The following is a 57,671-nucleotide window of genomic DNA, read 5'->3' as shown; positions in this document are numbered from 1 at the left end:
AGTACACTCCCAAAAGATCACCCCGCCTGGGAACTTGAAGCCGATTACATTGCACAGGCATTGGCAAGTTATTCATACACCCTCTCGCCCCAGCGGATCATTATCGGCGGAGGAGTAGGCTCATTGACGCATCTCCTGCCAAGGGTCCAGCAAAGAACGAAAGAACTTATTAATGGATACATCCAATCGCCGGTCATCCTTGAAAATATCGAATCGTATATCGTTTCTCCAGGCCTTGGAAATCGTTCGGGTATGTTGGGGGCCATCGCGCTGGCAGAGCAAGCGTTACAGAATTAGCACAAGTATTAGGGCAGGTATGTAACCTGCCAAAACTCACATTTCAAAAGAATGTCAGGCTGCAAGCCTGACCTACTTGCGTTAACATAAAAAGAGGAAAGGCTGATTTTTTGCCTTTCCTCTTTTTACTCATCACTTATTACTTATCACTGCTCACTATCTTCCTCAACGCCTCCCCAAACCTCGCGATCTCATCCAATGTATTGTAATGAGCCGCGCCCACACGCACCATGCCGCCTTTATCCAACAAGCCCAATCTTTCAACGACCGCCAGCGCGTAGTAGTGCCCATCCCAAACATAGAAGTCCGCATCGCCCAATTGTTTGGCAACATCATTTGGATGTTTTCCTTCCAATGTGAATGAAACAGTTGAAACGCGTTCATCCAATCGCTTCAAATCGGTGAGACCATAAATATGCGTCCCTTTCACAGATTGAATGGTTTCGATCAATGCGCGCGATAACTCAAACTCATACGCCTTCAAAGCGGACATGGCTTGCTTGAAAACCAGCCTGCGCCCGGAAAAGCCCGCCGCTTTCCATGCCTCGGCCTGCTCCTGCCCGAACTGGTTTCCGATCCACTCGAAATATTCCAACGCACCCAACACGCCCGCAATTCCCTCGTGATTCTGTGTGCCCGTTTCAAATTTATAAGGCAACTCATTTGAAGCGGGACGCACTTTATAAGGCTTCAACTCGTTCAATAAGTTAGATCTTCCATATAATGCACCCGCATGGGGGCCAAAGAATTTATAAGATGAACACACCAAAAAGTCACAACCCAGATCCTGCACATCAATGGGGCCATGCGGCGCGTATTGCACGGCATCAATGTAAACCAATGCACCTGCTTCCTTAGCCATTTTGGTCAACTTACGCACAGGGTTAACCGTTCCCAGCGCATTCGATGCATAACCAAAAGCTGCGATCTTCGGCTTACGTTCCATGGCTTTGGCAAACTCGTCTACTTTAAGTGTTCCATCCTCTACGTCAAAATCGACCCAGGTGATCTTGCAGCCTTTATCCTCCGCCACCAAAAGCCAGGGGGAGATATTCGCGTCATGATCGAGGCGGGTCACCACGATCTCATCTCCCGCATTCAAGTTACGCGCCAACGTCCGCGAAAAATGCAGTGAAAGTGTAGTCATGTTATTGCCAAAAATAATTTCTTCAGGCCTGGCCGCGTTGAGGAAATCTGCCATGGCGGCATGAGCTTCATGCAAAACTTCATCCGATTTGCGGCTGGTCTCGAACATGCCTTCATGATTAGCATTATTCTCCATTAAATATTGATTAATACGATCCAAGGATTGTTTTGCAATTTGAGTCCCGCCTGGGTTATCAAAGAAGACGGCAGGGCGATTTAATGAAGGAAATTGCCGACGAATCAGTTCGAGGTTTAGCGACATGTAAGGCTCCTTTAATGAAACTCAGACACTGGGGTTGTATACTGAAATTGTACCCCACAGAAAAGGAGATTTTATGTTTGACAAAATTCTGTTGGCAGTAGATGGTTCCGAACACGCTTCACATGCAGCAAAAGTAGCCGGGGATTTAGCACGATTCGTAAAAGCAAAGGAACTCCGAATCGTAATCGCCTATGAACCTGTCCCTGCTTATTTGGGAGAACCCAATTTACAGCGCGCCATCGATTCGCGCATGAACGAATCACAAGACGTTTTACATGAAGCAGAGAATATGGTTGGTCAGGTTCCGGCTGAAATTCAAAGCGAGTTGATCGAAGGCAACATCTCTGATGCGATCATCGATGTTGCAAAGACGCGCAATTGCGATTTGATCGTTATGGGTTCGCGCGGTCTGGGAAGATTGGCAGGCGCAGTGCTTGGCAGTAACAGCCAAAAGGTTGTCAGCGAGGCTCCGTGCCCGGTGCTTCTTGTGAGGTAGCAATTTCCTCCGCCTGGGCAAATTCTTCCGGCGTGTTCACGTTCCAAAAAGCCAAACCAGTTGGGTCGTAACGCCTCACATCTTCAAGTGTGAGTGTGTGTACTTTAACTTGCGGAAACCAGGCGATAACTTTCCACAGGTCTGAATCGATTGCAGATTCAATCGCAGGCAGGCAAACCTCGCGGCGATATAAGGCATGGAAAGGTTCATAGCCTTCCTCTGACTTTGCGATGACAACATCCGCTTCTTTTTCGACCATGAGTCTGCTTGCGGCTTCGAAAAAACTTTTACTAGCGAAAGGCATATCGCAGGCCGCCACAGCCACCAGCGGAGAAGTAGCAGATGCGATTGCAGTGTAGAGTCCGCCCAGGGCGCCGCGCCCAGGCTTGAGGTCGGGTATGAGGCGCAGACTTAGAAAGTCATAATCAGCGGGATGATTTGTCGTAACAATGATTTCATCTGCAATGGGAGCAAGCCGCTCGATCACACGTTGAATGAGCGGCTTTCCCAAAAAAATTTTCAAGGCTTTATCTTCGCCCATGCGGGAAGACTGCCCGCCCGCTTGAATGGCAACAGTTAACATAAATATATTATGGCACAGTTTTAACAACGATGAGAGGAGAAGCTTATGTCGCCTAGAAGAAGATCGAGAAGAGGCCAATCATCTGGTTTCCTTATCATACTGATCTTAATAGCAATCGTGGTTTGGTATATGGGGTTGATCCCGGGTCTGCCTCGCCCGGAAACCGTAATGCCAACGCTCAAAAGTCTATCCACCTTCGTTCCAGATGTAGACGAAGTTAAGACTTTGATGCCAGACCTTCCGGTGGCTGCTGGCACTTCATCACCTGCCGCGCAAACGCCTTCTTCTAGTCCGGCGGGAGGGCTGCCGGATATGCTGGATAAACCTGTGCCGGTGGTTAGTACTTTCCAGGGCTGTCCACCTGAAGGTGATGGCGGTGATCCGGACAATAATTTCCTCAAAAATCGCGTGGATGAGGGTGACTATGTTCCAGTCACTTTCGATACCATCGCTGCGCTGACCTGGCCGGAGAATACCGAGAGAAGGGATCGGGCCAACTGGTCAGATGAAGAGACGGCCATCATCAAAAAGTACGAGGGCATCCCGGTAGTAGCCGAAGGTTATATATCCGCCGCTACAGAATCCGGGCCAGAATCGACGAACTGCCACGGCACCAGCAATGAATTGGTGGATTGGCACGTTTCACTGGTAGAGAACCCGGGCGAGGATCGTTCGGTGGCCATAGTGACAGAGACGACCCCGCGGGTGCGCATCGATCACAAATGGAGCCTCGACCTGTTGCAGCCGATCATTGAAAACCAGGATCGAGTGCGTATCAGCGGCTGGTTGTTCTTCGACCCTGAACACCCGGAGCACATCGGAAAATATCGCATTACCTTATGGGAAATCCATCCTATAATGGAGATCGAAGTATTGCGAGATGGCCAATGGGTTCCATTGGATAATCTGGCAAATTAGTATCTTATCAGTGAGATTCTTGTTTTTCCCTGGCACCGTGCGGCTTAAGCCATGCCAGGGCAGGTGTGTGTGCAAGGATTTTTAAACACAAGGGACACGAAGTACACAGAGGTTTTAAGGTCTTCCTTCGTGACCTTTGTGCCCTTTGTGGTCACCTGCACTGGCGTGCAGCGCAAGTGTAAATCTTTTTCGGCTTGTCCGAGTTAGGAGATTAACATGCAAAAAGGAATCCGACTCAATGTAAAGTTATGGATCGAGGGTGAGGATGAAGCTGCCCACCATTTCGCCGATTCCACCATTCAGGCAGTAAAAAAACTCCTGTCTGATCCTCAATCCAAGTTCCCCGGCTTGAAAATTGTAGTACGCAAGATCGAAGAAGATACAAGCTGGGTAGAGGACGAATTAAAAGATAATGCATAAACTTTCTTTCCTGTGTAGTGTAGGTCGAAATGAGTGACTTGGGATCTTTCCTTGACAGCCTGACTGTTGAAGGTGAGTTATACGAAAAGCTCGAAGACAACGCCGTGCGCTGTTTCGCGTGCGGGCATCGCTGCCTGATTCGCGAGGGGAAACGCGGGATCTGCCAGGTGCGATTCAACGAAGCAGGAAAACTGCGAGTGCCGTGGGGCTATGTAGGCGCATTGCAAAGCGACCCAATCGAGAAGAAGCCTTTTTCTCACGTGATGCCAGGCACCAATGCGTTGACCTTTGGAATGTTGGGTTGCGACTACCATTGTGGTTATTGCCAAAATTGGATGACATCGCAAGCCATGCGTGACCCCGCTTCGGAGGGGGCTGGTCAATTGGTGAGAAAGATGACTCCCGCACAAATGGTGGAGCTTGCACAACGCACAAATGCTTCGGCAGTTGTCTCATCCTATAATGAGCCATTGATTACGAGCGAGTGGGCGATTGAGATATTCAAGGAAGCAAAAGCAAATGGCTTGATGTGTGCCTATGTTTCAAACGGGAATAACACACCTGAAGTCATGGAATATATCGCGCCGTATCTGGATGCTTATAAAGTCGACTTGAAATGTATGAACGATAAGAACTACCGCAAGCTGGGCGGTACATTGCAGCATACTTTGGATGGCATCAAACGTGCACGTGAAGCAGGCTTATGGGTGGAAGTGGTTACCCTGGTGATTCCTGGCTTCAATAATTCAAATGAAGAGCTATGGGATGCGGCACGTTTCCTTTCAGGATTATCGCTTGATATTCCCTGGCATGTGACGGCTTTCCATAAAGATTACAAAATGACCGAACCTGATAATACGGATGCGAAGACTTTGATCCGTGCAGCGGAGATCGGGCGTGAGGCCGGGTTGAGATTTGTGTACGCAGGGAATTTGCCGGGAAATGTTGGGGAGTATGAGGATACACTTTGCCCAGCGTGCAGTTATCGGCTTGTGAAAAGAAGCGGGTACGTCATCCACGAATATAAAATTACGGGGGAGGGAACGTGTCCAAATTGCGGGGAAAAGATCGCCGGCCTATGGCCTAAAAACCCCTCCACAGTAGGGTTAAATGGGATTGGATATCCAATCCCTATATGGTAGATTTGGTTATTGTTGTATAATTTATGATGTCAGGAGGCGTGAGGAAAGAAAATCTGATTTCCTCTATACTCCATTAAACTATTTTCTCTTTAAGGAGGAGAAACGTGAAACGAAACCTTTCTGTCCTACTTTCGTTGATGGTGCTTGCGAGCGTTTTGCTTGCGGCTTGTGGCGCTCCTGCCACAGCGGCACCGACGGAAGCCCCCGCAGCTACGGATGCCCCCGCGGCAACCGAAGAAGCTCCAGCGGCTTGTGCACCGGCAGTTACAGGCTGGGACCCGACCACTGCAGATACCGGCGCCAAGGGCATCACTATTGCCTTTGAGCAGGAACCTGACCAAGCTGTCGGCACTTTCAGCAACATGAGCTTTGCCGCCTGGATTTGGCAGATGTACGGTATTGGTCCTGGCAAGTGGGACAACAACAACGAGCTGGTTGCCTATGCCGCGGAAGAAGTCCCCACTGCCGAAAATGGTGGCGTATCTGCTGATGGCCTTACACTGACCTGGAAACTCAAGGATTGTGTCTTCTGGTCCGATGGTGAGCAAGTCACCTCCGCCGACTATGTCTTCACCTGGCAGGCTATCATGGACGAGGGCAATGCCCCGATCAGCCGCGCTGGCTATGACAAAATCGCCAGCATCGATACGCCCGATGATCTGACTGTGGTGATTCACTTCAGTGAGCTCTACCCGGCCTGGCCACTGCTCTTCGATTTGGGCCCCAACAACATCGGTGGCGGCTTGCTGCCTGCTCATATCTTCGAGGGCAAGACTGCGCTCGAGACCGACCCGGTCATGCACCAACCCAATTGGGCCGCCGGACCTTTCGCCATCAAGGAATGGATACCAGGCGATCATATGACGCTGGTACGCAATCCCAACTACTTTGGTGATGCGGCGCTTCTCGACTACATCAACATCAAGTTCGTTCCAGATCCTGAAGCCGGTCTGGCTGCTTTGCAGGCTGGCGATGTAGACCTGATGGTCAACCTCGCTGAATCTGACATTGAGACGGTCAAAGGCCTTGAGGCACAAGGCATCAAACTGCGCGTTGATCCCACCCCTGAATTTGAGCATCTGTTCTTCAACCTAGGCACCGTTGCTGGCGTCACCCTGCCTGACGGTACTGTGACCGGCCAGAGCGATGTAGATGGCTTCTGCCCGTTCAAGGATGTCAACGTTCGCAAGGCGATCATGCTTGGTATCGACCGCCTCACCTTCATCGAGGAGTACTTGAAAGAGGATGAGGCCGCGTTCATCGCCTCGTTGTGGCCGAACTCCTACTGGTACAACACAGAGTTGACCCCGTATCCATATGATCCGGCTCAGGCCAACGAGTTGTTGGATGCAGCAGGTTACGCTGTCGGTGCCGATGGAATCCGTGAAGGCACCTGTGATGGCCAACCGGTCAAGTTCTCACTCGGCATCGAGACCACCACCGCCCAACGACGCGTAGATAACGTCCTGGCGATCCAGGCGAGCCTCAGGGAAATCGGGATCGATATAAAGCCGAACCATCTGCCCGCTGGTACCTACTTCGGCTCGTATGGCGAGGGTGCAGACCTGCAAACCGGTAATTTCGATATGGGCATCTATACCACCGGCTTCTACCCCGATCCTGACACCGGCGACACCTTCCTTTGCTCAGGTGTGCCCTTCGCGGATAAGCCGACTGGGCAGAACAATTACCACTTCTGCGATCCCGCGCTGGATGAATTGTTCGCGCAGGGCCTGGCCTCTTCTGACGCGGCCACCCGCAAGGAAGCCTATGACGCGATTCAGAAGTACCAATACGACAACGTGCTCTTCGTCCCATTGTATGCGCGTGCCAATGTTTACGCATTTGCGGACACTTTGGTCTACCCGGAAACCTCAGGCTACACAGGTGGAGGTTTTGGTTCTTGGGCCGCTGAGTACTACGACACCACCAAGTAAACTTCCCGTCTAGAAACACAAGAATAGACCTGTGGCGCCAATGGTGCCACAGGTCTACCACCAAGCCATCATTTGTGCGAATCCTAGGGCGTTGGGATTACTAATTGACTACCGTTCTGGCGTTGAGATCATTTACAGGATAGTAGAAAGGAAAGAGGCATGTGGTCTTATATAGTTCGCCGTATTGTGCAAGCAATATTCATATTATTCATCATTACCTTGCTGTGTTTCCTTCTCACACATTATTCTTCTGACCCGATGGCGCAATATGCCAATCGACCAGGCCTGACTGCTGCCGATAGGGAAAGGATTGCCCACAATCTTGGCCTGGATCAGCCGGTCTTCCCGAACCAATACGTCAAGTGGCTTGGCCTTGCGATGCAAGGGGATCTGGGCGATTCTTTTTTCTCGAAGCAGCCTGTTCTCCTGATGATCAAACAACGCCTGCCCATGACCTTGATTCTGATGGGCACCGCTGAATTCTTCATCATCCTTGTTTCTCTTGGTCTCGGATTGGTGGCGGCAATCAAGCAGTATTCCTTTACTGATAACGTGATCACCTCCTTATCCTTCATCGGATACTCGATGCCGATTTTCTTCATTGCTCTCGGTAGCATTATGCTCTTCGCGGTGTATTTCAAACGCTGGGGTCTGCCTTATCTGCCAACCGGCGCGGATATCTGGGATCCCAAAAACCCGGTCGAGATGATCCGTCATCTCATCCTGCCAGTTTTCTGTCTCGTGGCAATCCAGACCGCAGCTTATGCTCGTTTCCTGCGGTCGAGTATATTGGAAGTGTTGGGCCTGGACTACATTCGTACCGCTCACGCGAAGGGCTTAACCCGACGCGTCGTGTTGTACAAGCATGCTTTGCGCAATGCGATCCTGCCCTTTGTCACCATCATTGGTCTCGATATTCCTTTCCTAATGGGCGGCGCGCTGGTCACCGAATCCGTCTTTTCGTGGCCTGGCATGGGGCGGCTATTCTGGGAATACGCCCAGCGCGGTGATTACCCGGTTGTTTTAGGAGTGCTCCTGCTGACATCCACCGGGGTAGTTTTCTTCACAATTATTGTTGACGTGTTGTATACAGTCGTCGACCCCCGTATCCGCTTGAGCTAGGAGAAATTACATGGCTATCAATCCTGATATCGTTGAGTCGCCCGTTATCGCCACTGAGTTCCTTAAGGCGGAAGGCAAGGTGCCGCTCACCCCTGGTCAGTTGGTATGGCGCCGCTTCCGCAAGCACCGCATGGCCCTGCTGGGCGGAATCGGGGCCGTTCTTCTGCTGATCTTTATCATTGGTGGGTCAATTATTGTCCCCGAAAGCAGTGCCAATGAAACCGATCTGAAGGCTCGCTTGACTGGTCCGACGAGCGAGCACTGGTTTGGCACTGATAGCGTGGGCCGCGATGTCTTCAATCGTATCATTTACGGCGGACAGATATCGCTTTTCATCGGAATTCTTTCCGTATTTATTGCGGTTACCCTAGGTACAATCATCGGTGGGACCGCTGCCTATTATGGCGGCTGGGTTGACGCCGTCCTGATGCGTTTCACCGAGGCAATGCTTGCCATTCCATCCCTGTTCCTGCTGATTGTGCTGGCAAAGTTCATTGGCCGCGAGGTCGGCCAGGTTGTCATATTTGGGCGCACTTTCAGCGGCAGCATCGGCATCGTGATCCTCGTGATCGGACTCACCTCCTGGATGTACCTCGCCCGTATCGTGCGTGCCAATGTGCTTTCGCTGAAGGAGCTGGATTATGTTTCGGCATCCAGGGCTCTTGGTGCAAGCGACAGTCGGATTTTCTTCAGCCACCTGGTACCAAACACGCTGGGGCCCATTATTGTTTCGACCACGCTGGGTCTGGCGAGCGCAATCCTCACAGAAGCATACGTTTCCTTCCTCGGCCTTGGCGTTCAGCAGCCGACTTCCACCTGGGGCAACATGATGCAACAGGCGCAGTCCTTCCTGATCCGCGGCGCGTGGTGGATGTGGGTATTCCCCAGTGCGTTTATCATTGCCATCATTCTATGCATCAACCTCGTCGGTGATGGTTTGCGCGATGCTTATGACCCGCGCAGCAACCGCCACGTGTAATCCATAGATCACCATCTCCCTTGTAACACTTCCCTCAGTTACAATTGGTTACAGCAGGATGAATTCGATTCCATCATCCTGCTGTATTTTTTTGCCCATCATGTTAAAAAAGACAATAAGGTTTCTCTACAGCACTGCGCTTCTGTTGACCATCGGCTTGCTCCTGCCCAGGTTTGTGGTTGTGATCTTTGCTGCTCCGCGCACATTCAGCATAGAAAATGTTCCGTCAGCACGAGTGGCAATTGTCTTTGGGGCAGGTTTGCTGCGTGATGGTTCCGCAGGGCCCGTTCTACGTGACCGCGTGGAAACGGCTGTGAAGTTATATCAACAGGGCAAAGTGGACAAGTTGCTGATGAGCGGCGATAATCGCATCACCGCATACAACGAGCCTGAAGCCATGCGTCAATATGCGCTCGACCTCGGCGTGCCAAATGAGGATATCGTGCTTGATTACGCAGGCCGCCGTACTTACGATACTTGTTATCGTGCAAAAGCCATCTTCCAGGTTGATTCTGCAATCCTTGTCACACAGGCGTTTCATTTGCCGCGCGCCTTGTTTTTATGCAATTGGTTTGGTGTGGAATCCACCGGTGTGGAGGCGAACAACCATTACTTCCTCAAGCGTTTTCGCGCCTACTGGAACTTCCGTGAATTGTTTGCCAACTTTCACTTTCAGGCGGTATGGGATGTAATGATCGCAAAGCCTTTGCCTGTGCTTGGAGAGTCTGAACCGATTGAATGACTTTATCCACAGATTGCACAGATGAGCGCAGATTTCTTATTAAAATTTCCAATCTGCAAAATCTGCGCAATCTGTGGATTGCACTCGAACGCTCTTAAAATCTAAAATGGAGAACACAATGAACCGTGATGAAGCCCTTGCCCTTGTGCGTGAATTCGTCAAAAGTGAAAGCCTTGTACGCCACATGCTTTCTGTAGAAACTGCCATGCGGTTTTATGCAGATAAGTATGGTGAAGATGTCGAACTATGGGGATTGATCGGCTTGCTGCATGATTTTGATTGGGAGGTCCACCCAACTTTGGAGGGGCATCCGCAAAAGGGTTCAGCGACCCTGCGTGAGCGCGGTGTGAGCGAGGAAGTTATCCAGGATATCCTAAGCCATGCGGATCATACCGGTATCCCGCGTGATACGATCCGAAGAAAAGCTCTTGCTGCTTGTGACGAGGTAACGGGTCTCATCACTGCCGTGGCACTGGTGCGTCCGTCCCGTTCCTTATATGACCTTGAAGCAAGTTCGGTCAAAAAGAAATGGAAGGATAAGGCTTTCGCCGCTGGCACGGATCGTGGTGAAATGGAACATGCCGCGCAGGAACTCGGCGTGGAACTTTGGGAGCATGTGGGCAATGTGATCCAGGCCATGCGAAAGATCGCGCCAGAATTGGATCTTGTAGGAAACATGACTCCATAATATCTAAAGTTATGACTGAGTTTTTATATCTATCTTTCCATTAGCCATGCGAATGCAGCCTCGATGTCTTTGAATACTTTATAAGGCAGGCCGCGGTTACGCACCGTAGTTTCAAAGAACAACATATCTTCTTCAAGTTTTGGGTCGGCCGCGGAATACACTACTGCTACCTTCGTACTGACCTTCCTGAATTTCTGCCGCTTCTCGCGAATTTCCCTTGCATGATCGAAGATATCAATCACGGACATGTTTAGATGAAGCTCTCGGATATCCAATAAGGCCTTTTGAGCGTCTGTGGTATCCACCATTTCCATGATCTGATGGATCATGGTATTGTCGGTCTCAGGCTCCCATTCCCCTCTTGGAACCGCAATGACGATCTTATGTTCTTCGTCCAGGTGAATGGAGTATTCCATGGAGCGGCCTCCATCAAACGAAATAGGGAAAGTTGTGGGATGGATTATATCTCTGAAAATAGTGGGACACTCAAAATATTTTATAATCAACCCATGCTGATCAAACGCCTCGAACTCCTGACCGATGACCTGATTGTCCAAAGGGAATATTATGCCAACGTTTTGGAATTGCCCGCCCACCTCGAGGATGATTTCCTGCTCGTAAAAGCGAGCAGGACGGACCTGGTCTTCAAACAAGCGCCTTCCAATTGGAACGGTGCATACCATTTTTGTTTCAATATTCCTGAGAATCAATTTCCACAGGCCAAGGCATGGCTTTCGAAGAGAATCCCGCTTTTGAAGGATGACAAGGGAAACGATGAATTCCAAAGCCAGACCTGGAACGCCACCTCTTTATATTTCAAAGACGCGGCTGGAAACATCCTTGAATTCATCGCCAGGCATGACCAGAAAAACGCGGTTGAAACCCCATTCAACAGCGAACAGATATTACAGGTCAGTGAGATCGGCCTGCCTTCAAAAGATGTGATCGCATTCGTCAAAGACTTGTGTGAAAAACTGGGAGTCTCGGTTTACAAGCAGGAACCCAATGAAACCTTCACCCCCATTGGTGATGAAGACGGGTTGCTCATCCTGCCAATTGAGAACCGCATCTGGTATCCCAACACAGGCGTGCCTGCGCGGATGCTCCCCATAAAGGTGGATATTGCATCATCTCCGAAAGGGCAAGCCAACGAAAGAGAGTTCACGCTGAGTGGCGTGCCGTATAAATTCGTTTGATAAATTTCCCGTTAGACCGGACAAACCACTCACTGAAAGATCCAAAACGCAATAGCAAAAAGTATGAAAATGCCTCCGAGCAGAAAGAGGCTGGAGTCGCCGCCTTTTTCGAGTATAGCTCTCTGTGGATCCTCGGGGTCGTAATAAACTGTGACTGAACTATCAATGGGGAACTTCTTAACTTTTTCCTGCGCGGCAGAGATGCCTGTATCTTCAATTCCCATCAACTCAGCCACAGTGACCTTGTTTGAACGATGGATGATGCCAAGCACAGAGTATTCATATTCGATGTGCGCGTAATACTTGATATCGTTCCCTCCTGTGCGCGTTACTTTGGAGGTCTTGATCTGTCCTATAGTAGAAACCCAATTGGAGGTTTGATTCGATCTTCGGTAGGTCATCCAGCCTGAAAAGATAATTGCCAGGCCGATCAGGAAAAACACTCCTGAACAAATTGTTGGTGACATAGACATGCCAGCCTCCTTTGAGATGTGTCATTATATGGCAAAACCTGCATCATCCAGACAGGCAAGATTCCATTGACCATCGGCGTGTTTGGCACGTTGAAAATCAACTGCAAGCTCCTGAATTAAGCCTGGTCAGAATCGATAAATAAGCGCGGCGACGAGCAGACAGCAACCGATACTGAAAACAGCCACAGAGCCCACTGCGAGCAGGATGATCGTAGTCTTTGACAAGCCCGCACCGGAGCTCGAAGGTACCCTCGTGGCATACTCCATCTCAGGCGCGTTGACCCTTGCCTTTTCGATCTCTGCCAGCAATTCATCCGCAGTGGGAATGGAGAATTCTTCCGTATATCCATTATCGAATTTCACGATAAGGAAATTCCCCGATTTCGAAATGGACTTGATATGCGAGAGCGGAAACCATTCCTCGATGAATAAATTCTTGAAGATCAGGCGCCTGTCTGTGAGCGTGACAGCCAAACCCCTGCTGTATCCGTAACGCATGACGATACCCTGCTTGAGGATGGTCTCGTTTTGCAAAAGGGTGGGGTTTGAGGGGAGCATGGGGCGAGTATACAGCATGTTTTGGGGATACAATAAGGGCACAGGAATATTCCGAAAGTCAACTGCCCTTTATCCTCAATGTCCGTAGGGATGCCGTGGCAATATGACCTCTTGAGATTCACCAGTAAAAGAGTATTTTGACGCATAATTCTGACCACGGCTCTCAATAAGGGAATAGGAAATCCATGCCCGTATCCAAATCCTGTATGGTCAATAATTAGCTGACAAAAAAGATTCTCGATTTTAATGTTAGGTAATTCGATGCGTAGTACAATCCGATTACATAGCATATATTTTGTTTGGGTTGGATAATTGTGCAAAATCTATAACGAGATAAAATGGTCTACACTGCGATTTCCTAGGCTCGCCTAATGAGAGAGGAGTTAGGATGAAAAATCTAAGAAAATCCCGCGTGTATAACACCATCCAAAGCCTGTTTTATCTGGCCCTTTTGGTGGCTTTGGCCTTGTTCATAATCAAAGACCAGGGGGCAAGAAACACCATTGGTGCGTTTGGGCTCGCTCTTCTGTGGATCATTATCACCTTTGGATCTTTACTAATTGTAGCGCGATGGTGGCGACACCAGCAAGCTCCTACCATCCACCCTTTTCTCAATGCTACTGGCGATAGGGAAAACAAGGAGAAGTATGATGCTCTGGCGTTGAACTTCTCTGAGTTGCTTCAGCTTGAGATGCAACGTATTAGAGAGGTGCTCACTATACCGGAATCGATCTCGGCGTATAAATTGGCGTTGAAGCAAGGCGTGGTTCCCGGCCCAATCAGTATTTCCCCTCGTGGCGCTGGACCCGGTAGCACACGAGTAGAAGATGAACTGGTTGAAACATTAAAGGGGATAGGGGCTTTTTCCATTGGATCAGTAAGCCTGCCACTGGGTGGCCTGCTATATCTGATTGTGCAGGCTTTTCAGGGTGGCGGAATTAGTGGGAGGCTTCAAAAGTTTGGGAGCATATGGATGATTGTAGCCTCATTCGAGGACCGTACCTATGAATTGCGCAGCGATGAACTGCCTGAGAAGGAGCAGAATGAGGACTCAATTGCGAGAGCATTGGCGCGCCAGCTTGCGTATATGATGAGTTCCGATCTCGCTGACTTTTCACCTTCTCGGTGGCAGAGTTTTCGAGAAGTGGTTGACGGACTCGGGGACTATAAACGCTACTGGCAAAGTGGGGCACAAAATTTCATCGCCCTGGATGCTGCACGACAGCACTTTGAAAAAGCTATTGTTGAAGATAGTGAGTATGCCTGGGCTTACTATAACTTAGGTCAACTTTACGAGGACACAGGGAACTCGAACTCGGCATTCGAAATGTACAAGTTGGCAACCCAAAAAGAACCAAATATGCGCGAAGCCCATTTTAAATTGGGACAAGCCTATTTTGCCTTTGGGCAAAACTATCTTGAATTAAAACAAATCTCTATTGCAAAGGACTATATTCTAAATGCTATTAGAGCTGGAGAGCGTGTAGTAGCAAAGAGCACTAAGCACCCCTTTCCGCTCGCTCGTGCTGAACTTGGGCATTGGCTGGGGCGTTATAGCGATTCTTTGATCTCTGAAAATTTGGAAAATTTCGGTATAGCGCGGGACTATTGCAATCAGGCGCTTAAGCAATTGAAGGCTGCAAATAAAGAATACGCCTACTTGATTAGGCAGGAACGCCACCGAATGAATTATTCGGAAAAGCGATTGGCTAGCTTGAGGAAATACGCCATTATTTCACTCAAGGAACTTAGTCGGACCTATCAGATATTAATGAACATCCTCGAGCTCGAAGCAACTTCTCAGGGAAAGGGGAATCAGCAGAAAATTGAAATAATACGCAGAAAATGGGAGAGTGCCCTGCTAGAACGCCTGAAGTTGGACAAGGAAGATAGCGCCGCGCTCGGTGAACTCGGTAGATTTCATCTTGAACGAAAGATTTATCCAAAGGCCCGAGAATACCTGGAGAAGGCTCATGCGATTAACCCTGAAGATAACACGATCATCTTAATATTGGCGGCAACCTATCTAAATCCTGCCTACGATGATCTTACGAACATGATTAATGAATATCGGAAAGACATGGCAGGGTGGCAAAAAAATTGGCCGGAACAACGTATTAACACTACTCAAACTCAGCTTGCTAAAGCAGAAATTTGCTATCGATCTGTATTTCGAATCATCAGGGACCTCGGGGAGAATGACCAAAGCATTTTAACCGAGAGCCTGAAAGGGCTGGCAGATACTTATCGTGCCCAAGCTTGGATTCAGTATGTACAAAGTAAACCAATTCAAGACTGGATCTTTTGGCTTGAATTGGCCAAACGTTTCCTGGGTAAAGCAATAGTGCTTAACCCATTTGACGCTGAAAACTATGACAATTTGGCTGCCATCTACCAGCTCGAATCAGAATACTATAGTGAGGAGCAAAAAAACTCATTGCCAGACAAAGGGGAAGTGATTAACCAAGAAATTGACGTATCCATAGCCCCCGAAAATATTAAGACATCTATTGAGACAATTAATATGATGGAGGAAGTTTATGCGACTCTTAGAGATTGTATACTTCAGTTCCAGGAATCAAAAGACACCGCACAGATTGTAATGAGACTGGCAATCAGCTCACCAGAAGAAAGAGCCGGTATAACTCTGGCAATCAAATCCTTTGAAGACCCTGTGAGTCAGGAAATTGTAAGACAACTGCTGACCGATGGTGACTTAAACTGGCCCTTAGTAGCCAAGGCGAAGGTTACACCTATAACACGGTCCTACCTCTGGGCCGCTGCCTGGATGTTCCTTAGATTCGATAAGGAAAATTCCAAAAATGTTATTCGGTATTTAGAAAAAGCTCTGGAAATAGCGGGGTTCTTCGAGGCAGATCTTGTTAATTATGATTTGGCAAATATTTATAGGAGTTTGAAGAAGTGGAACAAAGCAAGGGAGCATATCAATAAAATCGAAGAGGCCGACCCCTATTATTGGCAAAGTTGGATTGGCCTGGCAGATGCTCTTTTTAGTGAAAACAAACTGGATGAAGCAGAAAGCGCTTATCTTCAAGCTATCTACGCAGCCGGCACTAACATATACCATCTTGCCCAATCGTGGGCATCGTACGCTGATGTACTCAGGAGCAAGAAAAGATATGATGACGCCATAAAGTTCTGCCAGAATGCAATCAACCTGGTACCAGCGTATCCCTACCCATACAGAGTATTGGCTCTAATCTACTATAACCTGTATGATTATGATCGCTCCATGGAATATTGGAAGCGTGCTGCAGAGTTGGCCGGGGATTTAGATCAGCCCCTCCCTCACCAGGGGCTGGGTGATGCTTATAATGCCAAGGCTGCCAGTTCAACCAACTCGGACGTAGCAAATGCCTGGCGCAAACAAGCCGTGCACGAATATCGACGAGCCATCCAGTTGCTCGGTCCGGAAGAGATAGATGATAAAGTAAACACGCAAACTATATTGGGAGACGTCCTGGCAGATTTGAAGCAGTACAGCGAGGCGGAAATCGCATATTTGGGTGCACTAGAGTTATCCAAGAGGACACCAGAAGATTATAGTCTTCATATGAAACTTGCCAATGTGTATGTTAAACGTGGCATCTACGCCGACGCACGATCAGAATACCAAAAAGGCATCCAACTACTTGATAAGCAAATCAAGGAAGCTAATGAAAAAGGTGATAAGGAAGAAGTTCTGCAACTAACTGGCAGACTGGCTGAGGCTTGTAACCAGTTGGCATATGACTTACATGCTGAGAGGGGAATTAATCTGGAGGAAGGTCTGGAACTGGTCAATCGTGCCTTGACAGAACTCGAGCAAAGTGGGTTGGATGAAAGAGCTAAAAGGAATCAGCGTGGTAACTACCTGGATACACGAGGCTGGCTTTATTATCGTCAGGGAAATTACGACACGGCAAAAGGCGATTTGGAAGAAGCCCTTTCACTGACCATGGGTACTGTTTATGAGCATGGACATCTGGCACTACTATACGAGTATCTAGCCGAGTCCAAACAAGACGAAGCGGAACGCAAGCGTTTACAAATGATGTCTAAGGAACAATGGAGCTTTGCTTTTGCGCTGGATCATGAAGGAATATGGGATAAGTACAAGCCACCTTCATCAATAGAGGTTGGTGGCCGTCCTGGCCTTTGATTTCTTCGCAGACTTTACCACAGCCTTCATCCCTTTCTATGGCCTTTCCTGGTCTTCTCTTCTAAACCTCCGAATTCTTAACTTATCCTAATGGGGAAAGAGCTCGGATGTCTCAGGGTATAAAGCTATCTCTTTTTCCCCTTTGCGGGCGATTTCTTTTTCGCCTTTGAAGAAGCTTTTGTTGGCTTCGCTTTGGTCTTCTTTGCAGGCTTTGAAACCTTCTTTGTTTTCGCCGCTGTCTTTTTAGGCGCAGCTTTCTTCACCACAGCCTTCTTACTTTTTACTTCTTTCTTCCCCTTTGCCTTTTCCTCTTTCTTCTCCACCGCAACAAACCTCTCCACCGTCCACCCCACGGCGAGGCCTGTGATCGTCTCTCCAGGTTTCACTTCGACAACCAGGTCACCTTTACTCGCGGCACGCTTCCTCACACCAGCCAAATCTAATCTCGCAGATTTTGCCGCGCCTTTGCTCATGTGGATGGTAGCGACGTGATTCGGTTTTCCGCTGGCAACTGCTAGAAGCGTTTCTTTGGCAGGCAGGTCCCATGCAACCACGCCCTTGCCATAACGTCCCTGCCTGGGGAATTCTTTTTCGTCCACGCGCTTGGCTTTACCATCATTTGCTAGCAGGAATATCTCACCTTCGGCGGGCAGAACTTCCATGCCAACCACTTCATCCTTATCTTCCAATTTGATGCCATTCACACCTGCGGCAACAAGCCCCATCGGGCGCACGTCATCTTCCTTGAAGCGGATCGCCATGCCGCTGGACGTAAATAGCATGATGTCCTTCTTCTTTCCATCTGTGAGCCCAACCCAGCCGAGTCTGTCACCTTCGTTTACACGCACCAGGGTAAAGGTCTGTGAGGAGGGGCCCGGCAATTCTGTGATCAGTGTCTTCTTGACCATGCCAAAGCGCGTGGCTGTCAGCACGCAAGTCTCTACTCCCAATGTCGATTTACTGGAGGGTAGTGCGAACACCGCCGCGAGTGGGTCAGTTTCGGTAAGCGGCGATACCTTGTAATACATCGAGCCCTGACTCATCTTGTCCGCTTCGGGGATCAAATGCGCGGCAACTGCAGCAGTTTTTCCCAATTTGCTGACGAAATAAACAGTGTCGGTTGTGCTGGCTTTTATCAAGTAACGCGGCGCATCGTTGCCTGAATGCTTCGGTTGTTTATCGTCGTGCGTGCGCGAAACGAGGCCATCGTCGGTTACGCCGATCCATACTGCCTGATGGGGCAGCTCACGCGCGGTCAATGTCCTGCCAGCTTTTCCGCCCTCTTTCAGGTTCACAATTTGCGTACGGCGTCGGTCACCATAAGCGGCTTTTACCTTCAACAATTCATCCGCAACCACGCCGCGCATCAACTTCGGTGACTTCAATAAAGTCGTCAACTCCTTGATGATCCCAGTCACTTCCTTGTATTCGGTTTCGATCTTCTTGCGTTCCAACGCGGCCAGCCTGCGCAACTGCATATCGAGGATCGCGTTGGCCTGCAACTCTGTCAGCTTGTAACGCTTCATCAGTTTACCCCGAGCAGCATCCACGTCTGATGCGGAGCGAATAAGCTCGATCAATTCATCCAGATTCTTTAATGCGATTAAATATCCCTCGAGGATATGCGCGCGCGCTTTGGCTTTATCCAGATCAAATTCAGCGCGTCTCTTGACTACCGTCAGCCTGTGTTCCACATAGACGCGCAATGCCTGCTTGAGGGTGAGTGTGCGCGGCTCGCCATCCACCAACGCCAGCAAATTGATGCCAAAGGTGGTCTGCATGGGCGTGCGTTTATAAAGATTGCGCAAAACGATTTCGGGATCGGCATTCTTCGTCATCTCGAGCACAATGCGCATTCCCTGACGATCGGATTCATCGCGCAGGTCGGACAGGCCTTCGAGGTGACCATCGCGCGCCAACTCTGCAATGCGCTCGATCAAACTGGACTTGTTGACCTGATACGGCAATTCTGACACAATGATTCGGCTCTTGCCTCTTTCCATCTCCTCCACATGAGCCTTGGCCTGCACGGTAACTCTTCCGCGCCCCGAACCATACGCTGATTCAATTCCATCTTCGCCCTGCTCTTGAATGATGAGGCCGCCCGTTGGAAAGTCCGGGCCTTGCACGAACTTCATTAATTGTTCAACATCGATATCGTCGAGTTTTTCCCACCGCTGGATCATGTAAATTAGCGCATCCACGATCTCGCTCAGGTTGTGCGGCGGAATTGAAGTTGCCATACCTACCGCGATACCAGTCGCGCCGTTCACCAAAAGATTCGGAATCGCAGAAGGCAAAACATTCGGCTCTTCGAGCGTGTCGTCAAAGTTGGGAGTGAAGTTAACTGTATTTTTATTAAGATCAAAAAGAATATCGAGCGCAGCAGAGGTAAGACGCGCTTCTGTATAACGCATGGCCGCAGGCGGGTCGCCATCCACAGAACCAAAGTTACCCTGACCATCCACCAGCATAGTGCGCATGGAAAAATCCTGCGCCATGCGTGCCATGGCTTCGTACACCGCCGAGTCACCATGCGGATGATATTTACCGAGCACCTCACCCACGATACGCGCAGACTTCTTGTAGGCCGTATCCGCGCGAATGCCCATATCATACATTGCATATAGAATACGCCGCTGGACAGGCTTGAGTCCGTCACGCGCATCAGGCAACGCACGCGCCACAATTACACTCATCGCATAATCAAGATACGACTGCTGCATTTCACTATCGATGTCTATTTTTCTAACGATACCTAGTTCCATATGAAGTCCTTTTTGAACCGCGAAGTACGCTAAGCGCGCTAAGTAAAAAAACCTTTTGGGTTTCTTCGCGTTCTTTGCGGTCTTAGCGGTTAATGATCTCTTCGTAGTGAATGTATGTTCTATTGCGGGGCTTATCTTACGGGGAAAGAGAAAAGGCGTCAAGTGTGCAGGATCATCACACTTTTAGGTGATTGTTCGGCGTTATATAAACCGTAAAATTTAATTCATTAGAGGTGTCTTATGAAACTTAACACATCAAAAGAAGTATGGATCGCGCGCGTGGTTGCCTGGGTGATTCTGGCTGCGGTTTCACTTGGCATAATCTTCGTCACCACCTTCATGCTGGGACCAAGCCTATTCGCTGTGCCGAAATTGGATGAAAAGATCGCGGTGGCGATCTACTGCCCCGGTGCGGAAAGTACATCGCTCGAAGAAGGTACATCCACACAAACTACCACAAGCCCATCAGGGACTTATGGGCACACAGTGGAAGTCACTTGTTTCTTTACAGATGGAAGCACGAAGATCATCAGCAATGAGCAGTTTGCTCTGGCCTCCATCGGTGGCATGTTCGGCCTCGGCGGGTTATGTGGCGTGGGAATATCCATTCTGCTGATGCTATTGCCATTGTTCGTGATACGGAAGAAAAAAGCAGGTTGATTTACATCGTTTACCCTTTGTACACGGATCGGACGGATAATACGGATAACTACTGCAAAAACATAAAGCCTTAACGCAAAGACGCCAGGACGCAAAGAAAATTAAAGTTTTGGAGCAAAAGTTTCAACTATTGCTCAAGGAACGCACAGGAGTGAAGTTATCTTTTTAAAAGCTTTGGCGACTTTGCGCCTTCGCGTTAAAACATTAACTTTTCACAGTGGACTCACGGATTCTTAAAGGTTTTTCCGTGCAGCTCCGTGTACAAAAAATCGGTTGGCTTCACAGTTCCCAGATCAGATATCCCCTTGAAAGAATTTTCTTCTGCAAATTGATCTTATATCCCCTCTGAGCCAGCGCCTCTGCAGAGGAAATGAACCACTGCTTGAATCCATAGACTTTCGTCGAGGAGGTCTCTGCCGCACACCTCTTCCATGCTTCAAAAAAATCGTAAATGGGCCCACCTTTTACAACATGGTGAATTAAATTCTTGGGCAGGATGGTTTGAAATTCCTCCACGTCAAACCCTAAACGAAAATTCGTACTAAAAACCAAAGCCTCAAATCTCCAGTCGCTTCCAGACAGCGAGCTGTCGGACTCCAGAGTTTTTCTTACAACATTCGCGCACCAAATACTCCCAAACGGATTCGACGTTCCTTCGATCATCAATCCGCCAGGCAAAACATATTTAGCAAGGCGTTCATAGGCAGGCTTGAATTCCGCCTCGTCGTATTGACGCAGGACATTAAATGCGCGGATCAAACGCACAGATTCACCTGACTGCAAAGGCAGGTTGAATCCGCCCAGCCGAAAGTGTGTGATGTCATCTGCATAAGGTAACGCAGCTTCCACCCGCTCCTTGTCAATTTCAACGCCGAGGATGCGGAGATTTGGATTCAACCTTCTGAAACGCGCGGCGCTTTCGAGGGTGGTGCGAGGGTCAAAGCCGTAGCCAAGGTCAACAAAAAATGAATCGGCGAACAGGCCGTCGGTCCGCGTGGGAAGCGATGGCTCAAAAAGCAGGATGAAGTTATCCACACGGCGGAGTCTGTTTGAGGCAGTCTTTCCACGGGTGAGTTGTCCAACTGGTTTTTTGCTTATTGTCTTTTTCATTTAGGCTGATTATACTGATTCAAATTTTTCGTGAGAACATTTTCAAAGCCATCAAGGAGTATGTATGCAACTTAATCAGGAATTATTGCGTTCCCTGCTGATCATGGGAGATGTGATCGAAGCGCGTGATACGTACACGGGCGGGCACGTCTGGCGTGTTTCTCAACTTGCAAAACTACTTGCGATCAAACATGGTCTTTCAAATGATGAAGCCGTTCATGTTGGCATTGGCGGATTCTTGCATGACATCGGCAAGGTTGGCATTCCAGATTCGATCCTGCGCAAACCAGGCAAGCTGGACGACGCGGAATTTGCAACGATCAAGACCCACCCGCGTATTGGCGCAAACTTATTGAATGAACATCCGTTGGGGGAACTGGTGTTGGATGTTGTACTTCATCATCATGAACGGCTGGATGGCAAAGGCTATCCCGATTCACTGGATGGTGACAGCCTTTCGTTCGACGCACAGATCATCGGCCTGGCGGATGCTTTCGATGCGCTGACAAGTTCAAGGCCATACCGCAAAGGGACGAAGGTCGAGCAGGCGCTCGCCATTTTGATGAAGGACAGCGGTTCGCAATTTAACCCGCAACTGCTGGCCGATTTAGACGCATTGAGCCTCGGCTCGGGCCTTGCGCACATCGTCGGGCACAGTGACGAAGGCATTCCACTTATCGATTGCCCCGCCTGCGGCGCAGTCTTCACCATTACGCGCCATACGCATGACGGGGATATTGCATTCTGCCGCACCTGCACTGGAAAACACATTATGCACAAAAAAGCGGATATATTCGAAGCGGAATTCACCGGCACAACCGGCGCTCCAAACGATCTATTGCCCCTGCCAAACATGGATGTGATCACAGATTTCGTCAAGAAGATTCCAACCACACTGGATGTGAAATAGGAAAGAAGCTGTTACAAAAAATCCCCGCGTTGAAACATGCGGGGATTTTTAGAAATATTTACATAAGTATTTGTAGGGCGGGTTTGTAACCCGCCAAAACCTATATTTCAAAGGATTGTCAGGCTAAAAGCCTGACCTACAAGTGACTTTCGCAAGATGTATAAATAAAATTACTCGCCTATTTTCGTCATTTCAAAGTCATCAAAGATCACTGTTGCGCCATTGTTCTGGTCATCGGTGGCCGCAAACAAGCCAACCACACCGCTTGTGTAGGTCGTATCGGAAACGCTGTCGATCATCTGTCCATTCACATAAAGTGTCATGGAGCCATTGCCACAATCCAAGCCCAGGCGCATGGAGCTGGCGCTGGATGAGATCACATCCGATGTGCCTTCCTTGAGGTACTGATCATCCAGAGCAACGAAGGATGTGATGAAGGCGTAATAACCATCCGGGGATACGCCCACATAATAGAAGGCATTCGTAGTACCCTGTTCATTGCATATGATTCCAAATAGTGCTTCCGGGTCTGTGCTTTCATTCTTCACACTAACTTCAATATGAACATTTTCATAGGTTTCAAGGCCGGGCGTAGACCATGAAACATAGAACGGCTCAAACACAACCATTTTCAAACCGCCATTGTCATACTCTGCGGAACTGAAACTATCCGTGCCAGTACCCCAGCCGCTGTCGCTGTTTGAAAAATCATCACTGGGCAATGGGTTGAGCAGCGAGCCAAGGTCAGGGGTGGCGCAGGCTAAAGAAGCCAGCACAATCACAATAACTGCAATAAATACTTTCAAAATATTTTTATTCATTTTCTTCTCCTTTTATGTGGGCGGTATTTTAGCATCCCTCAACCTCACGCACAGGGTACTTAACTCCCACCTACTCGCCACGTTCCACAACCACGCGCATCTCATTCCCATCTGTCGTTACGTCGATCCAGCCGTTGCGGTCTGTGCGTAACAACGAATACTCAACCAAAGCATCCAGTACATCTTGAGATGGCAAACCGTCCGGGTCACCTGCGGCAACGCTCAACACCACCAGTTGCGGATTCAAATTTTCAAAAATATCAATTGGGTTGGAGGGTGCATACCCAGAATCCGAAAGCAAAAGCACATCCACTGTGCCAATCACATTTCCATACTCCATGGACTCATACATGCCATCACTTATACCAATTGGAAGCAACGCGCGGAAATTTCCATTTTGGATGAGAAGCACGCTTCCTCTCGGACCTGCGGCCTGCACCTCGATAAATGCGCCATCGCCCAGCTCTAGCCTTTGTCCCGCTTCCGCACGGCTGACAGGGGTTTGCTCCGCTGCGAAATATTTATCCAGCAATTGCGCAGAGAATGAAGCCTGCACATTTCCGCTCCACAAAACATTATCAGGCGGATATCTTTCGATGACACGCGGAAGAGCGGAGAGTTGATCCTCTTGGGTGGAGGCAATGATGAGCCAGTCTAGCTTGCGCGAGAAAAATGGAAGCCTTCTGCCAAGTTCATCTGACAGTTCAGAAGTACTCGCGCCGCCGTTGATCAGAATATTCCTGCCCTCCGATGTTTGAATGAGGACTGCGTCTGCGGAACCAACTTCAAGAAACGTAATGTGAAATTGTCCATCGCCAGCGGTGGAGGCAGATCGCCATAGTACCATCATGCAAACGAATAGGAATGCAAGAGTCGCCGTCAAGGCAACGGCTCGAAGCGAAACTGCAGCAGATTGGAACCAGTCTTTAATGCGCGACCAGTTGAAGGTCACAGTAAGAAGCGCGATGTAAAAGAAGAGCACGATCCAGATGGATGAATCGCCAAGAAAGATCGTCCCATGCGGCACACGGTCAAAGAATTCCACCATGCGAATGGTGTATGCCGCAAAAGGCCAGGCGATCCACGCAATGAGTTGACCGAGAGGTTGAATGACGAGGCTGGTGAAAACAGCCAACCCGCCAACGATCATCACTGCGGGCTGGACAGGCAGAATGAAGGGATTGGCGATAAATGAAATCAGGGAGATGCGTTTGAAATGATAGGCCATGATCGGAATGGTTGTGAGTTGAGCTGCGAGGGTAAGGATGACATTTTCGTTGATGATGCGCGCGAAGGTACTTGTATCATAATTTGAAACTTTGGCGATCAGGTTGTCGGTGAAATTCGAGAACGGTTCGGCATAAAGGATGAGACCGAGTGTGGCGAAGAATGAAAGTTGAAAGCCCACATCCCAAAGCACCAGCGGGTTGATGAGCGCCATGATGAGTGCTACTGCCATGAGCGCATTTAAACCCATATTGCGCCTGCCAACCTGGCGTGCGAATAATGAAATGCTCCCCATGAATGCGGCGCGCATCACTGCTGCATCCCCACCGACCAGAAAGGCATACATGAAAATTCCGATGATCGCGATTAATGCGCCAGCGCGTTCGTTTGTAAGGTTTTTGAAAATGGAAAAGAAGATACCTGCAATGATGGCAATGTTAAAGCCTGAGATGGCAATGATATGTGCCGTGCCTGTATTCTTGAACGCGTCCTGCAACTTGCGCGGCAGGCCGGTATCCACGCCGAATAGAATGCCCGCCAACAATGAAGCTTCAGGGTCTTGATAAAGACGATATGTATTTTCCAGCAGTTTCGATTTTAGTTTGTAGATCTGCCTGGTGATTATATTACCGCCATTCCCCGGCAGTTCCGTCACCTCGGCAGTGGACATATAAGAATGAATGCCATCGCGGGCGAGATAATCACGATAGGAAAACTCTTCATCTTCAGGCGGAGTTTTTAATTGTCCGCGGACACGCACGCGTTGACCGTATTCATAAACCTGATTTTTTTCAACGCGCACGAGGAGATAACCAGAAACAAGCAGGTCACCACTGCCAGTGTCTACAGCTTCCGTCATCAGTTTGAGGTTGGTGTAATTATCGCGGTAATCGGGCGGCTCTGTGAGGTGACCCGTAATCAACAGGTCGTAGGTGCGGTCATTGTAAAAAGCAATATGGAAGGCATCGATATTCGGCTGGCGGATTTGATAATAGGTAGAACCGAGGAAGAGGAAGATAGGAAGTGCGAAGTAGAAGGGAGGGATGCGTGATATTTGATGCGTGATGCGTGATGCGTAATCCGTAATATATGTCTGCTGGTCGAGTAGGCGGTGCTCTCCCGCCGTATCGAGACCAGTGTTACGTGATGAGAGATGACGAAGAAAGAGGAAGAGAAGAAAGAAGGCAACAGAGATCAATAACCATGCCCAGGTGGGAAGGAAGACGAGACTGGCAAGGATGATCCCCCCGAGGAAGGATAAAGAAATCCATAACAATGTCATGTTATGGATTTTACATTAGATTTTGTGTTATGAAATAAAAGAGAGTGTCACGCTGAGCGGTAGCGAAGGGTCTCTATCCCGGAGTCAGAGATTCTTCGCTTCGCTCAGAATGACACTTCATTACTCACTTTACTGATATGGCCCGTCACCGGGGGAGCCCCCATATACACTGATCCAATTGGTTTCTGTGTCTGGCAAGCGTGGGTCTACACGTTCGGCGGACGTGCAATCGCTCAGGTGCAGCGGTATATGATCCAGATTGTCATCGCCGATATTGACAGGGTAGGGACCCTCGATGCGAGGTGTGCCGTAAGTATCCACAACATCATCTATGATCGCCTTGCCGCCAACGTAAAGCGTGAGTGTATCGTAGCCGTTCGCGTCGCTGATGATCCCAAAGAAATCATCTCCCAGGGTATCGCTGGATTCCGCGGTTAATATGATTGTACCGGCGGGAAAATTATAGGGCATGCGCTGCCCAATAATATCGCTCTCAGTGTAAATAGGCGAAAGGACAACTGCATAACCGTGTGCGGGGATCACGGTTGCATTTGTGATTGAGGAATTGTCAAAAAGAGCATTGGAACGAGTACCCCAGGCAACAAGATGATCTGGGGTTCCTTTTTCACCCTCATCGAAGAGCCACCAGCCACCCACGTCCACGGGTTGATCGCCATAATTATAAAGTTCAACATATTGATTGAATTTTCTTGAATCAAGATTGCCGCAAGGGTTCCCCATAATTTCACTGATCGCGATGGTATGTCCGCCCAAAGCCGGCTGATCTGGGATAGTGGCAGATACTGGGGATTCAACATAAAGTACCCGGCATATGCGCTCAGTTGTATAAGGGACTGGTGTACCTGAAATAAATGAGACGGCGATTACCGCGTCACCGGGGATGCTGGGTGCCAAAAAAACAGCGGTAAGCCCCTGGCCCGTCCAAACCACTTCCCCTATGGTGGCGCTCCACTGAATGGTTGTATTGGCTGGGATCTGTCCATCCAACGTAAGCGCGATCTGCTGGCCAACCGCCACCTGACAAACATCAGGCAGAATTGCCGCCTTATTCGTTGCGGTGCTGCCTGATGATCCGCAAGCATTTAACCAAAAAAGTGAGATGAGGGATAGATAATGAATGGGTCTTGTGTTCATAATGTTCTTCGGTATATCTCATGGCGCAGTCACAACTGTCTGAAGGGAAAAAATGGAACTTTGCGAACAAAAATTTTCGGATACGCTTACCGTCATAAATCCGTTACCAGGCTGGTCACTAAAGCGGGCGCTGACCTGACATCCGCGCTGCGCCCCAAGCGTCTTGAAGATGGCACCGGCATATTCCCACGAACAGGATAAAGTGACATCTTTGTTGACCGAATTGGCCGTCACCGTGATCGCTTCGCCCGGCTGCACTTCGATCATGCTGGATGGCTGGAAGAAGCCGTCCCTGCCAGACACCTGAAAATTAATGGTCACCGGAGGCTGGCAGGATGGAAATACACTCCAAAAACCGATCAGGGAGCCAGCCCACAATAAACCTAAAGCCCATAATGGCAAACCGGAAAGATAAGGTTGAAGCTTTTCGGAAGAGGTGAACATTTTTACTTTTGGGATCTCTATTCCTAACCGTAAAAACATCAAAAGCGTGGCACCCAATGTCAGGCTGAAATACGCCAGGGCACTCTGTGGGTTATGGCTTTGCCCCAGCCAGGTGATGAATTGAACTGGCACAATCGAGAGGCGTAAAATGATCGCCCATGCGATCAACAAAGTCACTACAAAATAAACGGCCAGCCCGGATATGAATTCAAGAGGTTTCCTGTTCATCATGCCCTTCCAATTAGATTATGCCAGAGGACAGAACAATCGCTCTTTACGTCTTCTTTACAGTTACAAAATGTGCGTGGCTTATAATACAGACCAATGACCAGCAAAAAAACCATCCTCGTCACCGGTGCCACAGGTTATGTTGGTGGGCGTCTCGTACCAAAACTTCTTGAATCGGGCTATCGCGTGCGCTGCCTCGTGCGTGACCCGTCCCGTTTACAAGGGCGCATCTGGCTCAACAAAGTGGAAGTAGTACAAGGCGACGCGCTGATGGCAGATCAAATTGCAAAAGCCATGCAGGATGTTTCTGTTGCTTATTATCTAATGCACGGGATGCAGGGTGGAAACGTCAATGCCGAACGCGATTTGCAAGTGGCGCGGATTTTTACTCACGCAGCCGAAGAAGCGGGGATCGAACGAATCATCTACCTCGGCGAATTGGTGGACCCCACTGCAAATCTTTCTCCCTATTTGCGGTCGAGGCATGAAACGGGATATTTGTTGCGCTACAGCAGAATCCCGGTCACTGAATTTCGGGCAGGCATGATCGTCGGTTCAGGCTCCGCCCTTTTTGAAATGATCCGCTATCTGACAGAGCGTGAGCCGCTGTTGATCTGTCCCGCCTGGTACTTTTCACAAGCGCAGCCAATCGCGATCCGTGATGTGCTTTCCTATCTGGTTGAGGCGCTGAAAACACCCGATACCATCGGCAGGGTGATCGAAGTTGGCGGCCCCACCCGCCTGACCTATGCGGATATGTTGTTGGGCTATGCAAAGGAACGGGATTTAAAACGCTGGCTGATCCCAACTCCGTTTTATGCACCTCGTCTTTCTGCATATTGGGTGCACATGGTCACACCGATCCATTGGCGGGTAGTCGCGCCATTGATCGAAGGTCTGCGCGACGACCTCATTGTGCGGGATGACGCGGCGAAGAAATTGTTTCCACAAATCCAACCGATTGATTTTCAAACCGCCGTACATCTTGCACTGGGGCGCATCCAACGGGACCGTGTGGAGACGAGCTGGTCTGACGCATTGGTCACAGCTGTTGGTGATTTAAAACCCTATAAATTCACAATCGACGATGGGCTATTCATTGAACGCAGGCAGGCAATGCTAGACCTTCCTCCTGAAACGGTCTTTCGTTCTTATACTGGCATCGGCGGGAAACGCGGCTGGCTTTACATGGATTGGGCCTGGGCCATGCGCGGTTGGATGGACAAAGCTATCGGCGGTGTCGGCTTGCGGCGCGGGCGCAGACACCCTGATGAAATTCATACCGGCGAGGCACTCGATTTTTGGCGGGTTGAAACTGTGGAAAAAGATCACCTGATGCGATTGCGTGCCGAGATGAAATTACCGGGCAAGGCTTGGCTGCAATTTGAGTCCATCGCCGCGCCCGATGAAAAAAATAAAACCCTGTTTACCGTTACAGCATATTTTGAGCCGCATGGCCTCTTTGGGTTTCTCTATTGGTACGCCATGTGGCCCTTCCATAAATTCATCTTTGACGGCCTCACGCGCAGGCTGGCCTCGCGGGCAAAGGTGCTGGGACGTTCGTATCAGGAATTGCTAATCCCGAAGGGGTGAAACGATTGTAGAAAAAATGCAAATAAAGAACCGAACCCCGAAGGGGTGATATGGTTTTTCAACTCTATACCACCCCTTCGGGGTTTTGGTAAATCACCACATAAATCTATAGTCATTTCACTTGTTTCGACAGGCTCAAGACACCGCCTTCGGAGTTTTGTACGCGGATAACACAGAAGAGACTGATTACTAGTCACTAATCACTGAATACTTTTCCACTTAACGGGGTTACATAATGTATGACCAATATTCTCTTCCCTATTCTCGGCTATTTATTCGGCTCGCTTCCATTTTCGATCTGGGTCACACGCTTTGTCAAAGGCGTAGATGTGCGTAATGCGGGATCGGGTCACGCGACAACGACCAATACGATTCGTCAGGCTGGCTTTGGCTGGGGTGCGCTGGTTCTGATATTGGATATTACCAAGGGATATATTCCCACCTGGCTTGCGATAAATTATTCAGCTGAAACATGGGTAGTCGCGCTTACTGCGACCTGCGCAGTGATCGGTCATTGCTGGCCCCTATTTGCAAAGTTCCGTGGCGGGATGGGACTGGCAACTACCGGCGGCGCATTTTTGGCTGTAGATTTATTGGCTTTTCTGATCTGTGCTGCGATACTTATTCTGCTTGTGCTGGTTATCCGTCACGGGGCGCGGGCGAGTGTGTTTGCAGGTATATTCATCGCGCCCATATTATGGATATTCAATATTCGCGATGACGCTTTTTGGGTTGCACTAGGCGCGGGACTTGTGATCGCAGTCCGCTTTTTGATAGATTGGAATCGCAAGTATCGGGAATTATGGTTGGACAGGGAGAAAGCAGAAAAAAGCTCGGAATGAGATTCGGCTAATTGGTGACTGAGCAGGTTCGGGCGGAGGATGAGGCGATAAAGTCAATCCGCAGATTAGATGGATTGGGCAGATTTTCTTAAAAAACAAATCTACCTAATCTGCGAAATCTGCGGATCGTTCATTCCCCCAACAACCATTCCAATAAACCGCTTTTCTTTTTGGCGGCTTCCTCCAGCCGAGGCATGGACATGAGCACGACGGTGATGTTATCGTGGCCGCCGCGTTCATTAGCCATGGTGACCAGCGCTTCCGCCGCAGACTTCAAGTCTTTCTTCGAGCGGATGGTTTTTTGAATTTCATCGTCCCAGACCAGGTCGGTTAGACCATCACTGCACAGCAGGATGGTATCGCCGGGTTCAAGATGAAAGCCCTGGTTGTTCAATGATTCTTCATCGGTTTCTTCATTGTCGATGCGCATCCGAAAATCAACTTCGGGCAATTTCAATCCGCCCAGATGCCTGCGAATGACATGCACATTCGGATGGTCATGCATCTGTTCAGAAGTGATAATGCCTTTTTCGTAGGCTTCCTGAACCCAGGTGTGGTCGATGCTGAGGCGTTGAATATATTTGCCGCGTAAAAGATAAATGCGTGAATCACCCACATACGCAGTATAAAGTTTATTTTCGATCACCCATGCGCAGGCACAGGTTGCGCCCATGCCTTCTTCATCCGCCTTGCCGGCAGAGTGGGCCGAGATGGCCTGGCTGGCATCGTGGATGGCGGTCTCCAGAATTTTTAGCGGCTTCTTGGCACTGCTCTCAGCCACTTCCATGCTGATGTAATTGACCGCAAGCTCGGCAGCGATCTCGCCGGCACGATGGCCGCCGATCCCATCTGCCACCACTGCAAAAACGGATGGGCGCGAATCATCCTTGCTCAGCAGGAACGATGCAACCGAATAACGGTCTTCATTGTTCTTGCCGGATGCTCCGGCGTGGCTGAGTGCGGCAACATGCAGGTGGGCAAGTGTGGATCGGATCATTCTTCAATGGGTTGAACGGTAATTCTGGGGGTTGAAGAGGGAGGCGGCACTTTTAGCATAAACCGAAAAGTTAATTGACCGAAGTTTACCATATCCCCATGCCTCAGCCGATAGCCCTCTCGTAATACCGGCTCGTAATTTACCCAGGTGCCGGCGATGGAATTGTTATCCGTCAGCAGGTAACCGCCGTCATCCGTCTGCCTGAGCCGCGCGTGGATCGACGAAATAGATGGGTTATCCAGGATCTGGTTGCATTGTACCGGGTCAGTGCCAAAGACGATCTCTTTTTCGATCAGTTGGATGGGGGCGACTGCGGCCACCTGCCCATCCGGGTTGAGGCGGATGAGGGATGCATCCGCTTCCACGCTGGGCTTTGGGCCTGCTCCTGTTTTCCTGGAGGGGGTGCGCCGCGTTTTGCCATTGCCATTTCCCGCAGAGGCAGGGACGGCTGGCACGGCCTCCTCCGTTACTGCCTTGATCGGCTGTGTGAGAGGGTCAACGCTGGCGCGGTGTGCTTCCTGTGCGGCACGCAGGGAGGGAATGCGGAAGCGTCCACTGAGCAGGATGAAGAAGAGCACCAAGCCAGCCAGGATGATCGAGCCAAAGGTAAGCGGCGTGCGATTTTTTGCCAGGAAGGCAGCAGGGCCGCTGGGCGGCTTGATTACAGTGACTGTCACCGGGAGAGACATACTTGTCTTGCTCAAGCCGAGCACATCCACAGCCTCCACCATGATCTGATGTTCTCCGCTGGTGGTATAGGCGTTCAAATCCCATGTGAAGAGGTTGAATGGTTCTGTGGTGTTCTCATCCACGATCATGCCATCTACATACAGGGTTGTGCGTATCAGCGGACGCACGTGCCCGTCAGGAAACTCGACGATGATCTCGATCTCCTGTTTTACGGGCAATAGTATTTCATCATTGAAGGGGTCATCTTCCGGTGCCTGCCGTGTGATCTGTAATGGCGGCGCGATGGGGAAGGGATTCGGCGGCTGAATATTCACACTAAATTTCTGATCAACAGAAGCCAAAGACCCTGATGGCAGGTTCACCTGCACACTGAGAGAATATTCACCCGAACTACTTAATCGAGATGTATACGAGAGCATATAGGTTCTGCGCAAAGCGGAAAAATACGCTTCGGGGTCCGGGAATCTTTCCTCGCCCGAATACTGGAACATGGCTCCGCCCGTTTGAATGGCGAGGTTATTAAATACCGCCGCACTGGTAGTGGTAAACGTTGTGTTGGCATCCACATACCAGATGAAGATGCGAATATCACTTTCAATCGCACGCTGCATATATGGCTCAAGCAGTGAGGCAAGGTCCGCCTCCAGCATTTGCGGCGTGATGAAGAGGATGGCACGTTTCATTCCAATGCGCGGCGTCTGCGCGCTGACGATGTCAATAGCTGTGGCAAGAGATTGCAGGTTGGGTGTGGCAACGCGCATGTCAGGCTGGAAGCCATTTAGCCCCACAATGAAATCCGCTGCGCTGGCATGGTTGATGACCGGCCCGGCCTGGCTGACGAGGCTGAGGTCATCCGGCAGATCTGCCGGGCGGACTTGCGCCCATTGCGCGATCACTTGCGCTACGCGTTGAAAGCGGGAGAATCCGTTGGCATTGCGCGCATCCAATGCTGTGCCTTGATTAACGGCAACGACAATTTGCATTGGGATGGCGATCTCGGATAGTGAGTCGGTTGGGAGTGGCTGCCCGTTTTCGATAACAGTAACAGCCTCGGGCTTAAGTCCCGAGGCAAATATTCTTTGGGCGTCGAAGACATCCAAATAGGCAGATATGGTTGGGAAAGCAGAGGCGTCCGCAGTGTAGAGGGTCGCAGTGGCAAGGCTTTGCTGCGCACGAACAGAAGGCGCAGTACCAAGCAAAAGGCCCAGGCTGAGGAACAGAACGAAAAGCTTACGCATTTCCCTCAATAAAAACAGGGGTTTCTTCCTTGGGTTTGGTGAGGCGCATGTATGTCAGAGTCCATGCAGATTGAATATAGGCGGTAAGGACACCGTTCAAGACAATAATCACAGGCACGTACAGGGCACAACAAGCCAGCGCGATATATACAGGTGTAAGAGATTCTCGCAATGCATTTGCCCCTATCACGAGCGGAACAACTGCCAAGATGATGGGGAGAGAGATGACAACGCCCACAATGGCACCGCCAATGAATAGGATCAGGGACATCACGAAGATGGGCATGGCATTGGATTTGACAACTTCCCATCCGCGTTTAATGCCATCCATGATGCTGAGGTTGTCAAGCACGATTGCAGCCTGGGCCTGTTCGGTAATCACCGCCACCACCCAACTGATTGGGATCAAGAGACATATGAGGGGAAGAAGGCACAGAAAGCCAACGCCGGCTGTCAATACCCCAAACAAAACAAATGGAATGAGAATCAGGAAAAAGGCAAGGCCGATGAAAAAGTTTAGCCCAAAGATGCGCCAGAAGTAAGGCAGACTCTCACCCCAAATTTCTCCGAAGGCTAATTTTTCGGCTCCAGCCTCCACCATGGATGTTCCTTTGATCAAGCCAACTCTGCCGATCATTCCCAGGGCAAAAAATAGAAAAGACAGTAACAGGATGGCAATAACAGCCACAAGAATGACCCACCAATTCTCTGAAATGAACTGGGCAAATCGATCCATGGCCTGCTCGAGTTGATCGGTCGGAAAAGGAGTATCACCACTGGGACCGGTTTGATAGCCAGAGTTTCCGCCGCCACCACCTCCCCCGCGATTGCCGCGCGCACAACTGGCAAGAATGCCAAAGATCCAAAGAATCTTATGCTTCCATATGATCTGCCACGCGCGGGTGAGCACTTCACCAAAGTTGAAGTTATTCATGATTCTCCTGATCTGCCAAACGGATAAGGGAACTATCCGCTTTCATATAGGCGTTTCTGTTCAAATCATACACCACTCAATTTATTCCGTCTACTTGGGGTTCTCGGCAAGATGAATGACCTGGGCATCAGAATCAGGATTTTGTGTGAGCCGCAGATACATAATGTTAAGCGATGATTTTATGAAGGTTTGGAGAATGCCTGAGAATAAAGCCATGATGGGGAAGAAAAAGAACATAAAAGCGATGGGCACGAGTGTTATTAGCACCTGGGTGCTTATATCCGAGCCAGACTCGATCAGGAATGGAATGAAAAACATGGGGAGCATCATTGGGAAAATAATGAAGCTCATCAGGATCATTCCGCCAAAATAAATGATCAGGGTAATAACGATGTACTTCCAAACATGCTCACGCACAACCTGGATAGCACGTTTGACCGCATCCACTGCGCCAAGGTCTTCGGCAATGATCGCCGTTTGCGCGCCTTCCATCACTGCAATGACCAGATACATGAGCGGGGTCAGCAGGAGCATAATGGGCTGCAAACAGATGGATGCCATTCCAATGGTAACGATGGTCAGGATGAACACCAACATGAAAAAGACTGTGAATATTAACCCCATGCTCAATTGGATGATCAGCAAGGCCCCAAGGCTGCGCCAGAAATAGGGAAAGCAGTCTCTTATTAAATTTATAAAAGCCAACGGGCCCTGGCCGCGTTCCACTCGGAGGATGCCCAGCGTGGCGGAGGATGTGGCGATCACCTGAATCAACATGGCCGCAATGAAGAAGATGATGAATACCAAAATTGCTAAAACGCCCAAGATAACAATTCTTGATTCAGGCACATTCCCATCCAAGAAGAACAGGGGAAATATGAAAAATGGAAAGAATGCCAAGAATGAAAGCAATATAGGCAGGGTCAATATCAGCCAGAGCACTTTATTCTTCCAGGTAATTTGCCAGGCGCGCGTGAGTGTATTTCCAAAGTCGAAGTTCATGCGTTCTCCCAATCGTCAATCTCAAATCGTCAATTGTAAATTGAAATCACTCCCACTCAATCGTAGCAGGTGGTTTGCTTGTAATATCATACACTACCCGATTGATTCCTTCCACCTCATTCACAATGCGGTTTGAGATCTTCGCCAACAGATCATGCGGAAGGCGCGCCCAATCCGCGGTCATAAAATCCTCGGTGGTTACGGCACGGATCGCTGCCGCCTCCTGATAGGTGCGCATGTCACCCATTACACCCACCGATTTCACAGGCAGCAAAACCATAAAGGCTTGCGAGGTCTGCGCGCCCTTTCCCAAAAAGCCTGCTTTGGATAATTCCTCCAAAAGGATATTATCCGCCGCCCGCAGACGGGACACACGCTCCGGCGTACACTCCCCGAGACAGCGCACGGTCAGGCCGGGACCCGGGAAAGGCTGCCGCCAAACGAGGCTTTCGCTCAGCCCAAGCGCTTCACCTACCAAACGAACTTCATCCTTGAATAAATATCTCAATGGTTCAACAAGCTCGAATTCCATATCTTCAGGAAGCCCACCCACGTTATGGTGTGTTTTGATCTTCTCGGCTTTGTTCCTATCAGGCGCAGAGGATTCAACCACATCGGGATAGATCGTCCCTTGCACCAAAAATTTCGGCTGACCGATTTGTTTTGCCTGCTGTTCAAAAATGCGAATAAACTTCTCGCCAACGATCTTCCTCTTTTGCTCAGGCTCGGTGACTCCCTTCAGCGCACCAAGGAAATCTGCGCTGGCTTCCACTGTAATTAATTCAGCACCCAGCCCGCCGCGAAAAGCGGATGCAACTTGTTCACCCTCATTCGCGCGCAATAGGCCTGTATCCACAAAAACACACACGAGTTGATCACCGATGGCTTTATGTACCAGGGCCGCCGCCACGGATGAGTCCACGCCGCCGCTGACCGCCGCAAGCACGCGGTTATCGCCAACCTGCTCACGGATTCTTTTTACACTTTCATCGATAATGGATAAGGGAGTCCATTCTGGTTTTGCGCCGCAAATATCGATAGCAAAGTGATTAAGCAGTTCAACTCCATTTGGTGTGTGATGCACTTCAGGGTGAAACTGCACACCGAAATATTTTCTCTGCATATCGCCAATGGCCGCATAGGGACTATTCTCCGACCTGGCCAATGCGACAAATCCATCTGGCATACGAGTGATCTTATCGCCATGCGACATCCAAACTTTGGAAATATTATCCAGCGCAGTCCCATACACCAGGTGGGTAATTTCAGCAGGGCCATACTCGCGCTGCGCAGATGCATCCACCTGGCCGCCAAGGGCGTGGGTGAGAGCCTGCATCCCGTAGCAGATTCCAAGAATGGGCAATCCTGACTCAATAATAAATTTTTGAATGTATGGGGCATTCTCTTCATAAACGGATTTTGGTCCACCGGAGAGGATGAAGCCCTTGGGATGGATGGAGAGAATTTTTTCCTGAGGCGTGTCCCACGGAAATAACTCGCAATAGACTTGTGCCTCGCGCACGCGGCGCGCAATGATCTGGGCATATTGGGAACCGAAATCCAAAATAGCGATTGAATTCATATGTTAATCCCGTAGGGGCACAGCGGAGCGATTGATCGTTAGAATCTTTTCAGGACTCGCTGTGCCCTTACATGTCTGATATGAGGTGAAAATGCAAATGAGGGAAATCCTGATATTCGCCGCCATTCACAATAAGACGATAAGCCTTGAGATGGAATTCAGCCACCAGGCTTTGGACAGTTGTATATAAGTCTGTCAGGAAGGCGGTATCTTGCGGATCAAGGCTGGCAAGTGAATCCACTTGTCTCTTCGGGAGGATGAGCACGTGAAACTTATAGCCTGGAGAAGGATGATGAAACGCAAGCAGGCTGGAGGTCTCACGGAGGCGTGTGACTGGGATGAGGAAACTCATGTGGGCAATGATCCAGCCAATAAACGGGGAAAGAATCCAGAGTAGTTTTCGCATTACGAATTACGGATCACGCATTACGGAATACGTAATTCGTACTGCGTAAAGATCAATCCACAAACTCGATTTTCCCGTTGTCCAAAGATTTGATGCAAGCAATCGACTCGATCGGCACATTCAGGGATTTCAATGCGTCGCGCCCGCCTTCGAAGATCTTTTCGATGAGTGCGCCGATGCCAACAATTTTTGAGCCAGAGGCTTCGGCCAGACGGGCGAGGCCGAGAATGGTTTGACCGCTGGCAAGGAAGTCGTCGATGATCAGAACTTTTTCTCCATTGGCAAGATATTCAGGAGAGACGATCAACTCAACCATGCGGCCCTTGGTATGCGAGGGCGCGAGGGTGAGATACACTTGGTCTGGCATGGTGATGGGTTTTGTTTTGCGGGCATACACCACCGGCAGCCCCATGTGAATACCGGTAGTGAGTGCCGGTGCAATGCCTGAAATTTCGGCGGTAAGGATTTTTGTTGCGCCAACATTTGCAAAGAGTTCTGCAAAGATACGCCCACAGGCATCCATGAGGTTTGGGGCCACTTGATGATTAACAAAGCTGTCTACTTTTAGAATTCCACCGCCGAGCACTTGCCCATCCTTCAAAATACGTTCCTGCAACTCGTTCATAAGCCTCCACATTGTCCAGACAGATTTTGGGTGGATTTTACGACTGAATGGGGAAAGATGCAAAGATGAAAGAAGGGATTTGGGCTGGCAATAAATCTCTTTAGCCCCGATAGGTCCACATATAAAATCCAGTAGAGTCCGCCCCAGTGTAGTAGCCATGCAGCATCTCTCTGGGCCCTCTATTGGTAAAGTCTTCGTAGCTATACTGCTTATCGGGAGTATCTTGCGAAAGATAATTTTTGTACACCAAAAACAAGCTTTTCCACCCGTAAACCGAAAACCCATCAAAGTCCCTCCTACAAGTAAGAGTAAAACTACCATGCTCACAAATACCTTTGTATGGACACTCACACTACTACAATATCACAAATATATTTATCTCGTAACAAATGGCAAGGTCAGATTAAAATTATTCACATACATAACAACGGCCCTACCATCAAGACCCCTGACAAATACAAATCCCGTATTCGGATCATCACCACGAACTAAAAAATCCACCAATACTGCTTGCTTACCATCATTAGAATAAACAATACGGCGCGTAAAGTCAAAACTATTTTTATCACCAGGCAAATCATTCACAACCGTATTAACCATACTAGTTTGAGCAGAAATAGAAGATATAATATCTTTCTTTTCCAACACTACAGCTCCTCGGAAAAGGATGCTCTCCCCATTGCTATCTACTAGTTGATTCCAATCCCACGCCACCGTACCACTCGGCTTCAATTCAGCAATTTGCGTATTATCACTTACTCTTTGCAACACTACGCGGGTATTTCTATCCTGCCCTTTGATAAATACCCACTGATTATCTTCAGGTTCAAACCCTAGCCTTGTATCACCATCAAGTGTAGCCCAATCTTCTCCCTTATTCATTGATGTAATCACAAACGCACCTTCTTGCCCCTCTATTGGCTCGCCAATCTGTAACTCAATTCCGCGGGGGGTAGTGACGATTTCTTGGGCAGGCGTAGGTGTATAAACAGCAGTGGGAGTGGCTATTGGCTCTGGCGTTTGCGTTGCGGTGGGCGGCAGGGTTGAGGTGAGGGTCGCTTCGGGAGCGATGGTCACCTGTGGAGTGCAGGCGGTAATCAGGAAAAGGATAGAAAGCAATGCAAGTGATTTATTCATTTTGAACTCCCTGGAAAAATGCAGAAAACCATCCACGAATAAAAAATCACGAATACACGAATTTTGGCCGATATTCGAATATTCGTGAAAAATTCGTGGATGGTCATCTTGTTATAAAATCAAAGCTGGGTTTCAGAAAATTTCCCGCTCATACAGGACTTTACCCTTTGTCAAAATCTCACGCAGGAAGAAATTCCCTTTTTTCTTTTCCTCTTCTTTAATTTCCTTTGGAGTTTTCACGAGTATATCTACAGGGAAATCACGCGGAATCAAAACGTTTGAAACTGCAACGTACCTGTTTATATACTTTGCCCTCGTTTTCATGACAATCAGAAGATCCACATCACTATCCGGTGTGGGCTTGCCATAAGCATAGGACCCGAACAAAATGATTTTTCAGGTTTCAATTCAGAGACAAGCCGCTCAATTGCTTGTGGCAAAGTCTTTGACACAGGTGCAAACCCTCTTGGTTTTGTGTGGGTCTGGCGGGGAAGGATCATTGATCTCACAATTTCATTTTACCATTTTCAACACGAAGCCCCAATCCAAAGATTCACTTTTCACTCATCACTTCTTACTTATCCCCGCTTAACCTCACAAAATGTACTGTGTTAGAATCTTGCGCGTGAATGAGAAAATAATTTTAGTGTTGGCTTCCAACTCACCGCGCCGCAAACAATTGCTCGCGCTTGGGAACTGGGCCTTCAAAGTGGATGTCGCTGACGTGGATGAAACCCCACTGGAAAGCGAATCGCCAAAAGATTATGTACTACGCCTTGCACGGGCAAAGACACTGGCCGTTGCGGATGAGGCAGGTCCTGAAAACATCATCATCGGTGCAGACACTACAGTGGTGGATGGCGACTCTATGCTGGGAAAGCCGGTTGATGTAGAGGATGCCGAAAAAATGTTGAAGCAATTGCGCGGGCGCACGCATCAAGTTTATACAGGGCTTGCGCTCTACCGCGTGCAAGATGGAAAGATGCTGACGGAATTATCCATCACTGATGTGCCAATGCGAAATTATTCCGATGAAGAGATCAGGGCCTATATCAAGACCGGCGACCCGATGGACAAAGCCGGCGCGTATGCGATCCAACACCCGCAGTTCGACCCGGTTGAATCCATGCACGGATGTTACGCCAGCGTGATGGGGCTGCCCATGTGTCACGTGCTTCGCGCTTTGCAGAAATTTGACTTAACTCCTGCCGCAGATGCTCCCGCGGCTTGCCAGTCTTTGTTGAATTATCATTGTCAGGTTTCGCCCGCCATCCTGCGCGGTGAGCTGGTATCTTGAAAGGAAACGTAATGAAGTCATTACGCTGGATCAATTTAATCCTGATCATCATTTTTCTCTCCGCCTGTGTTTCCAATGGAGATGGCCTTCCGTTGATCTTTGGCGGCCCTACCTCCACACCGCTCCCTCCGCCGCAGGTGGGCATCACTCCAGCGCCGGATGCGCAGGCAGCAGTCACAACATTTTTTGAGGCTCTAAGACAAGACAATTACGAAACCATGTACGCTATGCTGGCACAATCCAGTCGCGATGCAATCTCACTTGAAGATTTTTCCAAACGCTGGAACGACTCTCTAAATGCCATGAGCGCTCCCAGTTTTGATTTCACAGTCATGTCAGCCCAGCTTGGGCCTGATAATGCCGAAGTCGGTTACAGTATCACCTATAAAACCGTTCTGGCCGGTGACATTCAACGCAACATGATCATGCGCCTAGTGAATGAAAACAATGCCTGGAAAGTGCGATGGGATGATGGCCTGATCCTGCCTGAACTCGCAGGCGGCAACCAGCTTGTGATGGAATACAGCGTGCCTGCCCGCGGTGATATTTATGATCGCGAAGGCCTGCCCATCGTTTCGCAATCAGGTGCGTTTGCTTTCGGTATCCAGACCGATCAGATCGACCTGGATATGCAAGGGGCTTTAACCACGGAACTTGGCCTGTTATGCGGACTTGACCCTCTCGATATTCAAGATGAAATCGACGCCTCCGGCCCCGGCTGGTACCTGCCCATGTGCGAAGGGACTCGGGCCGAAGCCCAAAGATTGCTCTCCATAAACCCCGGCGGACTAGTAGTCGCGGATTATGAATCCCGTTACTACTTCCAGCAAGGTCTTGCCCCACAGGCAGTTGGTTACACACAATTCATTACCCCCGAACAATTGAATGAATATCGCCGCCGCGGTTATAACGGCAGCGAAAAGATTGGACAATCCGGCGTTGAAGCATGGGCGGAGGATTACCTGGCGGGTCAGCATGGCGGCACTCTTCGAGTGGTCGGCCCGGATGGACAGATCATTTCGACACTTGGGCAAACCAGCCCGCAGCCCGCGGATTCAGTCTACCTCACCATCGACAGCAACATGCAATCCTATGCCCAGTCTGCCATTGAATTCTTCCGCGGTGCCATCGTTGTCATGGAAGTGGATACCGGCCGTATCATCGCCATGGCCTCCAGCCCAGACTTTGACCCCAACCTCTTTGAGCCTGAAAACCCAAACAGCGCGCTTGGGTTGGGTGAATTACTAGCCAGCTCAAACAACCCAACACTCAACCGCGCCACACAGGGTCAGTACCCGCTTGGTTCGGTGTTCAAGATCATTACCTTCTCTGCCGCGCTCGAAAGCGGACTATATTTGAAGGACACTCCTTACGATTGTCAGTATGAATTCACCGAACTGCCCGACCAAATCCGTTACGACTGGACCTACCAACACTGTCAGGACAGGATAGCCGCCGGTCAATTTTGTAATACATCGGATAGCACGCCATCAGGTTTGTTGACTTTACAGGAAGGCTTGATGCGTTCCTGCAATCCGTACTTTTGGCATATTGGCAACGACCTCTTTTCAAACTGGGATCGCGGTAACGACATCGCCAATATGGCGCGTGCTTTTGGTCTTGGCTCCGAAACAGGCATTGAACAGATCGCTGAAGAAGCAGGCCAGATAGATAACCCTGCCACCGAGATAGACGCTGTCAATCAGGCCATCGGGCAGGGAACTGTGCAGGTCACTCCCTTGCAGGTAGCCAGGTTTATGGCCGCCATTGCAAATGGAGGAACTTTATACAGGCCGCAGATAGTCGAGAAGATTCAACCTGTCAGTGGCGATTCACTCCTCATGTTCAAACCAGAAGCGCAGGGAACGCTTCCATTGCGCAGCGAAAACCTGGATATTCTGCGTGAGGCATTATTAATGGTGACGGAAGAACCGCGCGGCACCGCCCGCTTTAATTTGCGAGGGTTGCAGTTTAAAGTGGCAGGAAAAACCGGGACAGCCGAATCAGGCAGCGGCGAACCTCATGGGTGGTTTGCCGGATACACTCTGAATGAAGAAAATACGGGCCTGCCCGATATTGCAATTGCGGTTATTGTTGAAAACATCGGCGAAGGCTCGGAATACGCAGTGCCGTTTTTCAGGGCCATGGTGGAAACCTATTATTATGGCAGTCCGCAAAGACCGTTTTATGATTTCGGTCAGATTGGGTATCCACCTTATACACCTACTCCGTTTGGCATCCCTGCACCAACCGAAGAAAATTAAGGTGAATATTTGACGAACGAGATCACCAAACAAGGCTTGATCGTTAAGGCCCAATCCGGTTTCTTTTGGGTGGAAACCGGGGAGGGTCTTGTTATTTGTCAGTTACGTGGAAAATTGAAGCAGGGCAGGGCTAAAGGTGATATTGCCGCTCTTGGCGATCATGTCACCATTACACTTTTGGATGACGGCAGCGGGGCGTTGGAAAAGGTCGAAGAGCGCAAGCAGGCTTTGGTCAGGTTGGACCCGCGCCCGCAAGGTGAGTATCAACAAGTGCTGCTGGCAAATGCCGATCAGGTAGTATTCGTGTTTGCGTGTGCGAATCCGAATCCGAAATTAAGAATGCTGGATCGTTTCCTGGTCATCGCTGAAAAACAAAAGATACCGATTGTCATCATTGCTAATAAAATTGACCTGGTTGAAAATGCGAAAGAGATTTTTGGTTTATACGAAGACATTGGATATCGCGTGATCTACACCTCAGCAAAAACAGGCGTGGGTCTGGAAGAAATACGCGATGTCTTGAAAAATAAGATCTCTGCACTGGCCGGGCCAAGCGGTGTTGGAAAATCAACTTTGTTGAATGCACTTCAACCGGGGCTGGGGCTGGCCGTGAATGAGATCAGCAAAGTGATGAACAAAGGTCGTCATACCACCGTCACGCGCCAAATGTTTGCATTGGAAGGCGGCGGATACGTGGCCGACACTCCGGGTTGGAAAAGCCTTGCGCTGTGGGATACAGAAGCCGGAGAGATAGATGCGTATTTTCCAGAGTTACGCGATCTCGTCCCACATTGTCAATTCAGTGATTGCACACATAGCCACGAGCCAGGTTGCGCCGTGCTTGCCGCATTGAAAGCGAATAAAATTCACCCTGAACGATACGAATCTTATTTAAGATTGAGTGCAGGACAAGAGTAACGATTTACGATTGCCGATTTTTGATGTTTCGACACGGTGAGCGAAAGACGAACCGTCAACACAAGTTTACGATTTGAAGCTGGTGGTCGAGTAGCTCTTCGTGCTCGTCGAAGAGCGTATCGAGACCCGTTTCACGCACCACGAATTACCCGGCACTTGACACTCCGCACCTGACACCTGATACTTACCCCAATGGCTGATAACTGGAATTTACTTGGGCACGAATGGGCAGTGGATATGCTCCGCCAACACGCGGCACGCGGAGAGGCACGCCATGCGTATCTTTTCTGTGGACCTCCTGGCCTGGGCCGCCGCACTTTGGCGTTGCGCCTCGCCCAGGCATTGAACTGCACCAACCCTATCGCGCCCGGCATTCCTTGTAGAACCTGTCGCGATTGCAAACAGATCGAAGCTATGCAACACCCAGACCTGAACGTGATTCAGGCTGAGACCGAGGGCGGCGTTCTCAAAGTGGATCAGATCCGCGAAGTACAGCGTACAATGTCGCTAAAACCTTATCAATCAAAATATCGCGTGGCTTTATTTTTGCGTTTTCAGGAAGCTAATGACAACGCCGCAAATGCATTGTTGAAGACTCTCGAAGAAGCTCCCGCGCACGCGATCCTTCTCTTAACTGCCGATAACCCCGAACAACTTTTGCCCACCATTGTTTCACGCTGCGAAATCCTGCGCCTGCGACCTTTGCCCATCGAAGCCATCGAATCGGATTTGATCGAACGCGGCGTGGACGAGGAGCGCGCCCGTCTGCTTGCCCATATCTCAGGCGGACGTCCCGGCTATGCCCGCAAACTCGTTGATGACATCACCATTCTCGAAAAGCGTGAGGAAAGACTCAACGATCTGCAAACGCTTTTGCCTGCCCCTCGCGTGGAGAAATTTTCCTACGCTGATAAACTCTCCAAAGACAAAGATTCCATGCGTCAGGCGATCATGATCTGGCTCTCTTACTGGCGGGATGTGATGCTGCGCGTGGCTGGCGCGGAGACGCCTCTCATCAACATAGACCGCAACATGGAAATAGAATTCCTCGCCGGGCGGTTAGATCTATCCACTGCGCGGCGCGTGGTCAGCGACCTCGAGAATACTCTCGAAAAAATGGACCGTAACGTCAATTCAAGATTACTGGCTGAAGTCTTATTGTTGGACTGGCCGAAAGTTTAAAGGTGAATCAAATGACAGAATCAGCACTTGCAAAAAAGATGAAACTCAGACCCGGCTTGAGCGCTACGGTCATTAACGCGCCTGAAAATTATCTGAATGAGTTAAAACACGATTTTAAAATTTCACAAAGCCTGGATCGGAAGTCCGATTGGATACAAATTTTTGTAAAACAAAAGCGGAACTGGATGCGCTTTTTCCCAGAATATTGAAAATCCTTAAACCCGAATCCATGTTGTGGATTTCCTTCCCTAAGGGTTCATCCAAAATTCAAACTGACCTGACCCGCGACAAAGGCTGGGACATTATCCAGACTGCCGATTTGAAATGGATCAATCTAGTTTCGGTCAATGAGTTATGGTCTGCTTTTGCAATGCGTCCGTATAAGGCGGGCGAGGCAAAGCAGAGTTTTAGATAGGAGATAATTATGTGTAGAAGCATTAAACCCTTGCGCAACATGGATCATCCCGTCACAGAGCAGGAGATTCGGGAAGCGGCATTGCAGTATGTAAGGAAGGTCAGCGGGTATCGAAAGCCTTCAAAGGTAAATGAAGAAGCATTTCAAGAGGCGATCAAAGAAGTCGCTGAGGCAACGCGAAAGATGCTGGAAATATTGGATAACAATAAATCTAATGGAGGAAATGCTATACTTATTTAAAGCTGGTCTTAATTATCAGCAATACATGGAGGTTACGTTTGTACAATTTGTTGGTCACTTATGAATCTGGTAGATGGGATGCGTCTCAATACCAATACGAAAGGGAGAGAGTATTTGAATTTACTACAGACAGTATCTTCGAAAAATACAAAGACCTTGACGCAAAAGTTATAGAAGAATTAATGTCTCTTCCTTCACTGTTTGTTTATGAAGAATCTCACGGTCTTGACGCTCATATAGGACAGATAAAGCACATAAAAGTGACTACTCGGTCAGTAATAATTGAGTATGAGTTAGATAATACGTTTCCACCAATCCCCATTTCGAGTTTGTCTGATTTGAAATTTAAATTAGACATCGAAAATTGGGAGTTGAATAGAACCCATTGGGCAGTAAAAAACAAAAATCTGCTAGATGTCTTATTTGAAGCAGGACTCATTAAACAAACTGGTTTCCGGAGTCTTGATGTTTTCTTATGCTATGCGTCCGATGATCAAGCCAAAGTGAAGAAACTTTATAAGCGCCTTGCGAAAGATGGAGTTAATGCTTGGTTTGATAAGGAAAAATTACTGCCTGGTCAGGATTGGGAAACAGAAATTCATTCTGCGATTAGAAATTCTGATGTAATCCTTGCTTGCCTATCTTCGCGATCGGTAACAAAGGAAGGCTATCTTCAAAAGGAATTAAGAGCAGCCTTGAATGTGGCTGATGAAAAACCTGATCAGACAATATTTATTATTCCTGTCCGCTTAGAAGACTGTAAAGTTCCCGAAAAGTTGAAAAGGCTTCAGTGGGTCGATTTATTTTTAGAAAACGGGTATGAAAAACTCTTCAAAGCTTTGCAAAATCGTGCGATTGGCCTATAAATAAAGCTGAAAAAAGTTGATGTGGCGCAACTCGTAATCTGTTTCAATTACTCAATCGCTTCCCGCAACTTTCTACGGCGAGTTGAATTCGATCAGCACCACCTCTTCACCAGTTGTTAAATTGACCTCTTTGATAAAGCCGACTCCTTTCGCATAAAATTTATGCTCCTGCAATTCGGGGTCAATCGGGGAAAAGTCGTAGGTTTTGACCACGCTCTCGAATTCTCCAAAAGGAACGGCCACTTTCTCTTCAACACTTAATACCTGTCCCTTATCTTCTGCCTCACCAGCATAATATTCCTGATAATACTCTTCGTTCACGTGTGCTGATGGATCTGCCCACATGATAATGCCAGGTAGGGCGCCATCCACTCCCCATTCCCAGGAACCTTCGTGGTTTACGACCGCGCCATTCTCGTAATTATCAACAGCCTCGCCTAGATACCAAACGTTCCCATCTTTATCCTGGGCATACCAGTCAAAAGTTCCCTCAACAATCTGACCATCCACATAAACAATGTCATGCACCACAATGGCCGCGACGCCATTCACATCGCGTGTACCCTGCAAGACAATGATCTCATTTCGTTCAACTACCCCATTTTCAAGTGTGGCTTCATAGACCCAGGATGAGCCAGGAATAAAAGGAAGATAAGGGTTATCGATTCCGTCCACAAAATCTGCGGGGGTAATGTTGAATGTATATTTGTCCACGTTTCTGTTTAAATTTGAACAGGCAGCAACTAATGCCAGTAGAAACCCAAACCATATTATTCTTTTCATATCAACTCGCTTCCTAAATAAATGAACTTTTGGATATTTCCGTATTATAAGGATTATGCAGACGAATTCAATCCATCGAAAGGAGTATTCAATCGGTTGGAGTTTCCATTAATGGAACTTGAGATGTCTGGGAGGTGTATAGGATATGAAAGAGATGTGATGCAAAAAATAAAATTCTTCGTACTCCTGATCCTGCTTGCGCTGCTTACAACTGCTTGTACTTCAGACGTAAAATTGCTTGAAGATTACCGCATGCCGACGGATATTCCCGTACCGTCGTCTCTGACTGAAATCGCAAAAACTGAAGTCGCATTATCCATGTCCTCGGCAGATTGCCCCGTCACAACTTCGGAGGTACCTTCCTTTGAAGCGCCCGAGCCGTTTTCTCCCAATGCTCCATGGCCCGGTATGTTCTGGTTTGGCTCCGAACATTTATGGACTGCACTTAATGCAAACGGTGTCTGGTCAGGTTTGCCCAAGACCCCTGATGGTTATACCCAAAAAATAATGTGGTGGAGCAGCTTTTATTCATTGCCAGACGAACCCGAACCCGCACTGGTGGTGATAGGGCGCAGGTTGGATGCGGAAGCACCCGCACTTCGATTTTATGGCGCGACCAATGCCATGGCCGACGATATTGAGGAGGCCATGCTCACAGGAGTGGAATTCCCCACGCTTGGATGTTGGGAAGTCACCGGGCGTTATAAGAAGACAGGTTTAACTTTTGTAGTGCAAATTGCACCATAAATAAAAAATCCGAAGTTTTTGAAGCTTCGGAACTTTTGTTTATTCGATTGCCCCTCGAAGTTTTCTCGCGAGCTTTCCGAAATGGGGTGTATAGCGAATATCATCTTTTCTTGGGCGCGGGAGGTCAACTTCCACGTCCAATTTTATTTTGCCGGGGCGTTGGGTTAACACGAGAACACGGTCTGCCAAAAACAGTGATTCGTTAATGGAATGCGTTACCATGATGACTGTTTTTTGTTTTGCCTGCCAGATGCGGGAGAGTTCCGTCCACATGCGTTCGCGGGTGAGCGCATCCAGCGAGGCAAAAGGTTCATCGAGCAGGAGCAGGTCGGGGTCATGAATGAGCGCGCGCGCGATTCCCACACGCTGTGCCATGCCGCCGGATAAGTCGCGCGGCCACGAGTCTTCAAATCCTTGAAGCCCCACCAGTTCGATCATTTCCTGCGCTTTTTTCCGCGCTTTGGATTCATTCATACCTTCCAACTCAAGAGGAAGTTTGATGTTATCCAGCACGCTGCGCCAGGGCATAAGGCTGGCCTGCTGAAAGACCATGCCGATCTTCGGATGCTGGCGACGAATGAAGTGCACATGCCCCGCTGTAGGCCTTAAAAGATTCGCGAGGACTCTCAGCAAAGTTGTTTTGCCAGAGCCCGATGGGCCAAGGAAACAAATAAACTCGCGCGGCGATACATCGAATGAAATATTTTCAAGCGCGTTCAACCCACCGTTGCTATCAGGAAAAACAACGGAGAGGTCTTGAACGGTGAGGATGGATTTTGCAGTCATCTAGGTTTCCATGTCATTGCGAGGAGGGTACTCTTCCCGACGAAGCAATCTCATACTTTGTTGGAGATTGCTTCGTCGTTCACTATCGTTCACTCCTCGCAATGACATAAATTACGGCACAAACTCATTCGTAAACGCCTTGCTCAAATCCACAGGCGAGGGGATCAATTCCATCTTGACCAAAAGATCGTTCATGTTCTCCCAGGCTTGCGGGTCTGAAAAACCAATACGTTCGGCTTCCCAAAATTCAATGGAGGTTGTCAGAACTTGCATCTGTACGTTCTTATCCTGCTCTGCAAGATTCTCAACATACTTCAAACTGATCTCATACGCTTCATCGGGGTTTGCAATCGTATCGGCAATGCCGCGAGCAAGGGCGCGCGCCATGCTCTTCACTAACTCAGGTTCATCCTTGATGGTCATTTCGCTTGAGATGATTCCGTTTGCAGTCAACTGCACATAATCGGCCACACGCAATTCGTTCGACGCAAAACCTTGTGAAGCCAAAACGATGGGTTCGTTCGCGGCATAACCCACCACAATATCTTTTTGTCCGCTGGCGAATGCTTCCACTTGATTAAAGCCAATCGCATCCATCTTCACATCGTCAGCCGTAAGCCCTGCAAAAAAAAGCAAGGCTTGCAAACCAATGTAATTCGCACCGAATAAACCAGGCAGGCCAATATCCTGTCCGCTCAAATCAGCGGGCCCATTGATATTCAACTCAGGCGCAGAAATGACCGAGATCGGAAACTGCTGATACCAGGCGAAGGTATACACCACGGGCAATCCCTGTGAACGCGCCAGCAAAACCTGCTCACCGGAAGCCACTGCAAACGGCAGCTCGCCCGCACCCACCAACGCCACGCCGTCGGTCTCGAAGGAGTAATCGAATTCGATCTCGATCCCCTCCTCGGCAAAATAACCTTTATCGACTGCGACATAGAACGGCGCATATTGAATATTCGGGATGTAGCCCATCGGCAGTTTTATCTTGCGGATTGAGCCCGCATCATTACCGCCCTGTGAACTGCCACAGGCCGAAAGGCTGAGTGCCAGCCCAAGCATGAGTAAAACTAATTTTCTAAACATTGTTGTCTCCTTTGAATTTTCTTCGCGCTGAGCGGAGCGAGCGAACTTCGCGAGTGCAGTCGAAGCGCTCCTGTCCTTCGACTACACCGCATAAAGAACATGCGGCTCCGCTCAGGACGGAGTATTTTGCCATTTCAAAAATTTTCTTTCGAGCAATGTCACCACGCCATACAGTGACAATGCCAGCGCGATCAACGTGAAGACAGCCACAAAGACCATGGATGTATCATATTGAAAGTCGCCAAGCTGCAAAAGGAATCCGAGTCCTTGTTCTGCATCTACCAATTCACCAACGATGGCGCCGATCACAGATAAGGTAGCACCGATCCTTAACCCGCCGAGCAGAACGGGCAGCGAAGCAGGGACTTCGAGTTTCAACATAATCTGCAAGCGTGTGGCGCGGTTGGAATGCATCAGGTCATATAACGCGGATGGCACCGCGCGTACTCCGATGACTGTATTCACCAAAACAGGGAAGAACACGATCAAGGCGCAGATGACTACCTTTGAGAGAATCCCATCCCCCAGCCAGATGACCAGCAGCGGCGCAATTGCCACCACAGGTATCGCCTGGCTTGCCACAAGATATGGCGAAAGGATTTTTTCAAGCGAGCGTGATTTTGCAAGCATGTACCCTGTCACTGTGGCAAAGGTGATGCCAACCAGCAATCCCAATATAATCTCGGCTAGTGTGATACCTGTGTGATAGATCAGGCTTCCATCCTGTAGGGATTTAATGAAACGTGACCAGACATCCACAGGCGCAGGCAGGATGAAGCGCGGAAGTTGAGTCAACTGCACGGCTAGTTGCCAGGCTGTCAAAGCAAAAACAATGGAGAGAATCGCTGGAAGGATATTTTGAACACGCTTGTATGTGGACATAGAAAAATGCGCCTCGCTTGCATCAACAATCGGGACGCAGAATCAGGCATCAGCGGCGTGTGAAGCGGTTCATTTCACGTCCACAAAGAAAAACCCGAAAACAAGGAATGTTTTCGGGGCGTGAATCCAAACAGCGACACGAGTCGTGTTGCCATACCTTCTTCTATCCAGACTATTACTGTCGGCCTCGGAATTCCGCCGAGTCATGCGCGAAGCGCTCGTGGGCTTTACCACCGATCGGGAATTGCACCCTGCCCCGAAGGTCGATATTTAGTTGTTGGCATTATACCCGTAACGGGTGCGATAACGCAATTACGCTTTGACGATGCAATCCACAGGGCAAATGGATACGCACTTGGGCGAATCGTGATGTCCTTCGCATTCAACGCAAGTGGTCTGGTCGATCACGTAGAGGGTGCCGTCGCCTTCGCTGATGGATTCGGTGGGACAATCGGGCACACAGGCACCGCAAGCGATGCAGTCGTCATTGATCTTCATGGTCATTGTAGGTTCTCCTAGATGTATTTTTGTGCGGTCTGAAAGATACATGAAGGTTCAAAGAAGGTTTAGTGACGAATATCGTTGATTTGAGGAGGGTTTGTCATGCTTCGGCGGTTATCTTCAAAATCTCTTTTCGTACATACCAAAGTGGAAGCAAGCCAAAGACTCCGAAGGACATATCGATTAATGTCCAGAATGGTGGAATGTTACGCACGAAACTGAAGATGACCGCCCAGGGGATAATCAACACACAGGCTATTATTCCAAACTCGATAACCCATATATTCTTGATCGGATCGCGTAACGGCCCAATGAAAGCAATTGCAATCGCAACATGACCGAACGCCAGCCAATCAGTCCCATATGCGAGAAATGGATATTGACCGTATCCCTTTTGAACTCCTTCATAGATACGGTCAAACCAGATCGAAGCTTCAGGGAGAGCATTGGCAAACCATGAACCAGTTCCAAACAACTGCTTGAGCATGGTTGCTTCCCAATGAACCGGGATGGCTGTTAACCCGCTAACAGTTAAACCAATCATAAATATGACAAGCAGAATTCGAATACGACGTTGATGAGAAAAGTTGTCTTTCATTGTGACCTCACTAATTCGAAGTTTATACAATAACATTTTAATGAAAAGAAAGCTGTGCGCACAATCACACGGCTTTCTTTTCCTATCAAATTCCGAAATTAATCGGGCGGTCTTTTGGTGGCCCTCTCGAGCAAGTACGCTGTACGTTCAGGAGAAGACGCGGGGCTATTTGAGATTAGTACTAATTGTTCATCAAGGTTGTAAAAAGCGCGAAACCGCCACAGACAAGGAAGGCAACCAAAAATGATACAGCAAAATAAAGAATGATATTTCGCTGGTTGGACTTTCCTGTTTTGCCGTTGTATTGCGTGCCGCAGTTCTGGCATTTGACGTGGGTGAACATGGACGGGCCAAGCGCGCCTCCCCACCAGGTATAGCTGACTTTCTTGGCATTGCTTTGCGAACAATTGGGACAGGGCATGTACTGAGTTTCGTTTTGCATGAGATTCCTCCAGAGAATGAATGATTGCCTATGTTACAAGAAAAAATTATTTCATCACATAGGACATGAGTAGGGGCGGGCGTGTGCCACGAAGTGGTACTATCCCGCCCCTACATTTCAAACAAATCAAACAGAATTTTCCCGCAGCCTTGCCATGGCATACACATCCACAAATTGACCGTCGCGATAGGCGAAGCGGTGATGTGTGCCTTCGGTGACAAAGCCGAATTTTTTGTACAGCCTGATCGCAGGTTCGTTGTCTGTATACACTTCCAATTCAAGGCGGGAGAGGTTGAGCCATTTGTCGGCAAGTTCAATTGCGGCTTGCATGAGAGCAGAGCCAGCACCTTTGCCTTGCCAATCGTCCCGCACCGCCATGCCGATTTGACCTACGTGTCTGCGGCGCGGATGATTTGGAAAGGTGTACAAACCTAATTGACCTACCGCTTCATCTTCAACACATGCCAAAAGACTGAAATATCCATCGGGCGACTCGGCCAATCGCTTGCGCCAGCTCTCTGCAGATGGGTATGGCAGTTGAAGCGTTCCCCATATGGCTTTGGGGCTTGCATATATTTTGTGCATCCCTTCAGCATCGGATGGCTCTGCACGGCGGATTGTAAATACAGGTTTATCCATAAACACCTCTTCTCGTGTCATCCTGAGCCGCTTTATGGCAACAATGTACCCGAATGCGTAAGGATCTCGTTCCCAATTATGCGAGACTCTTCGCTCGCGAAGAACGCTCTCTCAGAGTGACACAGATAGAAACGGGCGGGGCAACCCCGCCCCTACCCAATCATTTCAATTGCGCCTTGATCTTCTCGGCTGTATCTTTATAGGCGGCTAACTTCTCGCGTTCTTTTGCGATCAACGCGGCGGGCGCTTTGTTGGCAAAGTCGCTGCCGAGCAGATTCTCCAGGCGTTGAATGTGCGACTCGGCTTCCTTGAGTACCTTTTCCAGACGCGCCTTTTCATTAGCAATGTCTACCATGCCTGCAAGCGGAAGGTAAATTTCCACAGAGCCAACGACGAGGGCGGCAGAGTCTTTGGGCTTGTCGGGTAATGAGGGGCCAATGGTGAATAGTGAATGGTCGAGACCTGAAAGAGATGCTATCACCGTGGTTTGTGCTTTCAGCAAATCGGTTTTGACGCCCGCGGAAATATTGGCCGCAATCTTCTTGCTGGGAGCCACATTCTTTTCTGCACGTAGGTTGCGGATAGAACGTACGATTTCCTGGATTAACTCAAAGTCAGCCATCTTTGATTCTTCCCAGCCTTCGGGATCACGCGGTTCAGGCCACTTTGCAATGATCAAAGCATTGGGCCAGTCTTTGCAAATCTCACTCAATGAAGATTCGCGCAAGGCGCTGTGCAGGTGACCCCAAATTTCCTCGGTCACAAAAGGTGTGAAGGGATGAAGCAGGCGTAGGCAGGTGTCAAACACATCAGTCAAAATTACAGCTGTCTGTTCTTTCGTTTCATTATTTTGTAATTGTGCTTTCGCAATTTCCACATACCAATCTGCAAAGTCACTCCAAATAAATTCATAAATCTCCTGCCCAGCCTGACCATACTGGAAGTTTTGAAATTGACGCTCCACATTGCCGATGAGAGTTTGGAGCTTTGCCAAAATCCAGGAGTCAGCAAGGGTCAAGAATTCTTTATTCAGCGCTGGCCAGTCTTCAACTTTTTGATTATCTAACGAATCGATGGCATTGATCACAAAGCGTCCCGCATTCCACAACTTATTTGCGAAGTTACGATTGGCTTCCACTTTCTTCAAGCCAACATTGGTGTCATTTCCAGGTGTGGAGCCAACTAACAGCGTGAAGCGAAGCGCGTCTGTGCCGAATTGATCCATCACAATCAGCGGATCGATCACATTGCCTGTCGTCTTGGACATCTTGCGTCCATGCTCATCGCGCACGAGGCCATGCAAATACACGGTATGAAATGGAATCTGTCCTGTGTATTCCAAACCGCTCATGATCATACGCGCCACCCAGAAGAACAAAATGTCATAACCCGTTTCCATGTAGGAAGTGGGGTAGAAATATTTGTAATCAGGAGTTTCATCGGGCCAGCCAAGAGTAGAGAACGGCCACAGGCCCGAGGAGAACCATGTATCCAACACGTCTTCATCCTGGTGAATATCTTTTGAGCCGCAGGTTGCGCATTGCGTTGGGTTTTCGCACGCCACAGTCATGTGGTTATCGGGGCAATACCAGACAGGGATGCGATGTCCCCACCACAGTTGGCGGCTGATACACCAGTCCTTGATATTCTCAAGCCAGTTGTAATAAGTTTTTTCAAATCGCTCGGGCACGATCTTGATGCGCCCGTCTTTGACAGCAGCCAGCGCGGCTTCGGCTAGAGATTCGATTTTCACAAACCATTGAGTTGAGATCATCGGTTCGACAATTTCACCGCCGCGTTGTGAGCGCGGGATGGTCGTCATATATTTTTCTTCCTTGATGACGAGGCCAGCGGCTTTCATATCAGCCCAGAGATTTTTACGCGCTTCGAATCGATCCTGACCTTTATACTGGCCGCCGTTTTCGTTGACCTTTGCCTCCACGTCCAGCATGGAGATGATGGGCAGGTTATGTCGCTGTGCGATGGCATAGTCGTTTGGGTCGTGGCCAGGTGTAATCTTAAGCGCGCCTGTGCCAAACTCCATGCTAACGTATTCATCCGCGATCACTGGAATCTCACGCCCGAGGATCGGCACGATGGCTGTCTTGCCAATGAATTTCTTGTAGCGCTCATCTTCGGGATGAACCGCCACAGCCGTATCGCCAAGGATCGTCTCAGGGCGGATCGTGGCGACAGGGATATAGACTTCGGAAGTCTCCTGTTTAATCATGTACTTGAAGTAATACAGTTTCGCTTCTTCATCGCTGTATTCCACTTCCAGGTCAGACACAGCCGTCTTTAGTCCCGGCGACCAGTTGATGAGCCGTGGGCCGCGATAAATCAGTCCCTTTTCATAGAGGCGGACAAATGCCTCTCGGACTGCCCGACTCAACCCCTCGTCAAGGGTGAAGCGTTCGCGATCCCAATCACAGGAGGCGCCGAGGCGTCGGATCTGATTCGTAATCATGCCGCCGTATTTATGCTTCCAATCCCATGTACGTTTGATGAATTCTTCGCGGCCGATCTCTTCGCGAGTCACTTCTTCCTTTTGCAACAGGTCACGCTCCACCATGAGCTGCGTGGCAATGCCTGCATGGTCGGTACCTGGAACCCATAAAGTGGAGAAGCCCTTCATGCGGTGATAGCGAATCATCAGGTCTTCCACCGAAACGAACATGGCATGGCCGATGTGCAGCTCGCCTGTTACGTTTGGCGGCGGTATTGAAATAACGAACGGTTTCACAGTAGGATCGAAATCTGGCTTGTTGGGATCGTTGTGCGGCTTGAAGAATCCGCCCGCCTCCCACATCGCGTAAATGCGGCCCTCTGTGGCTTTGAAATCGTAAGCTTTGGGTAATTCCTGTTTGGTCATTCTTGCTCCTTATGTCAACAAAAACTCTAAGGCTTTTGTGATCGATTGGTCAAAATTTTTTGGGAACTCGTGTCCCATTTCCGGATGGTCTTCCATTTCACATAGAATCCCATTTTGATTCAGCAGGGTATGGATTTGGGTGAACATTTCGTATCGAGGGTCGCGGACCCCGACGACCAGATAACCGCGCGTATCATGCCTTGAAACCAGCAATTCGTGGATGTCATCCATCGCAATACGCCCGGGGACAACCGCGAGAAAACCGCGTGCGGGAATGAGTCCGCGCAAACAGATCTGAATGGCCGTCGCTGCGCCTTGAGAGAATCCAGCCAAGATTACACGTTGCTGGTCGACCGCATGCTGCTCGATAAGCATTTCGTAGTGAGCAGCGATTTCATCCTGCGATCGTCTTGTATCATCCCAAACAAAGGTATTGGGTGAGCCAAGCTGGGATGATTGCGGCATGGCCAGCATCCAGCCCATTTTTAGCAGTGGCTCCCAATTTCGAAAATCGCGGTCAGGGCTGCTGCCACGTCCATGCAAGGCGATCAGTAATGGATAGGGTGCGTCTCCATCTGGTACACGGATCAATACATCAGGCTTCGAATCCTTTTGTGCGGCGGCATGACGCGCCCGACACTCGGCCACCATTGCTTCAAACGTGGGTAGCCCCTGCAGGGGAGCCAGGTCTTCATCGGCCCGCAATTGCTCGTCGGACCACCACATTCCCTGATCCATTGCTGTGCTCATGGCCTTCAAGGCTTCTTCGGTCTTTCCTGCACGGCTCAACAAACATACTCGCCAATAGGATGTGGTCGCGGTTTCATTGGGAAACTCCACAGCCAGTTGTTCGGTGACGTTTAACGCATCGAGGTACTTGCCCTCGGCATAAAACGCCATCATGGCTTCCGAGCGTCTGAAAAAGTCGGTTCGATCAGTCATTTCAATATCCTTAAAACAAAACACGCTTCATCCATCATGAGGACGAAAGCGTGTGCTTCGCGGTACCACCTCAATTCGCCGTTTCGTGCGGCGCACTCGGTGACCGACAATCATCGGTCCATGCTGTAACGGGCAACCCCGTGGCGGTCTAGTGACCAGTGTTCAGGGAACAGGCTTTCTTCGCCAGTGGATTCAGATGACTTCGGCGATGATTTCCTGCGGATGCTTCCACCGCGCGCATCCTTCTCTATCAGGTATTTTTCGCGTACTACTTCTGAATGTCGGCATTATACGCGCCGAGGCTGGGAGAGTCAAGAAGCGTTATCTACCTCCCCGGTGGATACCAGATCTCCACCGTCCATTTCTGCTGTGTTTGAGGCATGTATAAAACTATTTGCTTGGTCCTAGTGTAGTACTCCTCGATCAGGTTTAGATCATAAAAAATATCCACGTCCTTGGTAGTAACAATCAGGTCAAATTTTTGGTTTCTTATCGAATCATTGATGAACTCCGTGTATTCCAGGCCGTCTTGGTAGAATTCATCATAGGCCGGCCCAAGCCACGGGTTATCTGCATAGGGCTTCACCGAATAATAATAAATCGTCTGGCCAGAATCCAGGGGTGTGAGCCCAAGATCGATCAATCTGGAAGTGATGGTCGAAGAATTCAGAACATTCGCTGAAGGCTCCAAGTAGGAATAAAGCTGTTTCCACTCTATCGAATTTCCCTGCTCCAGCATCCGTGGATCAAGCAGGGGGTATTGCCAGGAAAATAGATTGAAAAGGACCAACACGGCCAAGAAAACTCCCTGTGTTTTTTTGAGTTCAAGCTTTTGGAAAAACCAGAAAAAGAAGGTTGGCACCAGCAATTGATAGGCGTAGTTCAGATAATTTCCCACGTGAGGCCCGAGGATAAAAAGAAAAGCGAGAAAGGTGCAGATGAGGGAATAAAGAAAATAATTCACGGACTTGTCGGCAAGGGGTTGATCCCACACCGAAAAGTTGAAAATAATTCCTGTGGTTTTGGCTTCAGGTGATCCTCTTTTCTTCTTCACAAATTCCATCACAAGCAGGAGGGTGGTCAATATCAGCACGGGATAGAAGAACAGAAATAGTTGTATCAACTGGGAATATAAATTCTCGAAGGTCCTGAATGTGTTGGAAACATTCCCGGCAATGGTGTTTATGAAATACAAGGGAAAACTCAAACGCATCGCGACGGCTGTCACCGCAGCCAGCCCGATGAAAACAAGGGCGTAAACGATCCCTTTTTTCTTCGAAATAAACAGAAATAAGTAGGAGGCAACGATTCCAAAGCCCAATACAAAATAAGCTTTTGTATAGAAGGCTATTACTGAAAACAAGATACTCCAAGCCAACCCGGTGTTATCAAAGGATCTGAGGAATGGGATCAGGATGATCGCCAAAAAAAGA

The 57,671-nt window shown here is 49.1% G+C and carries 55 protein-coding genes and 1 riboswitch (1 of these 56 running past the window's edge); of the genes, 24 read left to right on the top strand and 31 right to left on the bottom strand.

Translation table 11 applies throughout. The annotated features are described in order from the left end of the window. Positions 1-297, top strand: partial view of an ROK family protein gene (locus AC14M5_RS00275; protein WP_484027610.1) — the final stretch only. The gene continues 612 nt to the left of window position 1, outside the view; the window shows 297 of its 909 coding nt (coding positions 613-909); its start codon lies beyond the left edge, outside the window; the stop codon is at positions 295-297. 139 nt (positions 298-436) lie between these two features. On the opposite strand, the gene AC14M5_RS00270 is transcribed toward AC14M5_RS00275, so the two are convergent. Continuing rightward, entirely contained in the window at positions 437-1,705 is a 1,269-nt protein-coding gene (locus AC14M5_RS00270) for a cysteine desulfurase-like protein (protein ID WP_484027609.1), read from the bottom strand. A gap of 73 nt (positions 1,706-1,778) precedes the next feature. On the opposite strand from AC14M5_RS00270, the gene AC14M5_RS00265 reads away from it, so the two are divergent. Next, complete coding sequence (locus AC14M5_RS00265; RefSeq protein ID WP_484027608.1) at positions 1,779-2,201, top strand: universal stress protein; 423 nt, start codon at positions 1,779-1,781, stop codon at positions 2,199-2,201. On the opposite strand, the gene mobA is transcribed toward AC14M5_RS00265, so the two are convergent. Continuing rightward, the gene (gene mobA / locus AC14M5_RS00260; protein WP_484027607.1) at positions 2,164-2,784 is read right to left on the bottom strand and encodes a molybdenum cofactor guanylyltransferase; all 621 of its coding nucleotides are present in this window, start codon (positions 2,782-2,784) and stop codon (positions 2,164-2,166) included. The two genes, AC14M5_RS00265 and mobA, sit on opposite strands and share 38 nt — an antisense overlap. Before the next feature lie 168 nt (positions 2,785-2,952). On the opposite strand from mobA, the gene AC14M5_RS00255 reads away from it, so the two are divergent. The 8 genes from AC14M5_RS00255 (at position 2,953) to AC14M5_RS00220 (ending at position 10,732) form a co-directional block, all read left to right on the top strand. After that, the gene (locus tag AC14M5_RS00255; protein ID WP_484027606.1) at positions 2,953-3,702 is read left to right on the top strand and encodes a hypothetical protein; all 750 of its coding nucleotides are present in this window, start codon (positions 2,953-2,955) and stop codon (positions 3,700-3,702) included. Positions 3,703-3,918: 216 nt separating this feature from the next. Further along, positions 3,919-4,122: a hypothetical protein gene (locus AC14M5_RS00250; RefSeq protein ID WP_484027605.1), complete on the top strand. Its 204-nt coding sequence runs from the start codon at positions 3,919-3,921 to the stop codon at positions 4,120-4,122. Positions 4,123-4,151: 29 nt separating this feature from the next. Next, entirely contained in the window at positions 4,152-5,264 is a 1,113-nt protein-coding gene (amrS, locus tag AC14M5_RS00245) for an AmmeMemoRadiSam system radical SAM enzyme (protein WP_484027604.1), read from the top strand. Between the two features lie 104 nt (positions 5,265-5,368). Then, on the top strand, positions 5,369-7,201 hold the full coding sequence (locus tag AC14M5_RS00240) for a peptide ABC transporter substrate-binding protein (RefSeq protein WP_484027603.1): 1,833 nt from the start codon (positions 5,369-5,371) through the stop codon (positions 7,199-7,201). A 159-nt stretch (positions 7,202-7,360) separates the two neighbouring features. Then, a complete protein-coding gene (locus AC14M5_RS00235) occupies positions 7,361-8,323 on the top strand; it encodes an ABC transporter permease (protein ID WP_484027602.1) in 963 nt (320 codons plus the stop codon). Between the two features lie 10 nt (positions 8,324-8,333). After that, positions 8,334-9,302 (top strand): ABC transporter permease, encoded by a 969-nt coding sequence (locus tag AC14M5_RS00230; RefSeq protein ID WP_484027601.1) that lies wholly within the window; start codon positions 8,334-8,336, stop codon positions 9,300-9,302. Between the two features lie 100 nt (positions 9,303-9,402). Continuing rightward, entirely contained in the window at positions 9,403-10,044 is a 642-nt protein-coding gene (locus AC14M5_RS00225; protein WP_484027600.1) for a SanA/YdcF family protein, read from the top strand. 118 nt (positions 10,045-10,162) lie between these two features. After that, positions 10,163-10,732, top strand: coding sequence for an HDIG domain-containing metalloprotein (locus AC14M5_RS00220; protein ID WP_484027599.1), 570 nt, complete (start codon positions 10,163-10,165; stop codon positions 10,730-10,732). 29 nt (positions 10,733-10,761) lie between these two features. On the opposite strand, the gene AC14M5_RS00215 is transcribed toward AC14M5_RS00220, so the two are convergent. Beyond that, the gene (locus tag AC14M5_RS00215; RefSeq protein ID WP_484027598.1) at positions 10,762-11,148 is read right to left on the bottom strand and encodes a hypothetical protein; all 387 of its coding nucleotides are present in this window, start codon (positions 11,146-11,148) and stop codon (positions 10,762-10,764) included. A gap of 39 nt (positions 11,149-11,187) precedes the next feature. On the opposite strand from AC14M5_RS00215, the gene AC14M5_RS00210 reads away from it, so the two are divergent. Beyond that, positions 11,188-11,928: a VOC family protein gene (locus tag AC14M5_RS00210; RefSeq protein ID WP_484027597.1), complete on the top strand. Its 741-nt coding sequence runs from the start codon at positions 11,188-11,190 to the stop codon at positions 11,926-11,928. A gap of 29 nt (positions 11,929-11,957) precedes the next feature. On the opposite strand, the gene AC14M5_RS00205 is transcribed toward AC14M5_RS00210, so the two are convergent. Then, complete coding sequence (locus AC14M5_RS00205) at positions 11,958-12,401, bottom strand: DUF3592 domain-containing protein (protein ID WP_484027596.1); 444 nt, start codon at positions 12,399-12,401, stop codon at positions 11,958-11,960. 126 nt (positions 12,402-12,527) lie between these two features. Then, on the bottom strand, positions 12,528-12,959 hold the full coding sequence (locus AC14M5_RS00200; RefSeq protein ID WP_484027595.1) for a hypothetical protein: 432 nt from the start codon (positions 12,957-12,959) through the stop codon (positions 12,528-12,530). 388 nt (positions 12,960-13,347) lie between these two features. Here AC14M5_RS00200 and AC14M5_RS00195 point away from each other — a divergent pair, with 388 nt between their 5' ends. Further along, positions 13,348-17,121 (top strand): tetratricopeptide repeat protein, encoded by a 3,774-nt coding sequence (locus tag AC14M5_RS00195; protein ID WP_484027594.1) that lies wholly within the window; start codon positions 13,348-13,350, stop codon positions 17,119-17,121. 125 nt (positions 17,122-17,246) lie between these two features. Here the strand turns inward: AC14M5_RS00195 and gyrA are convergent, their stop codons facing one another. Further along, the gene (gene gyrA / locus AC14M5_RS00190) at positions 17,247-19,889 is read right to left on the bottom strand and encodes a DNA gyrase subunit A (RefSeq protein WP_484027593.1); all 2,643 of its coding nucleotides are present in this window, start codon (positions 19,887-19,889) and stop codon (positions 17,247-17,249) included. Positions 19,890-20,129: 240 nt separating this feature from the next. Here gyrA and AC14M5_RS00185 point away from each other — a divergent pair, with 240 nt between their 5' ends. Next, complete coding sequence (locus AC14M5_RS00185; protein WP_484027592.1) at positions 20,130-20,549, top strand: hypothetical protein; 420 nt, start codon at positions 20,130-20,132, stop codon at positions 20,547-20,549. A gap of 279 nt (positions 20,550-20,828) precedes the next feature. On the opposite strand, the gene AC14M5_RS00180 is transcribed toward AC14M5_RS00185, so the two are convergent. Next, positions 20,829-21,659, bottom strand: coding sequence for a methylase (locus AC14M5_RS00180; protein ID WP_484027591.1), 831 nt, complete (start codon positions 21,657-21,659; stop codon positions 20,829-20,831). A 64-nt stretch (positions 21,660-21,723) separates the two neighbouring features. On the opposite strand from AC14M5_RS00180, the gene AC14M5_RS00175 reads away from it, so the two are divergent. Beyond that, positions 21,724-22,569, top strand: a complete 846-nt coding sequence (locus tag AC14M5_RS00175) for an HD-GYP domain-containing protein (protein ID WP_484027590.1) — start codon at positions 21,724-21,726, stop codon at positions 22,567-22,569. A 170-nt stretch (positions 22,570-22,739) separates the two neighbouring features. Here AC14M5_RS00175 and AC14M5_RS00170 read toward each other — a convergent pair whose 3' ends face one another. The 4 genes from AC14M5_RS00170 to AC14M5_RS00155 form a co-directional block, all read right to left on the bottom strand. After that, entirely contained in the window at positions 22,740-23,390 is a 651-nt protein-coding gene (locus AC14M5_RS00170) for a hypothetical protein (protein ID WP_484027589.1), read from the bottom strand. Between the two features lie 70 nt (positions 23,391-23,460). Continuing rightward, positions 23,461-25,899 (bottom strand): ComEC/Rec2 family competence protein, encoded by a 2,439-nt coding sequence (locus AC14M5_RS00165; RefSeq protein WP_484027588.1) that lies wholly within the window; start codon positions 25,897-25,899, stop codon positions 23,461-23,463. Positions 25,900-26,028: 129 nt separating this feature from the next. After that, positions 26,029-27,054 carry a lamin tail domain-containing protein gene (locus tag AC14M5_RS00160; protein WP_484027587.1) on the bottom strand — a complete coding sequence of 342 codons (1,026 nt, stop codon included), beginning with the start codon at positions 27,052-27,054 and terminating at the stop codon, positions 26,029-26,031. An 18-nt stretch (positions 27,055-27,072) separates the two neighbouring features. Further along, on the bottom strand, positions 27,073-27,726 hold the full coding sequence (locus AC14M5_RS00155) for a hypothetical protein (protein WP_484027586.1): 654 nt from the start codon (positions 27,724-27,726) through the stop codon (positions 27,073-27,075). A 96-nt stretch (positions 27,727-27,822) separates the two neighbouring features. Between AC14M5_RS00155 and AC14M5_RS00150 the strand changes: the two genes are divergently transcribed. Next, a complete protein-coding gene (locus AC14M5_RS00150) occupies positions 27,823-29,319 on the top strand; it encodes an SDR family oxidoreductase (RefSeq protein WP_484027585.1) in 1,497 nt (498 codons plus the stop codon). A gap of 239 nt (positions 29,320-29,558) precedes the next feature. Next, the gene (locus tag AC14M5_RS00145) at positions 29,559-30,161 is read left to right on the top strand and encodes a glycerol-3-phosphate acyltransferase (RefSeq protein ID WP_484027584.1); all 603 of its coding nucleotides are present in this window, start codon (positions 29,559-29,561) and stop codon (positions 30,159-30,161) included. A gap of 130 nt (positions 30,162-30,291) precedes the next feature. Here AC14M5_RS00145 and AC14M5_RS00140 read toward each other — a convergent pair whose 3' ends face one another. The 9 genes from AC14M5_RS00140 to AC14M5_RS00100 all read right to left on the bottom strand — a co-directional run bounded on the left by AC14M5_RS00140 (position 30,292) and on the right by AC14M5_RS00100 (position 39,114). After that, on the bottom strand, positions 30,292-31,158 hold the full coding sequence (locus AC14M5_RS00140; RefSeq protein ID WP_484027583.1) for a PP2C family protein-serine/threonine phosphatase: 867 nt from the start codon (positions 31,156-31,158) through the stop codon (positions 30,292-30,294). Next, on the bottom strand, positions 31,155-33,086 hold the full coding sequence (locus AC14M5_RS00135) for an FHA domain-containing protein (protein ID WP_484027582.1): 1,932 nt from the start codon (positions 33,084-33,086) through the stop codon (positions 31,155-31,157). The genes AC14M5_RS00140 and AC14M5_RS00135 overlap by 4 nt, the downstream gene beginning before the upstream one ends. Beyond that, a complete protein-coding gene (locus AC14M5_RS00130; protein ID WP_484027581.1) occupies positions 33,079-34,020 on the bottom strand; it encodes a hypothetical protein in 942 nt (313 codons plus the stop codon). Before AC14M5_RS00130 ends, AC14M5_RS00135 begins: the two co-directional genes overlap by 8 nt. Positions 34,021-34,110: 90 nt before the next feature. Then, positions 34,111-35,022 carry a hypothetical protein gene (locus AC14M5_RS00125; RefSeq protein ID WP_484027580.1) on the bottom strand — a complete coding sequence of 304 codons (912 nt, stop codon included), beginning with the start codon at positions 35,020-35,022 and terminating at the stop codon, positions 34,111-34,113. A 46-nt stretch (positions 35,023-35,068) separates the two neighbouring features. Continuing rightward, positions 35,069-36,604 (bottom strand): glutamine-hydrolyzing GMP synthase, encoded by a 1,536-nt coding sequence (guaA, locus tag AC14M5_RS00120; RefSeq protein ID WP_484027579.1) that lies wholly within the window; start codon positions 36,602-36,604, stop codon positions 35,069-35,071. A gap of 67 nt (positions 36,605-36,671) precedes the next feature. Beyond that, positions 36,672-37,010 carry an HIT domain-containing protein gene (locus AC14M5_RS00115; protein ID WP_484027578.1) on the bottom strand — a complete coding sequence of 113 codons (339 nt, stop codon included), beginning with the start codon at positions 37,008-37,010 and terminating at the stop codon, positions 36,672-36,674. A 52-nt stretch (positions 37,011-37,062) separates the two neighbouring features. Then, a complete protein-coding gene (gene xpt / locus AC14M5_RS00110) occupies positions 37,063-37,635 on the bottom strand; it encodes a xanthine phosphoribosyltransferase (protein ID WP_484027577.1) in 573 nt (190 codons plus the stop codon). Positions 37,636-38,010: 375 nt separating this feature from the next. Beyond that, complete coding sequence (locus AC14M5_RS00105; RefSeq protein ID WP_484027576.1) at positions 38,011-38,772, bottom strand: hypothetical protein; 762 nt, start codon at positions 38,770-38,772, stop codon at positions 38,011-38,013. A 132-nt stretch (positions 38,773-38,904) separates the two neighbouring features. Next, positions 38,905-39,114: a hypothetical protein gene (locus AC14M5_RS00100; RefSeq protein WP_484027575.1), complete on the bottom strand. Its 210-nt coding sequence runs from the start codon at positions 39,112-39,114 to the stop codon at positions 38,905-38,907. Between the two features lie 283 nt (positions 39,115-39,397). Between AC14M5_RS00100 and AC14M5_RS00095 the strand changes: the two genes are divergently transcribed. The 7 genes from AC14M5_RS00095 (at position 39,398) to AC14M5_RS00065 (ending at position 45,954) form a co-directional block, all read left to right on the top strand. Continuing rightward, the gene (locus tag AC14M5_RS00095; RefSeq protein WP_484027574.1) at positions 39,398-40,069 is read left to right on the top strand and encodes a Maf family protein; all 672 of its coding nucleotides are present in this window, start codon (positions 39,398-39,400) and stop codon (positions 40,067-40,069) included. An 11-nt stretch (positions 40,070-40,080) separates the two neighbouring features. Next, positions 40,081-42,333: a penicillin-binding transpeptidase domain-containing protein gene (locus AC14M5_RS00090; protein WP_484027573.1), complete on the top strand. Its 2,253-nt coding sequence runs from the start codon at positions 40,081-40,083 to the stop codon at positions 42,331-42,333. Positions 42,334-42,342: 9 nt separating this feature from the next. Further along, entirely contained in the window at positions 42,343-43,251 is a 909-nt protein-coding gene (gene rsgA / locus AC14M5_RS00085) for a ribosome small subunit-dependent GTPase A (protein WP_484027572.1), read from the top strand. Between the two features lie 192 nt (positions 43,252-43,443). Beyond that, on the top strand, positions 43,444-44,433 hold the full coding sequence (gene holB / locus AC14M5_RS00080; protein ID WP_484027571.1) for a DNA polymerase III subunit delta': 990 nt from the start codon (positions 43,444-43,446) through the stop codon (positions 44,431-44,433). Positions 44,434-44,581: 148 nt separating this feature from the next. Further along, positions 44,582-44,848, top strand: a complete 267-nt coding sequence (locus tag AC14M5_RS00075; RefSeq protein ID WP_484027570.1) for a hypothetical protein — start codon at positions 44,582-44,584, stop codon at positions 44,846-44,848. Positions 44,849-44,857: 9 nt separating this feature from the next. Next, positions 44,858-45,088: a DUF2277 domain-containing protein gene (locus AC14M5_RS00070; RefSeq protein ID WP_484027569.1), complete on the top strand. Its 231-nt coding sequence runs from the start codon at positions 44,858-44,860 to the stop codon at positions 45,086-45,088. Between the two features lie 38 nt (positions 45,089-45,126). Next, the gene (locus tag AC14M5_RS00065) at positions 45,127-45,954 is read left to right on the top strand and encodes a toll/interleukin-1 receptor domain-containing protein (protein WP_484027568.1); all 828 of its coding nucleotides are present in this window, start codon (positions 45,127-45,129) and stop codon (positions 45,952-45,954) included. A 72-nt stretch (positions 45,955-46,026) separates the two neighbouring features. Here the strand turns inward: AC14M5_RS00065 and AC14M5_RS00060 are convergent, their stop codons facing one another. Then, on the bottom strand, positions 46,027-46,737 hold the full coding sequence (locus AC14M5_RS00060) for a hypothetical protein (protein WP_484027567.1): 711 nt from the start codon (positions 46,735-46,737) through the stop codon (positions 46,027-46,029). A gap of 159 nt (positions 46,738-46,896) precedes the next feature. Here AC14M5_RS00060 and AC14M5_RS00055 point away from each other — a divergent pair, with 159 nt between their 5' ends. Then, complete coding sequence (locus AC14M5_RS00055; RefSeq protein ID WP_484027566.1) at positions 46,897-47,484, top strand: hypothetical protein; 588 nt, start codon at positions 46,897-46,899, stop codon at positions 47,482-47,484. Between the two features lie 39 nt (positions 47,485-47,523). Here AC14M5_RS00055 and AC14M5_RS00050 read toward each other — a convergent pair whose 3' ends face one another. From AC14M5_RS00050 to AC14M5_RS00005, 10 genes are all read right to left on the bottom strand, one after another. After that, entirely contained in the window at positions 47,524-48,270 is a 747-nt protein-coding gene (locus AC14M5_RS00050; protein WP_484027565.1) for an ABC transporter ATP-binding protein, read from the bottom strand. Positions 48,271-48,381: 111 nt separating this feature from the next. Continuing rightward, complete coding sequence (locus AC14M5_RS00045) at positions 48,382-49,362, bottom strand: ABC transporter substrate-binding protein (protein WP_484027564.1); 981 nt, start codon at positions 49,360-49,362, stop codon at positions 48,382-48,384. A 111-nt stretch (positions 49,363-49,473) separates the two neighbouring features. Next, positions 49,474-50,244, bottom strand: a complete 771-nt coding sequence (locus tag AC14M5_RS00040) for an ABC transporter permease (protein ID WP_484027563.1) — start codon at positions 50,242-50,244, stop codon at positions 49,474-49,476. Positions 50,245-50,395: 151 nt separating this feature from the next. Then, positions 50,396-50,512: riboswitch (FMN riboswitch) on the bottom strand. 44 nt (positions 50,513-50,556) lie between these two features. Next, entirely contained in the window at positions 50,557-50,748 is a 192-nt protein-coding gene (locus tag AC14M5_RS00035) for a 4Fe-4S binding protein (RefSeq protein ID WP_484027562.1), read from the bottom strand. A gap of 97 nt (positions 50,749-50,845) precedes the next feature. Further along, positions 50,846-51,343: a hypothetical protein gene (locus tag AC14M5_RS00030; protein ID WP_484027561.1), complete on the bottom strand. Its 498-nt coding sequence runs from the start codon at positions 51,341-51,343 to the stop codon at positions 50,846-50,848. Between the two features lie 181 nt (positions 51,344-51,524). Beyond that, positions 51,525-51,785, bottom strand: a complete 261-nt coding sequence (locus AC14M5_RS00025) for a hypothetical protein (protein ID WP_484027560.1) — start codon at positions 51,783-51,785, stop codon at positions 51,525-51,527. A 126-nt stretch (positions 51,786-51,911) separates the two neighbouring features. Continuing rightward, positions 51,912-52,424 (bottom strand): GNAT family N-acetyltransferase, encoded by a 513-nt coding sequence (locus tag AC14M5_RS00020; RefSeq protein ID WP_484027559.1) that lies wholly within the window; start codon positions 52,422-52,424, stop codon positions 51,912-51,914. A 160-nt stretch (positions 52,425-52,584) separates the two neighbouring features. Next, on the bottom strand, positions 52,585-55,296 hold the full coding sequence (locus tag AC14M5_RS00015) for a valine--tRNA ligase (RefSeq protein ID WP_484027558.1): 2,712 nt from the start codon (positions 55,294-55,296) through the stop codon (positions 52,585-52,587). A gap of 9 nt (positions 55,297-55,305) precedes the next feature. After that, on the bottom strand, positions 55,306-56,238 hold the full coding sequence (locus AC14M5_RS00010) for an alpha/beta hydrolase (RefSeq protein ID WP_484027557.1): 933 nt from the start codon (positions 56,236-56,238) through the stop codon (positions 55,306-55,308). A gap of 325 nt (positions 56,239-56,563) precedes the next feature. Further along, positions 56,564-57,671, bottom strand: a 1,108-nt coding sequence (locus AC14M5_RS00005) for a hypothetical protein (RefSeq protein WP_484027556.1), incomplete at its 5' end; no start/stop codon positions are given.

This window comes from Candidatus Villigracilis sp. (genome assembly GCF_057083605.1).
This window is presented reverse-complemented; position numbering and strand designations above follow the sequence as displayed.

What these genes read in the sequence shown, in the direction of transcription:
- AC14M5_RS00270 (WP_484027609.1), bottom strand. Translation starts at nt 1,705, where the DNA reads ATGTCGCTAAACCTCGAACTGATTCGTCGGCAATTTCCTTCATTAAAT.
- AC14M5_RS00265 (WP_484027608.1), top strand. Translation starts at nt 1,779, where the DNA reads ATGTTTGACAAAATTCTGTTGGCAGTAGATGGTTCCGAACACGCTTCA.
- mobA (WP_484027607.1), bottom strand. Translation starts at nt 2,784, where the DNA reads ATGTTAACTGTTGCCATTCAAGCGGGCGGGCAGTCTTCCCGCATGGGC.
- AC14M5_RS00255 (WP_484027606.1), top strand. Translation starts at nt 2,953, where the DNA reads ATGCCAACGCTCAAAAGTCTATCCACCTTCGTTCCAGATGTAGACGAA.
- AC14M5_RS00250 (WP_484027605.1), top strand. Translation starts at nt 3,919, where the DNA reads ATGCAAAAAGGAATCCGACTCAATGTAAAGTTATGGATCGAGGGTGAG.
- amrS (WP_484027604.1), top strand. Translation starts at nt 4,152, where the DNA reads ATGAGTGACTTGGGATCTTTCCTTGACAGCCTGACTGTTGAAGGTGAG.
- AC14M5_RS00235 (WP_484027602.1), top strand. Translation starts at nt 7,361, where the DNA reads ATGTGGTCTTATATAGTTCGCCGTATTGTGCAAGCAATATTCATATTA.
- AC14M5_RS00230 (WP_484027601.1), top strand. Translation starts at nt 8,334, where the DNA reads ATGGCTATCAATCCTGATATCGTTGAGTCGCCCGTTATCGCCACTGAG.
- AC14M5_RS00225 (WP_484027600.1), top strand. Translation starts at nt 9,403, where the DNA reads ATGTTAAAAAAGACAATAAGGTTTCTCTACAGCACTGCGCTTCTGTTG.
- AC14M5_RS00220 (WP_484027599.1), top strand. Translation starts at nt 10,163, where the DNA reads ATGAACCGTGATGAAGCCCTTGCCCTTGTGCGTGAATTCGTCAAAAGT.
- AC14M5_RS00215 (WP_484027598.1), bottom strand. Translation starts at nt 11,148, where the DNA reads ATGGAATACTCCATTCACCTGGACGAAGAACATAAGATCGTCATTGCG.
- AC14M5_RS00210 (WP_484027597.1), top strand. Translation starts at nt 11,188, where the DNA reads ATGGATTATATCTCTGAAAATAGTGGGACACTCAAAATATTTTATAAT.
- AC14M5_RS00205 (WP_484027596.1), bottom strand. Translation starts at nt 12,401, where the DNA reads ATGTCTATGTCACCAACAATTTGTTCAGGAGTGTTTTTCCTGATCGGC.
- AC14M5_RS00200 (WP_484027595.1), bottom strand. Translation starts at nt 12,959, where the DNA reads ATGCTCCCCTCAAACCCCACCCTTTTGCAAAACGAGACCATCCTCAAG.
- AC14M5_RS00195 (WP_484027594.1), top strand. Translation starts at nt 13,348, where the DNA reads ATGAAAAATCTAAGAAAATCCCGCGTGTATAACACCATCCAAAGCCTG.
- gyrA (WP_484027593.1), bottom strand. Translation starts at nt 19,889, where the DNA reads ATGGAACTAGGTATCGTTAGAAAAATAGACATCGATAGTGAAATGCAG.
- AC14M5_RS00185 (WP_484027592.1), top strand. Translation starts at nt 20,130, where the DNA reads ATGAAACTTAACACATCAAAAGAAGTATGGATCGCGCGCGTGGTTGCC.
- AC14M5_RS00180 (WP_484027591.1), bottom strand. Translation starts at nt 21,659, where the DNA reads ATGAAAAAGACAATAAGCAAAAAACCAGTTGGACAACTCACCCGTGGA.
- AC14M5_RS00175 (WP_484027590.1), top strand. Translation starts at nt 21,724, where the DNA reads ATGCAACTTAATCAGGAATTATTGCGTTCCCTGCTGATCATGGGAGAT.
- AC14M5_RS00170 (WP_484027589.1), bottom strand. Translation starts at nt 23,390, where the DNA reads ATGAATAAAAATATTTTGAAAGTATTTATTGCAGTTATTGTGATTGTG.
- AC14M5_RS00165 (WP_484027588.1), bottom strand. Translation starts at nt 25,899, where the DNA reads ATGACATTGTTATGGATTTCTTTATCCTTCCTCGGGGGGATCATCCTT.
- AC14M5_RS00160 (WP_484027587.1), bottom strand. Translation starts at nt 27,054, where the DNA reads ATGAACACAAGACCCATTCATTATCTATCCCTCATCTCACTTTTTTGG.
- AC14M5_RS00155 (WP_484027586.1), bottom strand. Translation starts at nt 27,726, where the DNA reads ATGAACAGGAAACCTCTTGAATTCATATCCGGGCTGGCCGTTTATTTT.
- AC14M5_RS00150 (WP_484027585.1), top strand. Translation starts at nt 27,823, where the DNA reads ATGACCAGCAAAAAAACCATCCTCGTCACCGGTGCCACAGGTTATGTT.
- AC14M5_RS00145 (WP_484027584.1), top strand. Translation starts at nt 29,559, where the DNA reads ATGACCAATATTCTCTTCCCTATTCTCGGCTATTTATTCGGCTCGCTT.
- AC14M5_RS00140 (WP_484027583.1), bottom strand. Translation starts at nt 31,158, where the DNA reads ATGATCCGATCCACACTTGCCCACCTGCATGTTGCCGCACTCAGCCAC.
- AC14M5_RS00135 (WP_484027582.1), bottom strand. Translation starts at nt 33,086, where the DNA reads ATGCGTAAGCTTTTCGTTCTGTTCCTCAGCCTGGGCCTTTTGCTTGGT.
- AC14M5_RS00130 (WP_484027581.1), bottom strand. Translation starts at nt 34,020, where the DNA reads ATGAATAACTTCAACTTTGGTGAAGTGCTCACCCGCGCGTGGCAGATC.
- AC14M5_RS00125 (WP_484027580.1), bottom strand. Translation starts at nt 35,022, where the DNA reads ATGAACTTCGACTTTGGAAATACACTCACGCGCGCCTGGCAAATTACC.
- guaA (WP_484027579.1), bottom strand. Translation starts at nt 36,604, where the DNA reads ATGAATTCAATCGCTATTTTGGATTTCGGTTCCCAATATGCCCAGATC.
- AC14M5_RS00115 (WP_484027578.1), bottom strand. Translation starts at nt 37,010, where the DNA reads ATGCGAAAACTACTCTGGATTCTTTCCCCGTTTATTGGCTGGATCATT.
- xpt (WP_484027577.1), bottom strand. Translation starts at nt 37,635, where the DNA reads ATGAACGAGTTGCAGGAACGTATTTTGAAGGATGGGCAAGTGCTCGGC.
- AC14M5_RS00105 (WP_484027576.1), bottom strand. Translation starts at nt 38,772, where the DNA reads ATGAATAAATCACTTGCATTGCTTTCTATCCTTTTCCTGATTACCGCC.
- AC14M5_RS00090 (WP_484027573.1), top strand. Translation starts at nt 40,081, where the DNA reads ATGAAGTCATTACGCTGGATCAATTTAATCCTGATCATCATTTTTCTC.
- holB (WP_484027571.1), top strand. Translation starts at nt 43,444, where the DNA reads ATGGCTGATAACTGGAATTTACTTGGGCACGAATGGGCAGTGGATATG.
- AC14M5_RS00070 (WP_484027569.1), top strand. Translation starts at nt 44,858, where the DNA reads ATGTGTAGAAGCATTAAACCCTTGCGCAACATGGATCATCCCGTCACA.
- AC14M5_RS00060 (WP_484027567.1), bottom strand. Translation starts at nt 46,737, where the DNA reads ATGAAAAGAATAATATGGTTTGGGTTTCTACTGGCATTAGTTGCTGCC.
- AC14M5_RS00055 (WP_484027566.1), top strand. Translation starts at nt 46,897, where the DNA reads ATGCAAAAAATAAAATTCTTCGTACTCCTGATCCTGCTTGCGCTGCTT.
- AC14M5_RS00050 (WP_484027565.1), bottom strand. Translation starts at nt 48,270, where the DNA reads ATGACTGCAAAATCCATCCTCACCGTTCAAGACCTCTCCGTTGTTTTT.
- AC14M5_RS00045 (WP_484027564.1), bottom strand. Translation starts at nt 49,362, where the DNA reads ATGTTTAGAAAATTAGTTTTACTCATGCTTGGGCTGGCACTCAGCCTT.
- AC14M5_RS00040 (WP_484027563.1), bottom strand. Translation starts at nt 50,244, where the DNA reads ATGTCCACATACAAGCGTGTTCAAAATATCCTTCCAGCGATTCTCTCC.
- AC14M5_RS00035 (WP_484027562.1), bottom strand. Translation starts at nt 50,748, where the DNA reads ATGACCATGAAGATCAATGACGACTGCATCGCTTGCGGTGCCTGTGTG.
- AC14M5_RS00030 (WP_484027561.1), bottom strand. Translation starts at nt 51,343, where the DNA reads ATGAAAGACAACTTTTCTCATCAACGTCGTATTCGAATTCTGCTTGTC.
- AC14M5_RS00025 (WP_484027560.1), bottom strand. Translation starts at nt 51,785, where the DNA reads ATGCAAAACGAAACTCAGTACATGCCCTGTCCCAATTGTTCGCAAAGC.
- AC14M5_RS00020 (WP_484027559.1), bottom strand. Translation starts at nt 52,424, where the DNA reads ATGGATAAACCTGTATTTACAATCCGCCGTGCAGAGCCATCCGATGCT.
- AC14M5_RS00015 (WP_484027558.1), bottom strand. Translation starts at nt 55,296, where the DNA reads ATGACCAAACAGGAATTACCCAAAGCTTACGATTTCAAAGCCACAGAG.
- AC14M5_RS00010 (WP_484027557.1), bottom strand. Translation starts at nt 56,238, where the DNA reads ATGACTGATCGAACCGACTTTTTCAGACGCTCGGAAGCCATGATGGCG.